This is a genomic window from Herbidospora daliensis (genome assembly GCF_001570585.1).
GTDB lineage: Bacteria > Actinomycetota > Actinomycetes > Streptosporangiales > Streptosporangiaceae > Herbidospora > Herbidospora daliensis.
In genome coordinates, this window is record NZ_BBXF01000006.1 from 494,754 (window position 1) to 544,672 (window position 49,919).

Below are 49,919 nucleotides of genomic sequence, written 5' to 3' on the forward strand. Positions count from 1 at the left end.
GCGTACGACTTCGTCAAGGAGACGGTCGCCCACGGCGGCACGATCATGTTCATCGGCACCAAGAAGCAGGCGCAGGAGTCGATCGCCGAGCAGGCGGCGCGCGTGGGCATGCCCTACGTCAACCAGCGCTGGCTCGGCGGCATGCTGACCAACTTCTCGACCGTCCACAAGAGGCTCCAGCGCCTGAAGGAGCTCGAGGAGCTCGACTTCGAGAACGTCGCCGCCTCCGGCCTCACGAAGAAGGAGCTGCTGCTCCGCCGTCGTGAGAAGGAGAAGCTCGAGCGCACCCTCGGCGGCATCCGGGACATGTCCCGCGTCCCGAGCGCGGTCTGGGTCGTGGACACCAAGAAGGAGCACATCGGGATCTCCGAGGCCAAGAAGCTCGGCATCCCGGTCGTCGCGATCCTCGACACCAACTGCGACCCCGACGAGGTCGACTACCCGATCCCGGGCAACGACGACGCCATCCGCGCCGTCAGCCTGCTGACCCGCGTGATCGCCGACGCGGTCGCCGACGGTCTCATGACCCGCGCCGGCGCCTCGCGCGGCGGCGACGACAAGCCGGCCGGTGTGGCCGCGGCCGAGCCGCTGGCCGAGTGGGAGCGCGAGCTGCTCGAGGGCACGCCCGCCACCGAGGCCCCGGCCGAGGCCGCCGCCGAGGAGGCCCCCGCCGCCGAAGCCGCGACCGAGGCCCCCGCCGAGGCTCCGGCCGAGGTTGCCGCCGAGGCCCCGGCCGAGGCTCCGGCCGAGGGCGACGAGAAGCAGGCGTAGTTCCTTCCCCAAAGCTCTCCCGGGTGGGCGTGTCGACCATGACGCGCCCACCCGCTCCACGACGAAACCCATGAGGAAATGACAATGGCTTCCGTGAACATGGCCGATGTCAAGCGGCTTCGCGAGCTGACGGCCGCCGGCATGATGGACTGCAAGAAGGCGCTGGAGGAGTCCGAGGGCGACTTCGACCGCGCGGTCGAGCTCCTGCGTCTCAAGGGCGCCAAGGACGTCGGCAAGCGCGAGACCCGCACCGCCTCCAACGGCCTGGTCGCCCTCAAGCAGGACGGCGACTCCCGCGCCGCGCTGCTCGAGCTCAACTGCGAGACCGACTTCGTCGCCAAGGGTGAGCGCTTCCAGGAGGTGGCCGCCCAGGTCGTGGCCTTCATCCTCGAGACCAAGCCCGCCGACGTGGCCGAGCTGCTCGACGCCAAGCTCGACGGCAAGACGGTCAAGGAACTGCTCGACGAGACCAACGCGGCGCTCGGCGAGAAGATCGAGATCCGCCGGTTCTCCGTGCTCGAAGGCGGCTACATCGGCGCCTACATGCACAAGACCGACCCGCAGCTGCCGCCGGCCGTGGGCGTCATCGTCCAGCTCGACTCGGCCAACGCCGAGGTCGCCAAGGACATCGCGCAGCACGCCGCCGCCATGGCGCCGAAGTACCTCGACGCCGACTCCGTCCCCGCCGACGTCATCGCCAAGGAGCGCGCGCTCTTCGAGGAGATGACCCGCGAGGAGGGCAAGCCCGAGCCCGCCATCGCCAAGATCGTCGATGGTCGCGTCAACGGCTGGTACAAGGACTTCACGCTGCTCCAGCAGGCGTTCGTGAAGGACAACAAGAAGTCGATCGAGAAGTACGCGAGCGAGGCCGGCGTCAAGGTCCTGGCCTTCACCCGCTTCAAGGTCGGCCAGGCATAGTCTGGGGCTGTCACCCGAGGTCGTCCCGTAATCATGCGGGACGACCTGTTCAGCCCGAAATCCACTGAGGAGGCCGCCGCCGTGCAGGAGAACACCGAACCCGCCCCGGCGGCTTCGTCGTATGACGGGCCGCTGCGCTGGAAGCGGGTCATGCTGAAGCTTTCCGGCGAGGCGTTCGCCGGTGGGGATTCCCTGGGCATCGACCCGGTCGTCGTGGCCAAGATCGCCGACTCGATCGCGGAGGCGGTGCGCGACGGCGTCCAGGTCTCGGTGGTCGTCGGCGGCGGCAACATGTTCCGGGGCGCCGCGCTGTCCGAGCGCGGCATGGACCGGGCCCGCGCCGACTACATGGGCATGCTGGGCACCGTCATCAACTGTCTCGCGCTGCAGGACTTCCTGGAGAAGCGCGGCGTGGAGACGCGCGTGCAGACCGCCATCACGATGCAGCAGGTCGCCGAGCCGTTCCTGCCGCGCCGGGCGATCCGCCACCTGGAGAAGGGCCGTGTGGTCATCTTCGGGGCCGGGCTGGGCTCGCCCTTCTTCTCCACCGACACCTGCGCCGCCCAGCGCGCGCTGGAGATCGGCGCGGAGGCCCTGCTGAAGGGCACCCAGGTCGACGGCGTCTACGACGCCGACCCCCGCAAGAACCCCGACGCGGTCCGGTTCGACCGGCTCGAATACGGCGAGGTCCTCACGCGCGACCTCGCGGTGATGGACGCCACGGCCATCAGCCTGTGCAAGGACAACGGCCTGCCCATCGTGGTGTTCGAGCTGATGGGCGAAGGCAACATCCTGCGGGCGGTCCGCGGAGAGAAGATCGGCACGCTGGTGAGTCCGGCAGGGAAATAGGGAGCCAACAGTGATCGAGGAAACCCTCTTCGAGGCCGAAGAGAAGATGGACAAGGCGGTGACCGTCGCGAAGGAGGACTTCGCGGCCATCCGCACCGGCCGGGTCACCCCCGCGATGTTCAACAAGATCAATGTTGACTACTACGGGTCGCTGACCCCGGTCCAGCAGCTCGCCTCCTTCCACGTCCCCGAGGCGCGCATGGTCCTGGTCACCCCCTACGACAAGGGCTCGATGAGCGCCATCGAGAAGGCGATCCGCGACAGCGACCTGGGGGTCAACCCCGGCAACGACGGCTCGGTGATCCGCGTGGTGTTCCCCGAGCTCTCGGGTGAGCGCCGCAAGGAGTACATCAAGATCGCCCGGACCAAGGCCGAGAACAGCCGCGTGTCCATCCGGAACATCCGGCGGCACGCCAAGGAAGTGCTCGACAAGCTGGTCAAGGACGGCGAGTCGGGCGAAGACGAGGTCCACCGCGCGGTGAAGGAGCTCGACGACCTGACGCAGAAGCACGTCGCCAAGATCGACGAACTGCTCAAGCACAAGGAAGCCGAGCTGCTCGAAGTCTGACGGCACCATCGCGATCCTTGCCCCGGCGACGCAAGGGGCAGGGATCGCGCGCATGTAGGGAGTAGGACATCTTGGACGGAACGGTGTCACCCCCGGCGGGCGGGAGCCGTACCGGCCGGAACCTGCCGGCGGCGATCGTCTCCGCGGTCGGGCTGGCAGTAGTGATCATCGCCTCGCTCTACCTGTACAAGCCCGCGTTCCTCGTGGTCGTCATCGCCGCTGTCGGCGTGGGCGTGCACGAGCTGGTGAAGGGGCTGGCCACCCGCGACATCCACGTGCCGCTGATCCCCGTTCTGGTGGGCATGGCGGCGATGGTCTCGGGCGCCTACTACTTCGGGCCGGGGGTGTTCCTCGGCATCTTCGCGGTCACCGTCATGGGCGTGCTGAGCTGGCGGCTCTTCCAGGGCTCCGACGGCTTCGTGCGCGACGCGACGGCGACGGTCTTCATGGCGGTCTACCCGGCGCTGTTCGCCGGGTTCGTCGGCCTGCTGCTGGCGCCGCCCGACGGCGCGAACCGGGCGCTGATCTTCGTGGCCGTGACGGCCTCCTCCGACATCGGCGGATACGCCGCCGGCGTGCTGTTCGGCAGGCACCCGATGTCGATCATCAGCCCGAAGAAGACCTGGGAGGGCTTCGCCGGTTCGGCCATCGCGTGCGTCGCGGTCGGCGGCTGGCTGGTCGCCTGGTTGCTGAAGGGCGAGATCTGGCAGGGCGCGCTGCTGGGGGCCGTGGTCGTGATCTGCGCGACGGTGGGCGACCTGATCGAGTCGGTCATCAAGCGCGACCTCGGCATCAAGGACATGGGCTCGGTGCTGCCGGGCCACGGCGGCATGATGGACCGCATCGACTCCCTGCTGTTCACCCTGGTGCCCTGCTGGCTGCTGCTGGCGGCCTTCGTCCGTTAGGCGCGGTGGTAGGCGCTCAGCCGGGCCGCGATGACGTCGTGGCCGCGTTCGGCGGCGACCTTGAGCTCGGCGTCGGTCACCGGGACCAGCCAGAGCCACCGCACCACGTCTCCGGCGACCTGGAAGCCCGACAGGTCGGGCAGGCCGCGCGGGGAGGCCAGCATCATCACCCCTTCGTAGCCGCCGGGCAGGGGGAACGTGCCGGGCTGGTGATACCAGCGGGCCGTGTGGCCGTCGCCGAGCCAGGTCACCGAGCGCCACGGATACTGGCCCAGCCACAGGAACAGCCGGGCCGCCGCGCGCGGATCGCCCCGGGTGGCGACCGCCAGTTCGACGCGGGTCGGGGTGTCGTAGAGCTCGGCCGAGGGCATGCGCTGGCAACTCATGCCCACCGTCGACAGGACCGTGAAGTCGCGGTCGTAGGCGGGCGGGCGTTCGGTGACGCCGAGGGCGGGCAGCCGGCCGCCGCCGGCGTCCCAGAAGCGGCCCGGAGGGCCCAGCCGCCCGTCGAGGTGGCCCATCACGAACTGCTGGAACGACGTCCACGACGACTCTCCGGCCCGCCACTGCCAGTAGGCCTCGGCCTTGGCGACCCGGGGGCTCAGCCCTTCGAGGGCCTCCGACAGGGCCCAGGCGAACGGCCATTCGCCGACGGCCTCGCGGGCGTAGCCGGGCATGCCACGTTCCAGATCGGCCCAGCCGGGGATCACGGCCAGCAGGCCCTCGTCGTCGTAGAGGGCGACGCCGTCACCCTCCTCGAACCACAACACCCGCAGCCGCGAGGCGTCGAGGTGGGCGGTGCCGAAAGGGCGGCGGGTGCCCGCTCTGGGCATGACCGGAGGCCGGCCGGTGTTGAGACGGGCGAGGTCGAGTGACATGGGCGCGGTGACGTGGTTGCCCAGCCAGACCGCTCCACGGACGGATCCGGCCGGGTCGCGCAGGTAAGCTACCGAGGACACCTGATCGCGCTCGACGGTAAGTGTGCGGCTCCCGTAGGGATTGGTGCTGGTGAGCACGATGGTGCTGTCCACGCCTGACCTCCCAGATCAGGACTCTAAGCCCGGTGCCGCCCGGCCGTAAGAGCAGTCGTCGTTTTGAGATCGTGAGGGTTCGTTATGTCCGAGGCCGCCCCCAAGGCCGGTCAGCTGACGTTCGTCGCACCGCGACGGGCCAAGCCGCAGCGCCACCTGGCCGACCTGACCATGGCCGAGCGCCGTGCCGCCGTCGCGGAACTCGGCGAGAAGCCGTTCCGGGCCGACCAGCTCTCGCGCCACTACTTCGCCAAGCTGACCGAGTCGCCCGACGACATGACCGACCTCCCGGCCGCCTCCCGCGAGACGCTCGGGCAGCTGCTGCCGTCGCTGCTGACCACGGTCCGCGAGATCACCTGCGACGACGGCATGACCCGCAAGACCCTCTGGAAGCTGTTCGACGGCTCCCTGGTCGAGTCGGTCATGATGCGCTACCCCGACCGGGTCACGATGTGCGTGTCGTCGCAGGCCGGCTGCGGCATGAACTGCCCGTTCTGCGCGACCGGCCAGGCCGGGCTGACCCGCAACATGTCGACCGCCGAGATCGTCGAGCAGGTCGTCGCAGGGCAGCGGGCGCTGGCCAAGGGTGAGGTGCCCGGTGGTCCCGGCCGGGTCAGCAACATCGTCTTCATGGGCATGGGCGAGCCGATGGCCAACTACAAGGCCGTGATCGGCGCGGTCCACCGCATGGTCGACCCCTCGCCCGAGGGCCTGGGCATCTCGGCGCGCGGCGTCACCGTCTCGACGGTCGGCCTGGTCCCGGCGATCGAGAAGTTGTCGAACGAGGGCCTGCCGGTGACGCTCGCCGTCTCGCTGCACGCCCCCGACGACGAGCTGCGCGACACGCTGGTCCCGATCAACACCCGCTGGAAGGTGGCCGAGGTCCTCGGCGCGGCGTGGGACTACGCCGCCAAGACCAAGCGCCGGGTCTCGATCGAGTACGCCCTCATCAAGGACGTCAACGACCAGGAGTGGCGGGCCGACCTGCTCGGCAAGCTGCTCAAGAACAAGCTGGTCCACGTCAACCTGATCCCGCTGAACCCGACCCCGGGCTCCAAGTGGACCGCCTCCCGGCCGGAGGACGAGCGGGCCTTCGTCCGCCGCCTGGAGTCCCACGGGGTCGCGGTGACGGTCCGCGACACCCGTGGACGCGAGATCGACGGCGCCTGCGGCCAGCTCGCCGCGGCTAACCCCTGACCCGGCGTACCGCCGCGTAACCGGCGAGCCCGGCGACGCTCCACGCGACGGCCGAGGCGGCGATGACCGCCGCCCGGTCGGGCAGTTCGTGGTGGTGGGCGGCGTTCATCCAGTCCAAGACCGGCACCGACGCCCACGGGCTCGCCGAGCTGAGCAGCAGGATCGCCATGTATCCGCCGACCAGCACGGCGGCCGAGGCGGCGGGGGAGGCCAGCACCGGGCGGCTCGTCAGGGCGCCCAAGGCGGTCCCGGCGAGCACGGCCAGCAGGTGCAGCCCGGCGCCGTAGCCGAGGTCGGCCGCGCCGGGGGTCGCGGCGAAGCCGACGATCAGCGGGAACACCAGGGCGACCAGGGCCAGCGCCCCCGTCAGCAGCAGCGCGGCGAGCAGCCCGGCCGCCAGTTCGCGGCGGCGGCCCACGGCGGTGATCGCGATGAGGCGCTGTTCGTCGGGCTCGTTGTCGAGCAGGCCGCGGGCGCCCCAGGCGAAGACCAGCATCAGGATGCCGGCCGAGTCGGAGTAGCTGGGCAGCTCCCCGCCGGCGGGCACCCCCGTGGCGTAGATGATCGACAGGACGGCGAGCAGCCCGACGAGGGGCTGGAAGATCCGGTGCGACCGGACGTATCCCGAGAGCCGGAACGTGACCAGGGGGATCATGAGACCTCGTGGCCTTCCGCCCGGAGCCGGGCCGCCAGTGCTTCCGCCTTCGACTTCGGCAGTTTGATGGTCAATGTGGTCGGCGGGTCGTCCTCGACGACCCGGGCGACCCGGGTCGTCTTCCCGTCACGCACCTCGTAGCGGGTCACGCCCGGCACCGTGCGCAGGTCGCCCTGGTGGTCGCTGGCGACCACGATGCCGCCCCGCGCGGCGACCTCGGCGACGATCACGGCCAGTTCGGCGCGGGCGGTCACGTCGAGCCCGGCGAACGGCTCGTCGAGGATCAGCAGCCCCGGTTCCCCGGCGAGGGCCTGGGCGAGGCCGACCTTGTGGGCGCTGCCCTTCGACAGGTCGGGCAGCCGCTGGCCGAGCAGGTGGTCCATGCCGAGCCGGGCGGTCAGCTCCTCGGGCACGGCCACCCGGCGGACCGCCGCCATGTGCCGCAGGTAGCCCGCCACGGTGAAGGGCTGGTCTGCGGGGAACCGCTCGGGGGCGTAGCCGATGACCGCCGGGCGCTCGTCGATCCGGCCCCTGACCGGCCGCAACAGGCCGGCGAGCAGCCGCAGCAGCGTCGACTTGCCGGTGCCGTTGGGCCCGGTGATCTCGGCCACCGCGCCGGGGGCGAGGTCGAGGGAGGCGTCGGAGAGCACCCAGGGATCGCCCCGCCGGTAACGGAAGGAGACGTTGGTCGCACGCACTTCACCGATATTAGGTTGATTGTGTCCGTTGCCGGATTCATCTCGATAATGTGCGGCATGCTTCGCACACGAATCTCCGGCGCGGCGCTGCTCGCGGTCGCCGCGTTACTCGCCCCCTCAGCCCCGGCATGGGCCGACGCTCATTCCCCGGGCTCCTCCGGTGTGGGCGACCCCTACTTTCCGCACGCCGGCAACGGCGGCTACGACGTCCAGCACTACGACCTGAAGCTCCGCTACACCCCCAAGTCCGGCCGGCTCGACTCCACCGCGACGATCACCGCCAAGGCCACCAAGGGCCTGTCGCGCTTCAACCTCGACCTCTCCGGGCTCACCGTCCGGTCGGTCACGGTCGACGGCCGGAAGGCCACGTGGTCGCGCAAGGGTCAGGAACTGACCGTCACCCCCAAGAAGGGCATCGACGACGAGGCCGCCTTCAAGGTCGTCGTCGACTACGACGGCGTCCCCAAGCCCGTCGAGGACGACGAACTCGGCGTCACCGGTTTCATCCGCACCAAGGACGGCGCCGTCGTCGTCTCCCAGCCCGACGGCGCCCGCACCTGGTTCCCCGCCAACGACACCCCGCGCGACAAGGCGACGTTCTCGTACGAGATCAGCGCCCCCGTCGGCGTCACGGTGCTGGCCAACGGCGAGCCGCAGAACTCCGGCATCGTCCGGGTCAAGAAGGGCTACGTCGTCTCCCGCTGGCGGATGAAGCAGCCCATGGCCCCCTACCTCGCCATGATCGCCATCGGCAAGTACAAGGTCAGCGAGGGCACGGCCGCCGGGGTGCTGAACATCACCGCCTACGACCCCTCGCTGGCCAAGACGTCCAAGCACCTCCACAAGGAGACCGCCGAGGCGACGAAGTGGGGCGTGGAGCACTTCGGCCCCTACCCGTTCGGCTCGACCGGCGGCATCGCCGACAAGCTCGACGTCCACTACGCCCTGGAGACGCAGGGCCGCCCGGTCTACGACGGCGACGCCAGCGACGACCTGCTGATCGTCCACGAGATCGCGCACCAGTGGTTCGGCAACAGCGTCGGCCTGGAGTCGTGGAACGACATCTGGCTGAACGAGGGCCTGGCCAGCTACGCCGAGTGGCTCTACGAGGAGACCCACAACGGCCCGAAGGCGCAGACGACCTTCGACAAGTACTACAAGAGCACCGGCGCCTTCTGGGACGTCAAGACCGGCAGCCCCGGCAAGAAGAACATGTTCGACTTCGAGGCGATCTACCTGCGCGGCGCGATGACCGTGCACGCGCTGCGCACCGAGATCGGCGACGAGACCTTCTTCGGCCTGCTGAAGGAGTGGGCGGCCCGCAACCGGCACGAGACCGCCACCACCAAGGACTTCGTCGCCCTCGCCGAGGAGCTCAGCGGCAAGGACCTCGGCCCGCTCTTCAAGAAGTGGCTCTACACGGCGAAGAAGCCGTCCCTGTGATGGAAGGGCGGGCCGTGCCGCGGCCCGCCCTTACAGGAGCTTGCCGACCTGGTCGATCAGCACGAGCACGGAGAAGAACCCGAAGAACGCGAACGTCAGCAGGACCGCGACCATCCGGTAGCCGCGGATCCTGATCGCCTGCGGCAGCATCCTGCGGTTCAGGACCGCCAGCAGCGCCGAGTAGACGAACATCATGATCCCGCCGACGCTGGAGGAGATCACCAGCAGCGTGATCGGCTGGTCGAACCCGATCGTCAGCATCAGGATGCCGAAGACCACGATGAACCAGACGACGAGCGAGTAGATCCGGCTCTCCGTCCACCGCGCCGAGGCGGGCAGGTAGACGGTCTTCACCACGTCGGCGACCATCCGGCCGACGTAGTCGCAGATGCCCATCGCGGCGGCGAACAGCGACACCGCGCCGATGGCCCAGAAGAACGTGCCGAACCAGCTCAGCCGCTGGTTCAGCACCTCGCCCTCGGCCCGCAGGAAGGTGATGTCGTTGGTGGCGCCCGAGCCGAACACGGTCGAGTAGGCCAGCATCGACGTCAGGAAGATCGTGAAAATGGTGATCGCCACGAACGAGATGAGCTGCTCGACGTTGGCGACCCGCCACCACCCCCGCCACCGCGACAGGTTCTCCTCGGTCGGCTCGAAGGTGTAGCCGGTCGCCGGCGCGGCCTGGTCCTCTCCGGTGAGCGGCGAGACCAGCCGGGGGATCCGGGCCCCCATGCCCATGTTCTTGTCCCTGATCCAGTTGCTCTGGACGAGGTTCTGGCCGCCGCCCGCCCCCGCGAAGGCCAGCGCGCCGAGCACCAGCGCCGTGCCGAGCTGGCTGGGCACGGTCCCGATGCCGGTGACCGCGTCGGCCAGCCCCCGGTACGCCTCTCCCGTGATCGCCACGAACAGCGCGACGACCAGGAAGACCAGCACCGCCGCGACCTTGACGAACTGGGTGGCCTCCAGGGTCCGGTAGACCACGGGGGAGAGGGTCAGTGCGATCCCGATGACGACGAGCTCGATGACCGCGATGACGGTCACGTCCCCCCGCCCGATCGCGTAGGTGAACACGGTGGCCGACGAGGTCGCCCACCCCGGCCAGATGTTGGCCAGCAGGGCCATCAGGGCGAACACGACGCCCCAGTGGCGCCCCAGCCGCGAGAACCCGGTGAGCGCGGTCTCGCCGGTGGCCAGGGTGTAGCGCTCGATCTCCATGTTCAGGAAGAACTGCGCCACCACCCCGACGACCGCCGCCCACAGGAACACCAGGCCGACGTTGGCGGAGATGTAGGGCCAGATGACGAACTCACCCGAGGCGAGCCCGACCCCGGCCGCGATCACCCCCGGCCCGAGGACGCGGCGTAGCGGCTGGGGCTCGGGTAACTGGGCGACCTTGAACGCGGGCATGCTCATGGCCGCCGCCGCTACCCGAACCAGCGCACTTCAGGCGTGGCCGGTTACCACCAGGTCGTGAGGTAGCTGACGCCGCCGGTGCGGTAGCCCGCTCGCATCACGACCGCGGAGCTGGAGCTGGTCCGGAACCCCTGGCCGTAGTTGCGGCCGCTGCTGCTCAGCGTGCGCAGGTCGCACTGGGCCCAGCCGTTGCCCGAGGTGGTGGAGTAGTCGAGCCAGATGTTCTCGCCGTTGAGCGAGTTGGGCACGACCCGGGCCCAGGCGTACTGCACGCCGTTGACGTAGCCGCTGCGGAGTTCCAGCGTCCGGCCGCCGGGGAGCGCCTTGGTCCGCTGCGTCACCCCGCCGGTCGCCGACGAGGGGTTGACCGAGGCGGGGCAGGCGAGGGCGGAGGCCGGCGTGGCCGTCACCACGGTCACCGTGAGGCCGGTCACCGCGAGGGCGGCGGCACTGAGCGCGGAGAGCATCTTCGACTTCATCGTTCCGTCTCCTCTGTTCGCTGGCTGGGCGGTTTCGCCCACACCGGAATGCTCGAACAGAGCCGCCGCGCCGGGAATCTTGAAGGTTAGAGGTTGACGGTCACGTCAGTGTGTGCCCCACGAGTACGTTTGTTTGTGGAGCTTCAGGTAGACAAAGGTCTCGGTGGCCCTGACCGCCGGGATCGCCCGGATTTTGCCAAGAATTTCCAGGAGGTGTTGATCGCCCTCACACACGACCTCGACCATGATGTCGAGCGAGCCGGCCGTCAGGACGACGTAGTCGACCTCCTCGATCGAGCCGAGCTCGTCGGCGACGGCCTCCAGGTCGCCTTCGCACTTGATGCCGATCATGGCCTGCCGGGGGAACCCGAGAGTGAGAGGGTCGGTGACCGCCACGATCTGCATGACACCGGCGTCGAGCAGGCGCTGGACGCGCTGGCGGACGGCCGCCTCGGAGAGCCCGACGGCCTTCCCGATGGCGGCGTACGGCTTGCGGCCGTCGGCCTGGAGTTGCTCGACGATCTGCTTGGAGATCTCGTCGAGCACCACGGGGCCGTTCCTGGTGGTCCGAACTCTCGGCGTGGTCATCCCCGCATAAGCCCTTCATGTTTCCGACAGGTTGCCGCGTAGGTGCGACATGTTGTCAGTTCAGCGTCCCTTGTCAAGCGATTCCGTAGCAATTTGATATCTTTCGCTACGAAATCCCTTGTCGTTGTCTGATATGTCTGTCAGAGTCGCGACAACTTTGAACACCTTCACAGGAGGTCGAAGTGACCACCCGCCTGCAGAACTACATCAACGGGAAGTTCGTCGACGCCAGGAGCGGACGCTTCTCCGACGTGGTCGATCCGAGCACCGGCGAGGTCTACGCGCAGGCCCCCCTGTCAGGGCAGGAGGACGTCGACGCGGCCTACGAGGCCGCCGCGGCGGCCTTCGAGACCTGGGGACAGACGACTCCGGGTGAGCGCGCGAACCTGCTGTTGAAGATAGCCGACGCGATCGAGGCGCGCGCGGACGAGATCAACCAGGCCGAGTGCCGCAACACCGGCAAGCCCTACGCCCGCATGAGCGAGGACGAGACCCCGGTCGCCGCCGACCACTTCCGCTTCTTCGCGGGCGCGGCGCGCACCCTGGAGGGCCCGACGGCCGGCGAGTTCCTCGCCGACCACACCTCGGTCATCCGGCACGAGCCGGTCGGCGTCATCGGCCAGGTCACGCCGTGGAACTACCCGATGATGATGGCCGTGTGGAAGATCGCCCCGGCGCTGGCCGCGGGCAACACGATCGTGCTCAAGCCGTCGGACACCACCCCGGTCTCCACCGTGAAGCTGGCCGAGATCATCGGCGACGTGCTCCCGGCCGGCGTGTTCAACGTCGTCACCGGCGACCGCGAGACCGGCTCGCTGGTCATCGCCCACCCGACCGCCTCGATGGTCGCGATCACCGGCTCGGTCGGCGCGGGCATGGCCGTCGCCAAGAGCGCCGCCGACGACCTCAAGCGCGTCCACCTGGAGCTGGGCGGCAAGGCCCCGGTCGTGGTCTTCGAGGACATCAAGGACGTCAAGGCGGCCGCCGAGGCCATCGCCGGCGCGGGCCTCTACAACGCCGGGCAGGACTGCACCGCGGCCTGCCGGGTGCTCGTCCACGAGTCGATCCACGCCGAGTTCGCCCGCGCCCTGAAGGAGGCCGCCGAAGCGACGGTCACCGGCACCGGCGACGACGCCTTCTACGGCCCGCTCAACAACCCGAACCAGCTGGCCCGGGTGCAGGGCTTCTTCGAGCGCCTCCCCGAGCACGCCACCGTGCTCACCGGCGGCGAGCGGGTCGGCGACGCGGGCTACTTCTTCGCCCCGACCGTGGTCGACGGGCTGAAGCAGGACGACGAGATGATCCAGACCGAGGTCTTCGGCCCGGTCATCACCGTGCAGACCTTCACCGACGAGGCCGACGCGCTGGCCAAGGCCAACGGCGTGCAGTACGGCCTGTCGAGCTCGGTCTGGACCTCCGACCACGGCCGTGCGATGCGCATGTCGAAGCGGCTCGACTTCGGGGTCGTGTGGGTCAACACCCACATCCCGTTCGTGTCGGAGATGCCCCACGGCGGCTTCAAGCACTCCGGGTACGGCAAGGACCTGTCGGTCTTCGGCCTGCACGACTACACCCGCGTGAAGCACGTCATGCACTACATCGGCGAATGAGTTAGCGAGAGGTGATATGCCCGAGGATGTCCCCGCCATCGAGCTTGACGGCGTCGTCAAGGAATACCTCGCGCACGGCGAGACGGTTCAGGCGGTAAAGGGTGTCAGCCTGACGATCGGGGAGGGCGAGTTCTTCTCCCTCCTCGGCCCGTCGGGCTGCGGCAAGACGACGACGATGCGCATGATCGCGGGGTTCGAGGAGCCCACGAAGGGCCTCGTCAAACTCCTCGGGCAGGACGTCACCAACGTCCCGCCGAACAAGCGCGACATCAACATGGTCTTCCAGTCGTACGCGCTGTTCCCGCACATGAACGTGTGGGAGAACGTCGCGTTCGGGCTGCGCCGCAAGAAGGTGGCCGAGGCCGAGATCAAGCAGCGGGTGGGCGACATCCTGGAGATCGTCGACCTCACGGGCCGCGAGAAGCGGCGCCCGCGCGAGATGTCCGGCGGCCAGCAGCAGCGTGTGGCGCTGGCCCGCGCGCTGGTCAACCGGCCCCGGGCGCTGCTGCTCGACGAGCCGCTGGGCGCGCTCGACCTGAAGCTGCGCCAGCAGATGCAGACCGAGCTCAAGCGCATCCAGCGCGAGGTGGGCATCACCTTCGTGTACGTGACCCACGACCAGTCCGAGGCGCTCACCATGAGCGACCGGATCGCCGTCATGAACGACGGCCTGGTGGAGCAGCTGGCCGACCCCAGGGAGATCTACGAGCGGCCGGCGTCGAAGTTCGTGGCCGGCTTCATCGGGACCTCGAACCTGCTCTCGGGCACCGTGGACGCCGTCGACGGCGACCTGCTGGTGGTCCGCCTGGGCGAGTCCGACCGGATCCTGGTGCCGGGGCAGGCGGCGGCGGGGGACACCGTCGACCTGACCGTGCGGCCCGAGAAGATCACGATCTCGACCGAGCAGCCCGAGGCCGGGCTGAGCATGGTCAAGGGGACCGTGGGGGAGCTCACCTACCTGGGCACCTACAACAGCTACGCGGTGGCGCTGGCCGACGGCACGGAGATCACGGTCTTCCAGCAGAACGCCATCGACAGCTCGGTGACGGCGGAACGTGGTGACACGGTGTGGCTCTCGTGGCGCCCGCAGCACTCGTACACGCTGTCGTAAGCGGGGGAATTTTGCGGATAACTTCAGGATCGTCCAGATAGAAACCCCCTCGGAGCTTTGATGAACAATCCCCTCCTGCGTGGTCTGACGCAGTCCCGATACTCCCGCCGCGACGCCCTCCGCGTCGCCGGATTCTCGGCCGCCGGTCTCGCCCTGGCCGCCTGCGGCGTGCAGGGCCAGAAGGCGGCGGCGCCCTCTCCCAGCGCCGTCGCCGACTTCTGGTCGACGCAGAAGAAGAACGGCCGGGTCGTCTTCGCCAACTGGCCCGAGTACATGCCCGAAGACCAGGAGCCGCTCAAGCAGTTCCAGCAGGCGACCGGGATCTCCTACGAGTACAAGGAAGTCATCCAGGAGAACGCCGAGTTCTTCGGCAAGTCGGAGCCGCAGCTGCGGGCCGGGCAGCCGCTCGGCTACGACATCATCGTGATGACCAACGGTCTCCAGCTCGGCAAGATGATCCAGCTGGGCTACCTGACCGCGCTCGACCACAAGCAGCTGCCCAACTTCGCGGCCAACGCCGGGGCGTCGTACAAGAACCCGGCCTACGACGCGAACAACACGTACACGATCCCCTACCAGGCGGGCGTGACGGGCATCGCGTACAACACCAAGTACGTCGACGAGGACATCACCAGCATCCAGTCGCTGTTCGACAAGAAGTACGAGGGCAAGGTCGGCATGATGGCCGACGCCCAGGAGGTCGGCAACTTCGGCATGTTCGCCGTCGGCGTCGACCCCGACAAGTCGACCCATGCCGACTGGGAGAAGGCCGCCGCCAAGCTCAAGGAGCAGCGCGACCAGGGCATCGTGCGCAAGTACTACGCCCAGGACTACATCGACGCCGTCGCCAAGGGCGACGTGTGGCTGAGCCAGGCGTGGTCGGGCGACGTGTTCCAGCGGCAGCTGGCCGGGGAGCCGGTCAAGTTCGTGGTGCCCCAGGAGGGCGGCACGATCTGGATCGACAACATGGCCATCCCGAAGGGCGCCGCCAACCCGGTCGACGCGCTGATGCTGATGGACTTCCTGTACAAGCCGGAGATCGCCGCCGAGCTCACCGCCTACATCCAGTACGTCACCCCGGTGAACGGCGTGCAGCAGATCCTGGCCGGCAAGAGCGACGACGACTCCAAGGCCCTGGCCGAGAGCGCGCTGATCTTCCCGACCGAGGCCGACTACGCCAAGCTGCGGCCCTACCGAACCCTCACCAACGCCGAGGAGCCGGTCTACAACGGCCTCTTCCAGACCATCACCCAGGGCTGATCGAATGAGACGCTGGACGCCTTACTGGCTGGCCCTGCCCGCGTGGTTGTGGCTCGCCATCTTCCTGGTGGTGCCCATCGCCGCCATGGCCTCGGTGTCGCTGACCACGGGCAACCTCATCGACGGGTTCACCCAGACGTTCAGCGTCTCCAACTACACCGACGCGATCGCCAAGTACAGCACGCAGCTCGTGCGCTCCCTGGTGTACGGCGGCGTCGCGACCGTGATCATGCTGGTGCTCGGCTATCCGGTGGCGTACTGGATCGCCTTCAAGGCCGGGCACCGCAAGTCCATGTTCCTGTTCCTCCTGCTGCTGCCCTTCTTCGTGTCGTTCGTGCTGCGGACGATCTCGTGGGGCTTCCTGCTGGCCGACGACGGCATCCTGTTCGGCACGCTGAAGGGCTGGGGGGTGCTGCCGCAGGACTTCCACGTGCTGGCCACGACGGTGGCGGTCATCGGCGGCCTGGTCTACAACTTCCTGCCTTTCATGATCCTGCCGATCTACGTGGCGCTGGAGCGCGTCGACCCCCGCGTCATCGAGGCCAGCTACGACCTGTACGCCTCGCGCTTGTCGACCTTCCGCCGGGTCGTGCTGCCGCTGTCGCTGCCGGGGGTGTTCGCCGGCGTGCTGATGACGTTCGTGCCGGCCACGGCCGACCCGATCAACGCCCAGGTGCTGGGCGGCACGAGCAACACGATGATCGGCAACATCGTGCAGACCGAATACCTGGTCAACAACGACTACCCGACCGCGTCGGCGATCTCGTTCACCCTGATGGCCGTGCTGCTCATCGGCATCTTCATCTACGCGCGTGCCCTCGGCACCGAGAACGTCCTGGAGGCGGCGGCCCGATGAGGGGGAAGCTGGGCGACCGGGCCCTATACGTCTACACCTGGCTGATCATCCTCTGGCTGGCCTCGCCCATCGCCGTGATGATCCTGTTCGGCTTCAACGACAAGCAGTCGAAGTCGAACACCTCGTGGCAGGGCTTCACGTTCAAGTGGTACCAGCAGCTGTTCGCCATCGACGGCCTCACCGACGCGCTGGTCAACTCGCTGATCATCGCGGTGGTCAGCACGATCCTGGCGACCGTCCTCGGCACCCTGCTCGGCCTGGCCGTCGGCCGCTACCGCTTCCGCGGCAAGGGCGTCACCGACTTCCTCATCTTCGCCGCGATCAGCACGCCCGAGCTCGTCATGGGCGCCTCGTTGTTGTCGCTGTTCGTGTCGGCCAACGCGCCGCGCGGCCACATCACGATCATCATCGCGCACACGCTCTTCTCGCTCGCGTTCGTCGTCGTGACGGTCCGGGCGAGGGTGGTCGGCCTCGACCCCTCGCTGGAGGAGGCCGCCCGCGACCTCGGGGCCGGGACGTTCACCACGTTCCGCCTGGTCACCCTTCCGTCGATCATGCCGGGCGTGGCGGCGGGCGCGATGCTCGCCTTCGCCCTGTCGATCGACGACTACGTCGTGACGAGCTTCGTCAACGGCTCGGAACAGACGTTCCCCCTGTGGATCGTGGGCGCCGTGAAGGTGGGCATCCCGCCGCAGGTGAACGTCATGGGAACCCTTATCTTTGGTATCGGCGTCCTGCTCGCCGTCGCCAATGCCATATCCGCCCGCAGGAAGACGACCCACTAAGGGACGTGAAATGTGTGAGCCTCTCGCACACTCGCACCGCCAGTAGTCCATTCGGCGTATCCGCCGCGCCCACCTGATCTGACGCCGCCAAGCCCCGTTGAGCCGAGCTCCGGGGCCATGCCTGTATTCCCCGAAGCCCGGTGTGACGTCCCGTCACGCCGCGCTTTCCCGTACCCCCACAGGTGACGACCCTTTTCGAGGCGAAGATGGACCCCCGACAGGCGCTGGCCGACGCCGAGCGCAAACCCTATTGGCTGCACGAAGACCCCCTGGAGCCGGAGACGCTGCCGCGTCTGTTCGGCCACACCACCGCCGACCTGGCCATCGTCGGAGGCGGTTTCTCCGGCTTGTGGACGGCCCTGCTGGCCAAGGAGCGCGACCCCCGCCGCGACGTGGTCCTGCTGGAGGGCCAGACCGTCGGCTGGGCCGCCACCGGCCGCAACGGCGGCTTCTGCCACGCGAGCCTGACCCACGGGCTGGGCAACGGCCTGGAGCGGTGGCCGTACGAGATCGCCGACCTGCACCGCATGGGCATCGAGAACTTCAACGAGATCGAAGAGACGATCAAGCGCTACGGCATCGACTGCTCCTTCGAGCGCACCGGCGAGATGAACGTCGCCACGGAGCAGTGGCAGATCGACGAGATGCGCGAGATCCACACGATCGGCCGCGAGCTCGGCATGGACATCCAGTACCTCGACCAGGACGAGGTGCGGGCCGAGGTCAACTCCCCGACCTACATCGCGGGCGTCTGGGAACGCGGCGAGTGCGCCATGATCGACCCGGCCCGGCTGGCGTGGGGCCTGCGCCAGGCGTGCCTGAAGCTCGGGGTCCGCATGTACGAGCACTCGCCGGTCCGCGAGATCTCCTCGCTGGGCCCCTCGCTCCAGCTCAAGTCGATGTACGGCACCGTGCGCGCCCGCCGGGTGGCCCTGGGCACCGGCGTCTTCTCGCCCCTGCTGCGGCGGCTCAAGTACTACGTCGTCCCCGTCTACGACTACGCCCTGATGACCGAGCCCCTCACCGAAGCGCAGCTCGACTCGATCGGCTGGAAGAACCGGCAGGGCATGGGCGACTCGGCCAACCAGTTCCACTACTACCGGCTGACCGACGACAACAGCATCCTGTGGGGCGGCTACGACGCCGTCTACTACAACGGCGGCCGGGTGCGCCCGACCTACGACCAGCGCGACACCACCTTCCACACCCTGGCCGAGCACTTCTACGAGACCTTCCCCCAGTTGGAGGACGTGCGGTTCTCCCACAAGTGGGGCGGCGTCATCGACACGTGCAGCCGCTTCTCGGCGTTCTTCGGCACCGGCTACGGCACCCGCCTCGCCTACGCCGTCGGCTACACCGGTCTCGGCGTGGCGGCCACCCGCTTCGGCGCCAACGTCATGCTCGACCTGCTCGACGGCCGCGACACCGAGCGCACCCGGCTGCACATGGTGCGCCAGAAGCCGGTGCCGTTCCCGCCCGAGCCCGTCAGGTCGGGGGTGATCCAGCTGACCCGGTGGTCGCTGGCGCGGGCCGACGCGAACGGCGGGCGCCGCAACATGTGGTTGCGCACCCTCGACCGGCTCGGGCTGGGATTCGACTCATGAGATCTTTACGTCAACACTGAGGGAATGAGAGTCGAGTTCACCGCAGGCACCCTCCGGCTCGCCGGCGAGCTGAGGGTGCCCACGGGCCCGGGGCCCCACCCGGCGCTCGTCTTCACCGGCCCCTTCACGGGCGTGAAAGAACAGGTCACCGGCCTGTACGCCGCCCGCCTCACCGATCTCGGCTACGTCACGCTGGCCTTCGACCACCGCAACTGGGGTGAGTCCGACGGCCAGCCCCGGCGGCACGAAGACCCGCAGGGCAAGCTCGAAGACCTGCGGGCCGCCGTGAGCTACGTGCGCTCCCGCCCCGAGGTGCGGTCGGATGCGATCGGCGCGGTCGGCATCTGCCTCGGCGGCGGCTACGCGCTGAAGTTCGCCGCCTTCGATCACCGGGTCAGGGTGTTCGTCGGCATCGCGGGCGGCTACAACAGCCCCTACACGATGCGGACCGGCGACTGGTGGCCCGGCGCGCTGAAGTCGTTCACCGAGGCGCTGGAGCGGCAGGACCTGGGGGCGCGGCCCGAATACGTACCGGCGGTCGGCGGCCCCGACGCCGCGATGGCCGGCGACGAGCCGTTCGAGTACTACGGCACCGCCCGAGGCGAGACCCCCGGCTGGGTCAACGAGGTGACGAGGGCCTCGTTGCGCGAGCTGATCACGATGGACAACATGATGGGCGCCGACTTCCTGTCGCCGAAGCCGGGGCTGCTGGTCCACGGCGTGGTCGACGCCTTCTGCGCGCCCGAGGGCGCCCACGAGGCGCACGCCCGGTTGTCAGAACCGCGCAAGCTGGTCTGGCTCGACGCCAAGCAGCACGTCGACCTCTACGACACCGAGCCCTACGTCACCCAGGCGGTCGCGGCCGTGGGCGAGTTCCTCAGCGTCCACCTGCCAGCCACCGCACGGGGTTCACACGGGTGACCAGGTCGGGCACGCCCTCGACGTCGAACAGCTTCGCGTAGCCCTCGCCGCCGTAGGGGCACAGCTCGTCGCGGCGGGAGACCCCCGAGGTGAACAGCACCCGCTCGCCGTGCCCGGCGTCGAGCAGCGTGAACACGTCGTCGGGGCAGGTGACGGTGACGTAGGCGCCGGTCTCGCAGATCTTGCGCTGGGCCAGCGGGTCGGCGGTCCTGACGTTGACCCGCTGCGGCGGCACCCGGTGGTGCAGCAGTGTCTCCAGCAGCGCCAGCCCCGACGCCGCGATCGGCAGGTCGGTGCGCAGCGACGCGCGGGCGGCGGCGACCGTCGCCCGCTCCTCGGCGGGGGTGGGGGTCTCGTCGTGGGCCGTGGCGACGATGAGGCCGGGCCGCGCGGAGGTGCCGTCGAGCCCGACGCCGATCTCCCGCAGCAGGTCGCCGGTGAGGTCGTCGACGCCCGACTTCCTGATCAGCTCCCCGGCGAACGGCTCGGGCCCGAAGCCGGTGGCGGCGACGATGGCGACCCGGCTGCCCGCGGCCATCCGGGTGAGCGCGGTCGTGTCGCGCCCCATGCCGAGGCCGGTGTGGTCGACGATCAGGGACAGGCCGAACTCGCGGTTGAGGCGGGTCAGCTCGGCGGTGACGTGGCCCTCTTCGTCGAGCCACCGTTCGGGATCCGACTCGACCCCGACGCCCCAGCGGGTGTCGGCCCGCAGGGTCTCCCAGGGGAGCACCGGGCCTTCGACGGAACTGACCGGGACGGTCCCGGCGACGGTCTGGATACGAGCCTCGAACATGACCGGACATTAGCCGATTTTGAGGCGTGATCAGGCCATTCTTGGGATTCCTTTACCCCGGAGTGTTAGCGTTTGTCGGCTCCGGGGAGGCGCAGGCCAGTTTGGCCGGGTCCTTCACGACGGTGATCTCGGCCAGGATCCGCCCCTGCGGAGGGATCGCGGGCGGCCGGCTGCCGCCGGGCACCCAGTAGACCCGGATGTCGTACTCGCGGTCGGCGTCGCGGGGGTCGTCGGCCCCGATGCGGACCGGCGCCCGCCAGGTGCCGTCGTCGCCGGGGGTCAGTTCGTGGACGACGCCTCCGGCGACCAGCCACAACGACCCGGTGCCGGGCGGGATGGCGGTGCCGGTGACGGTCGTGCAGGTCGGGCTGAAGCCGCCGTCGACGGGCCGGGTGATGTGCACCATGCCGTAGTTGACCGCGAGCGGCGCCCGCGTCACGGCGGCGACCGGGGGAGCGAATCCGGTCTGCCGCACCAGGGAGATGACGAGACCCGTGACCGTCAGCGCCAATCCCGCGACGGCGAACGGCAGGAGTTCGGATTTGCCGCGAAGGCCGATAATCAAAAGGGCCAAAGCGGCGAATCCGGCGAAAATGCTGACCGGCCCCAGGTATTTTCCGGATAAGTCCGGATCTACGAACGCCCAGGTCGCGGCGGCTGCGATCCCGCAGGCCGCGGCTGCGATCCGGCCGGCGATCGGCGCGTTTCCCATGAACGGGAGTATTCATCGCCACGCTGCCGGATTTGCGGTTTCGGCCGAGTTCGCGCGACCTGCCTGGTGAATTGCCGGAGTTATTGGTTTTTGTGACACCGCCCCTTGTGCTGAAAAGGGGCGGTGAAAGGGTCAGCCGTTCAGCGCGGGTGCCGGCCGCGCCGCCGGGGCGGCGGCCCGCAGGGCGACCTTGCCCGCGTTCGCCAGCGCGATCACGAGCAGGATCTCCAGCACGACCACGACCCGCTCCAGCAGGCCGAAGTACGCCTCCCCGCCGATCAGCGCCGACACCGGCGACGTCGGGTGGCTCAGCAGGTAGAAGGCCAGGAAGACGCCGCTCGCGCGGGCCAGCACGCCGACCGCCCCGAGCGGCCCCCGCCGCGTCAGGATCCAGCCGGCCACCGGCAGCGCGGTGAAGACCACGGCCGTCGACCAGCGGTGGATCTCGCCGCCCAGGGTGGTCACGTCGGCCGACAGGTCGGTCGGGAAGATGGTGCCCAGGACCAGCCCGGCCGCCGCCACGATCAGCAGCACCCGGGTCGCCGCGGTCCGCGACGGGTTGGGCTCGGTCAGGCTCCACGCGGTGGCCACGCAGCCGGCCGCCAGGGCCATCATGCCGAGGGCGAAGATCGTCTCGGTCGCGGTGTTCGTCACGGCGTAGTCGCTCAGCAGGCCGGTCATCGGATTGATCAGGTCGGCGAAGAAGAGGTGCAGGCCGAGCATCAGGAGCAGGGCCGTCGCCGGGCCCGCCGTGGCCATCAGGATCATCAGTCCCCCGGTTCAGTGAACAGCGGATATGGGTGCGCGGTGCACGAGTTCCCCGTAGATCGACTCGAAACGGGCCAGCGACTGCTCGTGCGTGTGGGTCGCGGCCAGGGAGAGGCTCGCCTTCGACATCGCGGCGCGTTCGTCGGGCCGGGTGAGGATCGCCTTGAGGTGCCGGGCCAGTTCGGAGACGTCGCCCGGCGTGTAGAGGTGGCCGTTGCCCTCGACCAGGTGCGGCAGCGCCATCGCGTTCGCGGCCACCACCGGCAGGCCGCTCGCCATCGCCTCCAGGGTGGCGATGCTCTGCAGTTCGGCCGTGCCGGGCATGCAGAACACGTCGGCGACGGCGTACGCCTGGGGCAGGTCGGCGTCCTCGACGAAGCCGAGGAAGCGCACGTTGTCGCCGGCGCCGACCCGGTGGGCCAGCTTCTCCAGCGCCTCGCGGCGGTTGCCCTGGCCGACGAAGACGGCCTGGCAGTCGAGGTCGTTGAGCAGCTTCGGCAGCGCCAGCACGATCTCTTCGAGGTGCTTCTCCTCGTCGAGGCGGCCGACGAACAGGATCGTCGGACGCTCTGGCACGCCGAACCGGCGGCGGGCCCAGGTCTGCGGCTGCGGGCGGAACCGCGACAGGTCGATGCCGCACGACACCGGCTCGACCTTGGCGCGCAGGCCCTTGGCCGACAGCAGGTCGGCGGCCAGCGGGGTCGGGGTGGTGACGTGGTCGGCCCGCTCGAAGATCCGGTTCAGGTCCTTCCAGGCCAGGTCGCCGACGCGGCGGCGCAGCCGGGCGGGCACCCCGGTGAACTGGAAGAGGTTGTCGGGCATGAAGTGGTTGGTCGCCACGACCGGCAGCCCGGCCCGCTTGGCGGCGGCCACGGCCGACCGGCCGACCACGAAGTGGCCCTGGGTGTGCACGACGTCGGGCGCGATCCGCCGCACCAGCCGGTCCATCGTGCGGCCGAGCCCGGCCGGGACGGTGAACCGCATCGTCGGGTGGACCAGCAGGCGGGCCGACCGGAGCCGGTGCACGAGCACGCCCTCGATCACGTCGGTGACCGGGGGGCCGTCGTCGGAGCTGCACACGACGTGGACCTCCGTCCCCCGGGCCGCCAGGCCCGAGGCCAGGCGGTGGGTGAAGTAGGCGGCGCCGTTGACGTCCGGCGGGTAGGTGTCGGTCGCGATCAGCACCCGGCGGGGGCGCGAATGCGCGACGGACGCCTCGGCGAGGGTGAGGCTCATGGGGGCTCCGTTCACCTTGACAGGGGGGTCGTTCGGGCGAGGGCGACCGTGCCGGCCGCCGCGAGGGCCGCGGCCGCCGTCGCCGCGAGGCCGTTGGCGGGCAGGGGTTCTCCGAGCAGGAGCGCGCCGAAGGACACCGCGGTGACCGGGTCGGCGACCTGCAGCGCCGCGAAGGCCACGCCGAAGTGCCCGATGGCGTACGCCTTCTGGAGCAGCATCAGCGCGCCGACCAGGGGGATCGGGAGGGCCAGCAGGAACCACAACTGGCCGGGCCAGCCGTCGGCGATGACGCGCATCAGGGTCGACGCGGCGCCGTACATGATCCCGGCGGAGACGGCCAGCAGGGCGGTGCGCCCCGGCGGGCCGATGCGGGTGGCGGCGGCCAGGCAGACGAGGGCGCCGCCGCCGGCCAGGCCCAGCATCAGGGTGACCTCGGCGGCGGTCATGCTTGGCGGCCCGGTCGGCACCGGGACCATCAGGACCAGCGCGATCAGGCCGATCGCGACCATCGCCCCGGCCGCCAGCTCGTGCCTGGACGTGCGGCGTCCGTGCAGGGCGGCGGCGATGGGCAGTGCGAACAGCAGGCTGGCCACACCCATGGGCTGCACGATCGTCAGCGGGCCGATGCTCAGGGCGTAGATGTGCAGCAGTCCGCCCGCGGCGATCACCGCCCCGCCGAGCAGCCAGCGCGGCCGGCGCAGCAGCACCCGCAGGCGGGGCTCGTTGCCGGTGGCCGCGACGTGCTGCTGGAGGGCCGCGCCGAGAGCGAAGAAGAGCGAACCGACGAGGGCTACGCCTGCGGACGGCGCCGCCGCGAGCATGGTCATGGTGCGGTCTCCTTTCCCCTGGATGAAGCCATGGCACAGTGGCCGCAACGCCGCGAATTGGCGTCCGGTTCGGGAACTCGTGGGAGATTTCCGCTGTCGTGCCTGACTGCTAACCGCAGCCTGGTTCAAACGGGTGGGAGATCCATCCGGGATCGCCCCTGAGATGACGACCGGTCATCCCTGGGGCGACCCCGGGCGGAGACCGGGGGTCAGCTCATGGTCTTGCCGCCGTTGACGGCGATACGCTGCCCGGTCACGAACCGGGAGGCGTCGGAGGCGAAGAAGGCCACCGTGTCCGCGACGTCGGCGGGGGTGCCCATGTGGGGGAGGGCGAGGGTCTTCCGGTACGCCTCGTGGTCGTCGGCCGGGACGGAGGCGTGGCGCTCGACCGGGATCCAGCCGGGTTCGACGGTGTTGACCGTGATCCCGTGGGGGCCGAGGGCGCGGGCCCACGACCGGGTCAGGCCGTGCATGGCCATCTTGGCCGAGACGTACTGGCTGAACTCGGGGTTGCCCAGGTCGGCGACCTCGGAGCCGATGTTGACGATCCGGCCGGTCCCGGCGGCCTTCATGGCGGGCAGCACCGCCTGGAGGATCAGCAGCGGCGCCTTGACGAAGAACTTCAGCTGGTCGAGGTGGTCGTCCCAGGTCAGGTCCTCGACGGGGATCTCCGGCTGGGGGCCGGTGGCGTTGTTGACCACGACCGCGACGGGCCCGGCGGCGGCCAGCGCGGCGGCCACCTGCTCCTCCGAGGTGACGTCGAACCGGGAGGTCTCGATCGAGTGGCCCCGGGCGCGCACGCGGTCGGCGACCGCCGTGGCCCCGGCCGTGTCGTGGGCGTAGTTGAGCACGACGTGCCACCCGTCGGCGGCGAGCCGTTCGGCGATGACGGCGCCGAGCCCGCGGCTGGCGCCGGTGACGAGAGCGGTTCCGAGAGACAAGAGGGTTCCTTCTTTCACGCCGGGACGGGGACAGGTGCCGATACTCGTGGACGCAGCACCGAGGCCGCCAGGGCGATGGCCGCCACGGCCGCGGTGACCAGGAGGAACGAGACGCGCGGGGAGAACGCGTCGGCGACCACGCCGAAGAGGGTGGGCCCGCCGAGCCCGGCGAACAGGGTCATCATGGCGATCCCCGACACGCCCTCGCCCGGCGTGGGCGCGGCGTCGGCGGCGGCGCTGAACGACTGCGGCACGACGGTGGCCAGCCCGAGCCCGATCAGCGCGAACCCGAGGGCGGCCACCCAGGTCGCTGGCGCGAACACCGCCAGCAGGCCGCCGGCCAGCGCGGTCAGCGCCCCGGCCCGGACGGTCCGGACGATGCCGAGCCGGACGATCACCGCGACCGAGCCCAGCCGCGAGAACGCCGAGGTGCAGGCGAAGGCGACGTAGGCCAGCGCCGCCGCGACGGCGTCGGCCCCGGTCACGTCGCGGACGTAGATGCCCGACCAGTTGACCACGGAGCTCTCGGCGAAGGAGGAGCAGAAGGCCACCAGCCCGATCGCGACCACCGACCGGGACGGCAGGCCGAGCCGTCGTTCGGGGGCGGGGGAGGAGGGGCGTACCGGCAGGGACCGGGCGGCCGACCAGGCGCCGCCCGCCGCCACGACGGCGACGGCGCCCAGGTGCAGCGGCGCGGCGACGGAGAAGGAGGCGGCCAGGGCGCCGGCACCGGCGCCGAGCAGCATGCCGACCGACCACATGCCGTGCAGGCGGGTCATGATCGGCTGCCCGGCGGCCTTCTCGATGCCGGACGCCTCGGCGTTGACGGCGACGTTGGAGGTCCCGGCGGCCGCGCCGTAGAGGACCAGGGCCAGGCAGAGAACGGGGACACTGGGGGACAGCGCGGGGAGCCCGAGGGTCAGGCAGTAGATCGGGACGAGGATCACGGTGGCGTCCCGCGCCCCGAATCGGGCCAACAGGGGCCCGGCGGCGAGCAGGCCGGCGACCGAGCCGCCCGCCGTGGCCAGCAGGACGAGACCGAGGGTGGTGGCCGACAGACCCAGGTGCTCCTGGATCCAGGGGATGCGCGTGGACCAGCTTCCCGCCACCATTCCGTGGCACAGGAAGACCAGTGAGATCGCGCGACGCATTTTCGTACTCCATGGTTCGAGGGGTACGATCAAATTAACAGTTAGGCTTCCTGATGATTAAGGCGACCCCCCGCACAGCTCGGGCGATCAACGACCGGATGGCGCTCGACCTGCTGGTCGAGATGGGCCCCCTGACCGCCCCGCAACTGCGCGAACTGACCGGCCTGTCCCGCCCGTCGGTCTCCGACCTGGTCGAACGGCTCCACGACGCCCGGTTGATCGAGCCGGCCGGCGAGACCGGCGCCGACCGGCGCGGCCCCAACGCGCGCCTGTGGCGGGTCGCGGCGGCGCGGGCCCACGTGGTGGGCGTCGACGTGCGCCCCGATCATGTGAGCGCGGTCTGCGCCGACCTGGCGGGCGAGACGGTCGGCGAGGCGGAGCTGCCGGGCCGGCCGGGGATCGTGGCGGCGGTGCGGGCGGTGGCGCGCGGGCCGCTGCACACCGTCGTCGTCGGGGCCCCCGGCCACGGCTCCCGCGACGGCCAGGAGGAGGAACACGAGCTGGGCGCCCGCGTGGTGATCGAGAACGAGGTCAACCTGGCGGCCATCGCCGAACACCGCGCCGGGGCGGCCGTGGGCCGCGCCGACTTCGCGCTGCTCTGGCTCGACTCCGGCACCGGCGGCGCGCTGGTGCTCGACCACAAGCTGCGCCGGGGCGTCTCGGGGGCGGCGGGCGAGGTGGGCTTCCTGCCGCTGCGCGGCGGCGACCTGCACGACCTCGTCTTCGAGGCCCCGCTCGACGTGCTGGCCGAACGGGTCGCGCTGGGCGTGGCGGCGATCGCCGAGGTCGTCGACCCGGGCCTGGTCGTCTTGGGCGGCGGCGCGGGCCATCGGGGCGGCGCGGAGCTGGCGGCGCGGGTCCAGCGGGCGGTCGAGGAGCTCTGCCCGGTGCCGGTGCGGGTCACCGCGAGCACGGTGGCCGACAACCCGGTGCTGCTCGGCGCCGCACTGCTCGCCCTCGACGCCGCCAGGGACGAGACGTTCGGCTAGTTCGCCAGCCAGATCGACAGGTTGAGCGCGGCGGCGAAGGTCACCCAGAGCAGATAGGGCACCAGCAGCCATCCGGCGGCGCGGCTGCGGCGCAGGAACATCACGATGTTCACCACGATCGCCGCCCACAGCAGCGTGATGTCGACGAACGCGGTCCCGTAGAGCCCGGCGCCGAAGAACAGCGGCGTCCAGAGGGCGTTGAGCACGAGCTGCACGACGTACGGGACGAAGGAGCGGTCGAGCCCGCGGGACTTCCAGACCAGCCAGCCGGAGATGGCGATCAGGGCGTAGAGGACGGTCCAGACCGGGCCGAACAACCACTGCGGGGGCGCCCACGGGGGCAGGTCGAGCCGGACGTAGACGGCGCCGGCGTTCGAGGCGGCGAGTCCGCCCGTAACCGCCACCAGGGCCACGACCAGCGCGAACACGAGGAGGCCGGGCCAGCGATACCGGGTCAGAGTGCTCATGACCGAACCCCTGCCCGCAGGAGCTCAGGTCAAGCGGCGGGCTCGGCGTGCAGCCGGTTCAGCACCCGCTTGAACGCCCACACCGACCCCGCGAACGCCACCCCGGTGATCAACGCCACCGCCGACGTGCGGACCAGCAGGTAGGTCGAGACGTTGTTGTGCAGCAGCAGCCAGATGCTCACCGCCGAGTTGCACATGAGCACGAAGGCCCACAGCAGAGTGATCCGGGCGAAGAACTGGCGCATGCGCTCGTGCTTGAGCACGAACTGCGGCAGGTGGATGTAGTCGAGCGTGAGCCGCTGGACCAGCGGCTTGTTCAGCCGTACGGAGGCCAGGAAGGCCAGCGCGATGCAGATCGTGCCGAGCTCGGGCTGGATGAAGTAGACCACCGCGTCGCCCGTCCACCACCCCAGCAGCGCCCGCACCGTGATCGCGATGGCCGCGAGGACCATCGTCCCGGGCACCGGCCGCCGCCGGACCAGCCGGTAGGCCACCCCGATGTAGACCCAGGAGACGGCGGCGATGAGCCCGCCGTCGAGCCCGAGCAGCGCGAACGCCGTGTAGAACACGGCGAGAGGCGCGACCACCCCCTCGAGCAACCGGGGGATCGCCGATTTGATCAGGGCGGTCAGCCGGGGAAGGGCGAACTGAGGGTGGGTCATGCTGCTCCTTCAGGCGTCGGAGCACCGACGCTAAAGCTTCCGCGCCTACCCATGGGGCAGTGTGTGAAAACCCGTTGGGGAGGCCGTGGCCGATTCGTTACAGTACCCGACCCCTAAGGGTGGTCGGGCTTACCCCCTAAGGGACATCTGCGGAGTTAGAGGGATCTAACCCTCAGGACAACAGGGCGTTCTCGGCCCTTTCTCCGGGCTCGTCCCTGATGCCGGAAGGCCCGTGACTCCGCTGAGGTGGACGTAGCCACCCCAGGAGGGACCACGTGACGGTCGAGCACATGAGACAGGACATCCGCACGGCGGAGGAGTACGCCGCCGGGATCCGGCGCCTGCTGGAACATCCCGATCTGCCCGACGAGCTGGGACCGGCCGTCGCCCGCACGCGCGACCAGGCGGGCCGGCTCCTCGACGCCACCCGGCGTCCCTACCAGCTCGGCGTGCTCGGCGAGTTCAGCGCCGGCAAGACGATGTTCATCGCCTCCCTGCTCGGGCTGGAGGGCCTGCTCATCGGCGACCAGCCCACCACGGGCAACGTCACCGCCTACTGGGTGCGCCAGGGGCGCTCCGGCGTCCCCACGGTCGTCACCGGCCGGCACGCGATCTACCTCACCGAGACCGCCGTCGCCCAGCGCCGGGAGTCGATCGGCCAGGAGCTGCACGCCGCCGGCCGCGCCCTGTCCGGCCCGGCCGCCGCCGGGTTCGAGCAGGCCGTCTGGGAGGCCGCGGCCAGGAGCGGCGACGGCCGCACGCTGCTGCGCTGGCACCAGGCCCACGCGGCCCAGGCCCCCAACCAGGTCCGCCGCCTGTCGGCCCAGCTCGTGGCCATCGCACTGGCCGTCAGGGAGTTCGGCAGCCGTCTGGGCGCCCGGCCGTCGATCACCGAGGCCGAGGCCGAAGACCTGCTGCTGATCTCCGAGCGGCGGCCGGTCTCCGAGCCCGACCCCTTCTGGATCGTCGACCACATCGCGGTGACCGTGGAGGTCGCCCCCGAGGTGCTCGACCTCGACCGGCTGCTCGGCGACGCCTCCTGGAACCACGAGGTCTCCAAGGACCGCATGGTGGTCTACGACTTCCCGGGCTTCCTCAACGACATCTCCGGCGAGCGCGACCTGACGCTGACCAAGACGCTGCTGCCCGACATGGACACCGTGATCGCCCTGCTCAAGGGCGGCAATCCCGACGGCATGGCGTCCGACGAGCTCACCTCGCTGCTGCGCGAGGTCTACCCCGCCGACCGGCGCGGGCGGGTGCTGGTAGGGGTGGGCAACCTCGGCGACGTCCAGGACGTCCGGCGGTTCGAGACCCCGGCCCTGCGGCAGGCGCAGTCCGACGACGAGGTGCTCGCCCAGGTGCCCACCCTGCGCAAGCTGCTCGACACCGCCGGGCGGCTCAACCCCGACGACGACCCCTTCTTCTACTCGGGGCTGACGGCCCTCCACCACATGGGTCTCTCGGGGTCGCTCGACAACCGGGTCGGGGAGGCCGTCAGGGTCGTCGAGGCCGCCGGGGCGGTCGCCGCCGGGTTGCCGCAGTCGAGCCGGCTGCGGACCCTGCTGACCGCGACCGCCCGCGACGGCGGCAAGGAACTGGTGCTCGACCGCCTCGCCGACCGGCTGGCCGGCTACGGCCTCACCGCCCGCCACAGCCGGGTCGTGAAGGAGCGCGCCGCCCTCGACCTGGCCGAAGGCGACCTGGAGGCGGCGCTCGACCAGGCGTCCCGGATGGTCTTCGCCTCGGCCGGGGCCGAGACGGAGAACCTGGTCAACCAGGTCAAGACCGTGCTGAGCAGCCTCAAGGCCGACCTGCCGCCGCTGCTCGCCGAGACCCTCGGCGGCGGCAACCCCTCGCTCATGGACGAGATCCGCGCCGACCTCATCGCCCGCGTCTTCGCCTGGCCCCAGTGGTGGGCCATCATGTCGACCGCGACCGGCACCGAGCTGCGCGCCGGTCCCGAGTCGACCGAAGAGTTCGTCGGCCCCTTCACCGCGGTCTGCCACGAGGTCTACGCGAGCTCACGGAACCTGGCGCTGGTCCGCTGGGAGCAGGCGGTGCTGGCCAAGGCCCAGACCCTCGTGACCGACGACCTGCGCCGCCGCCTCGCCGCCGTCGACCTCCCCGAGCAGGAGCGCGAGACGCTGGCCGCGCTGATCAGGCCCGCCGAGTGGCGCGGGATCCTGACCAACGCCGCCGCCGACCTGCCGCAGCCCGACACGCGCGGGGTCGAGCACGCCTTCCCGATGCGCCGCCCCCACCGGTTCGCCTGGTCGATCCCCCACGACGATCGCCCGGCCGAGGACGCCTGGTTCGTGCACCAGCTGCACCCCGTCCACGTGATCCGGCTCCGGCAGCAGGTCGTCGACGCCGCCGACATGGTGGTCCGAGACTGGCTCGACGCGCTGCGCCCGCTGGCCGACGCGCAGATCAGAGGGGGTCTGGAGACGCTGGAGGACATCCTGGAGCAGATCCGCGCCGACGTCGTCCGCCGCCCGGCGCAGGCCAAGGGCACCCCGCTGCTGGAGGAACTGCGCAAGCTGCGCGCCGCCTACCCCAGCGGCGGCGTCAACGTCGGGTTCTCCCGGTTCGCCGACTGGAAGAAGGGCGCGTAGATGGAGATCTACCTCGCCGGCCCCGACGGCGGCCGGGTGACCGACGTCAGAGTGCCCGGACCGCTGCCGCTCCCGATCGTGGTGCCCGAGCGCGACGCCGTCATCCGGTCGATCACCGTCGAACCCGCCGGGGCGCTCGCCGCCCGCTGGACGCCGCAGGTCCCGCCGGGCGGCATGAGCCTGCGGGGCGGCAGCGCGTGGCGGCTGCTCGGGCCGGTGTCGGCCGGGCCCTCCGACGCGCCGGCCGAACCGGCCGTCTTCACCTGGACCATCACCTACGAGTACGAGGGCGGAAACCGCCGAATGGCCGAGAGCCGTGTCACCGTCAGTCCCGAGCCCACCCCCGACCTCGACGTCAACAGCGGCTGGATCGCGCTCGACTACGGCACCAGCACGACCTCGATCACCCTGTTCGACCAGCGCCGCCAGCACGCCCTGATCGGCTTCCCGCCCTCCCAGCGGGAGGTGCTGCGCCGGGAGCTGACCCTGCGCTTCGACGGGCACCCCGGCTTCGGGCTCGACGGCCAGAGCTGGCAGCGCTTCCTGGCCGCCACCGGCAGCACCCTGGCGACCGCCGGGGGGAGCGCCGACCCGCTCCAGGCCGCCAGGGCCGTCCTCGACAACGACACCTCCACCAGCGGCGCCGGGCTCTACCGGCTGCTGCTGACGATGGAGCGCCAGGCCGCCCAGGTGCGGCAGCCGATCGTGTCCCAGGCGCTCCAGGGGCTCTACCGGGCGGCCTTCGACGTGCCGCCGATCCGGGAGCAGCGGATGATCAGGATCCCGCTGCACGCGGGGGAGGAGACGATCGACAGCGAGATCGCCGTCCACGGGCTCGACCCGCTGACCGTCAGCATGGCGGCCGACGGCCACCGGCCGGGCGGGTCGGCCGAGCCGCTCGCGCCGGAGGTGCGGTCGCAGCGCAGCCTCAAGCAGTTCCTCGGCTCCGCCCGGTCGCTGCCGGGCCTGCCGGCGGGCCATCCGGTGACGCCCGACGACGTGATCGCCGCCGCCTGGGCCGGCCTGATGACCGAGAAGGTCGCCAAGTACTGCCACGACCACCCCGACGAGGTGTCGACCAAGCCGATCACCCACGCGGTGGTGACCTACCCGACGGTGTCGCCGCCCCGCATCCGCCAGGACGTCGAACGGCTGGCCCGCCGCATCGGCATGCGCCAGGTCGTGACCGCGTACGACGAGGCGACCGCCGCCGCGATGTTCTACCTGATGCGCGACTTCGCCGGCGACCAGGCGGTCGGCATCGAGGCGTTCCGGGCGCACACCCGCCAGGTGGGCGACAAGCAGTGGCACCGCAACATCCTGGTCGTCGACATCGGCGGCGGCACCACCGACATCGCGCTGCTCGGCATCACCCTGCTCGACCAGACCGTCTACGGGACCGGCCGCGACGAGCGGGTCCAGGGCCGCTACTACGCGCTGCGCCCGGCCGTGCTGGCGAAGGCGGGCCGGGCCCAGCTCGGCGGCGACCGCATCACGCTGGGCGTCTTCAAGCACCTGAAGGCGCTGCTGGCCGACGCGGTGCTGACCCGGTCGCCCCGGCTGGTGCGCGAGGAGTACCCGGGCTACCTGACCGGCGGCGTCTACGTCCCCGGCTCGCTGCTGGCCCCCGCTGCCGGCCCCGACGCCGAGCAGCGCCGGGCCGACCTGATCGAGAAGGTGGTGCCGACCCGCTGGGCGAGCGCGGCCGGTGACCGGCACGCCGCCGAGGAGCGGTTCCGGCGCCTGTGGAGCCAGGCCGACCTGGCCAAACGCCAGCAGTCGAGCCACGAGGGCGACTACGTGGTGCGCCGGGTGCCCGAGCTGCTCCAGCTGGAGGGCCGGGCCCGCGACCTCACCGAGCCCGACGAGGTGGTGATCAAGCAGGAGGAGATCAACCGCATCGTCGAGGAGGTGGTCAGGGACGCCTTCGCCATCGCCCTCAGCGTGGTCAAACGGCGGCTGGGCCGTGACGAGAAGGGCGTGCCCGACGTCCTCGACAAGGTCATCATCTCCGGCGGCACGTCGGCGCTGCCGCAGGTCCGCAGGGTCCTGCTGGAGACGTTCGCGCAGGCCGGCGACCACGTGAACTGGAACCCCCTCGACGTCGTGTACGACCCCGTCTTCGCCAAGACCGGCACCTCGATCGGCGCCTGCTGGGCCGAGCACGTCCGCCAGAAGGGCTACGCCAGCGCCTCCCAGGCGACCCAGCGGGTGCGGCGCGGCCTGACGGAGCTCTACATCGACGTGGACAACCTGTTCCACGCGCTGCCCAACTCGCTGGTCTTCGACGCCACCGGCGGCCAGCTGTTCCCGATCTTCCAGGTCGGCGAGCGGTTCGACCGCATCGAGGTCGACGGCGAGATCGAGGGCCGCCGCCGCTACGGCGACTGGATCCCCGTGCCGCAGAACATGGCGATCTACCGCCAGCCGTTCGCGGTCGAGGAGGAGCGCAGCCTGTGGAGCCACCTGAACACGCACGACCTGCTCAGGGGCCGGGTGCCGGCCGAGCAGCAGGCCGACTGGCACCGGCAGGTGCAGGTGACGTTCGAGGTGAACGAGCGGGAGATGGTCACCGCCCACTTCTGCCACCAGTCGGGCCCCGTCCACGCGCCCCGCTTCGGCCCGGCCAAGGCGACCCGCGGCCTGGTGGCCAGAGACGAGGCGGGCCGTTTCGTGCTCCAGCGCGACATCGTGGTCAACCCCTACACGGCGGGCGGCCTGGCCTCCGCCCCGCAGCCGATCTTCGCGGCCGGGACGGTGCTGAGCGACCGCCTGCTCACCGACGACGGCCGCCACGCCGCCGGTCTGATCGGCCGCCCGCTGCCCAAGGACGTGCCCGGCGACGGGCTCTGGACCTTCTACACCCCCGAGCCCGGCCGGCCCGACTCCCTGACCCAGATCGGCGAGTCGGTGCGGGCCCCGAAGGCGGGGCTGCTCGGCGCCGACATGGTGCCGGTGCTCGACGCCGAGGGGCGGCTGACCGTGGAGTCGGGCTACGTGCGCTTCCGGGAGGCGCGGTCCCCGGCCGACGTCGTCGCCGACCCGGGGTCGGTGTTCAGCGTCGCGATGACCCCGGGCGACCCCGACGTCGACGAGAAGCTCAACCCGTTCACCGGCAGCCACTGATGGCGCTGGAGGAGACGCTGCGCGCGGTCCTGTCCCAGACCGCGACCGCGCCCGCGGCGCTGACGAAGGGATTCCTGACCGGGCTGCGCACCGCGCTGGACGCCCTGCCGGCCGGGCCGGGCACGGCCGAACTGGCCGCCGACCTCGACGCCGTGCTGGCCGCGCCGGAACCCCAGCGGCCGGTCGCAGTGGCGAGCGCCGCGAGCCCGCTGCGCGAGGCCCTGCTCGACCTGGCCGAACGGATCGCGCCCGGCTCGACCTCGCCCGCCCACGACGAGGGCGTGTTGTGGACCGCCGTCCACCTCAACGCGCTGCGGCTGTCCCGCCGCGACGCCGACCTGGTACGCCGGGCCGCCGAGGAGGCCGCCCTCAGGGCGGGGGCCCGGCCCGGCAAACCGGGGGCGGCGGTCACCCTGCCCGGCCCCAAGGACGAACGGCTGATCCCGGCGCTGAAGGTCGGCGGCCGCACGGTCGCGCCCGGCCTGGCGGTGGGCGTCGGCGGCGCGCCGCAGACCGGCGGGCCGGTCCCGGCCGACCTGGCGGCCTTCGCGGCGATGGTGCCGGTCCTGGCCGGGCTCGACCCGGGGCTGCACCACTGCCTCCAGGCGCTGGAGTTCTCCGGCCTGCGCGGCCTGGCCGAACCGGCCGCCCTGACCGGCTACGTCGGCCAGCTGAACCAGCGCCTGGAGGAGGTCGCCGGGCGGCCGAGGCACTCGGGCCCGTGGCTGGAGTCGGTGGTCCGCCTGCACGAGGCGCTCTGCTCGGTCGTCCACCTGCCGCCCGCGCCGGAGGACTCCTGGTGGGGGGAGTGGCGCATCGCCTGCAACGACGCCCTGTCGGACGCCGCGCTCGACTCCGGCGCGGGAACGGTCAAGTTCCCGCCGGGCCGCTACCGCTCGGCGGGCGACCTGACCCGCCACGACATCGCCATCCACTACCCCGAACGGCCCGGCCAGGTGCTCGCGTGCGTGCGGGCGTGGTCGAGCGTGCACGGGATCGAGACGCCGGGACGGGTCATCTATGCCAGCTGAACTGGTCGTCTGGCCGTCCGACGACGACTACGTCCGGGCCCTGAGCGGGCCGGCGGAGTTCGGCGCGGGGGAACTGCGCGGCGCCTGGGTGGCCATGGACGGCCCCGACCGAGCGCGCAGCTTCCCCTGGCCGGGCGGGATCGGGTTCGAGGTGACGGCCGAGAGCGAACTCGTGCTGCTCTGTTTCACCTCGGCGGCGGCCTCCGACCGCTGCCACCGGCTGGCCGCCGAGGGGGGCGGCGACCTGCACTGGCACCACCGGGGCATCGCCATGGACGGCCGGTGGGTCCCGGTCGCCACCTGCGAACGCGGCGCCTTCGACCCCCGGACCGCCTTCTGGGCCGAGCCCGCCGAGCCGACCCGGGAGCTGCGCGTGCCGAGGATCCCGACGGCCACGATCGAGCCCGCCGCGCCGCCGCCCCCGCCCGTCGTGCCCCGGCCCGCGCTGCCGGTGTGGCTGCTGCCGGTCGTGGCCGTGATCACCACCCTGGCGCTGGCCGGGCTCGTGCTGGTGTCGCTGGCATGACCCGCGCCCGCGCGCTCGTCGCGCTCGTCTGCGTGCTGGCCGCCCTCGTCGTCGCCCAGGCGCTAATCGCCCGCGCCAAGGTGGCGGGCCTGCGCGACACGATCGAGGTGTACGAGGCCAAGGGCGCCGTCTCCGCCTCGACCCTGGCCGGGGCCCGATTGCGGGCGAAGGTCGTGGCCGGGCTGGCGAACACCCGGTGCGACGGCCTGCCCGAGTGCGCGCAGGCCAACCCGGTCACCGTCGAGCCGTGCGACGGCGGCCTGTGCGTCTCCCATGCGTGGTCGGGCCGTGAGCAGGTCGCCGGCGGAGAGGCCGCGGGTGCGGCCGAGGTCGCCGGCTGCGAGGGGGCCCGCTGGCGGTTCACGTTCGAACCGGCGCGGGCCGCCTTCGACCCGGAGGCCGGGTTGTGGTTCGTCACCGCGTTCGACGCCCGGCTGCGCCTGTCGAGCCCGAAAGGCGGCTGCGCGGCGGTCTGGGAGGCAACCGGCGCGCGGGTCTAGAGGCTGGTGGTCGCCAGCTTCGCCCCGAACCCGAGGAACACCGCGCCCACGCCCGTGGTCAGCCCCGCCGAGAGCACCTTGCGCTGCCGGAACTGCCCGGCCAGGAAGGTCCCGCCGAAGATCAGCGCCGACAGGTAGAGCACCGAGAACACCTGCAGGATCGCGCCCAGGATCAGGAACGACAGGGCCGGGGCCGCGTAGGTGTGGTCGACGAACTGGATGAAGAACGAGACGAAGAACAGGATCGCCTTCGGGTTCAGCAGGCTGATGACCAGCGCCTTGCGGAAGGGGTCGGCCGAGGGCGCGGGGGTCTCGATCTCGCCGGTCACGGAGCGCCTGCGCCACGCGCCCCAGATCATCGTGAGCCCGATGTAGGCCAGGTAGGCGGCGCCCGCGTACTTCACGATCGTGAAGAGCAGTTCGCTGGACATGAGCAGCGAGGCCGCGCCCGCCGCCGAGGCGATCATGAGCACCGAGTCGCCGATGAAGACGCCGGCCGCCGCGCGGTAGGCGTCGCGCACGCCGCGCTGGGCCGCGGTGGAGAGCACGAACAGGGAGTTCGGGCCGGGGAGGAGGACGATCAGGAACGCGCCGATGACATAGGTCCATATGTCGGTGATGCCGAAGAACACGTGGTCACGATACTCCGTGGGGCTTTACCGGTAATTCCTATATGTTTAGTATGAAATGCATGACCGAACCCCCCACTCGGCAGGAGAGCCGGACCCAGTTCAACGAGGACTGGGCGGCCACCGTCATCGGGCTCGTCCTGCTCGTGCTCGTCATCGTCGGCGTGATCCCTCCGGGGCTGATCCCATGACCGGAACGCGGTCTCAGGCTCAGTCGCCGGCCCGGAACGCCGGTCTTCACGCCGTCCTCGGCGTCGTCGTCGTGCTGGTGCTCGGCGCGGCCACCCGGTTCCTGGAGAAGAACGTCCCCGTCTGGTTCGAGGGCGATGTCGCCAAGGCCATCGAATATCCCGTCTACGCCATCGTCCTCGGACTCATCGGCAATGCGATCCTCACCGCCACCGGGTGGCGGGAGCGGCTCGAAGGCGGCTTCCGGACCGAGTTCTTCATCAAGACCGGGCTCGTGCTGCTCGGGGCGTCCATCAACCTCAAGGTGATCGTCACGGCCGCCGGGCCGGCCGTCATCCAGGGCATCCTGCTCATCACCAGCGTGTTCCTCTTCACCTGGTGGCTCGCCGGGCGGCTCGGGATCGACGACAAGCTGCGCGCGTTGTTGTCGTCGGCCGTGTCGATCTGCGGGGTGAGCGCGGCCATCGCGGCGGCGGGGGCCGTCCAGGCCCGGAAGGAGCAGCTCGCCTACACGGCCAGCCTGGTGATCGCGTTCGCGCTGCCGTCGATCTTCCTGGTGCCGTGGCTGGCCTCGGTGTTCGGGCTGAGCGACGAGGTCGCGGGCGCCTGGATCGGCGGCAACATCGACACCACCGCCGCCGTGACCGCGGCCGGGGCGCTCGTCGGCGAGGACGCCCTGGCCGTCGCCTCGATCGTGAAGGTCACCCAGAACGCGCTGATCGGGATCGTGGTGATCGCGCTGACCGCGTGGTTCGCGTTCCGGGTCGAGCGCACGCCCGGCGCGAAGGCGCCCGGGATCGGGGAGTTCTGGACGCGGTTCCCGAAGTTCGTGCTCGGGTTCGTGGCCGCCTCGGTGATCGCCACCTGGTATCTCGGCACCGTCCCCGCCGCCGACGGCAAGGAGGTCATCGCGGTCGCCAACGACCTGCGGGTGTGGTTCCTGATCCTGGCCTTCGTGAGTATCGGCCTGGAGTTCAAGGTGAGTTCGTTGCGCGAGGCCGGCTGGCGGCCGGTCGTGGTGTTCGGCAGCGCGGCGGTGCTCAACCTGGTCCTGGCGCTCGGGCTCGCGCTGCTGCTCTTCAGCGGCTTCACCGTGTGAGGTAAGTCACAATCCGGAGCTTGGAACGTGCCTGAGGGTGACGCCCCTTGTTCGGGGCGTCACCCTGCCGGTAGCTTCACACCCCGACGTCGCGGCGGCGGAAGCCCCACAGGCCCGCCGCCGTCAGGACCACGGCCACCACGGCGAGCACGACCAGCGGAAGCGCGGTCACCTCGCCGCCGGGGAGGTGGGGCGTGTGGGTGAACGGCGACAGGTCGAGCACGGCCTGGCTGAGCTGGAGCAGTGCGCCGATCTGTCCCAGCAGCAGGCAGATCGCCAGGATCCCCCACGCCACCCCCGTCAGCCGGGGCAGCAGGCCGAACAGCGCGACGGTCAGGCCCGTCAGGGTGGCCGCCGCCGGAGCCTGCGCCAGCGCCGCGCCGATCAGCCGGGGGACCTGGCCCAGGTCGCCGACGTCCGCGCCGTAGGTGAGGCCGAGACCGGCGCCGATCATGAGCAGCGCCACGATCGGGCCGGCCACCGCGAAGACCACGTGGCCGAGCGCCCACGGCACCCGCGCGGTCCCGGTGGCCAGCACCGGTTCGGCGCGCATCGTGCTCTCCTCCGCGCGCATCCGCAGCGCCGCCTGGATCCCGTAGGCCGCCGCCGCGATCGCCGCGATGCCCAGCAGGGTGGAGATGAAGGTGTCGGTGAGCGACACCCCGCCGCCCAGGCGGGCGAACAGCTCGGCCAGCTCCGGGTTGCCGTTGAACGCCTCGGTCGCGCCGGACACCGCGCCGCCGAAGGCCAGCCCGAAGATCAGGAAGCCGACGCTCCAGCCGGTCAGCAGCCCCCGCTGCAACCGCCAGGCCAGCGCGAACGGGCCGGTCAGCGAGGTCGAACCGGCCGGGCCGAGCCGGGTCGGCACCAACCCGCCGCCCACGTCGCGGCGGACCGAGAGCCATCCGGCCAGCCCGGCCAGCAGCGCCGCCAGGCCGAAGGAGGCCAGCAGCGGCAACCAGGTCTCGTCGGCGAACGGCTGGGTGTACTGGCCCCAGGCCAGCGGCGAGGCCCACGACAGGCCCGACCCGGTCGCGTCGCCGGCCGCCCTGATCAGGTAGGCGAGGCCGAGCACGGCCAGCCCCAGCCCGCGCGCCGGTCCGGCGTTCTCGGTGAGCTGGGCGGCCACCGCGCCGACGGCGGCGAACACGATCCCGGCGAACGCCAGCGACAGGCCGAGCAGCAGCGAACCGCTGGAGAAGCCCATGAAGGCCGCCGTCAGCAGGCCCAGCACCAGGTCGGCGCCGACCGCCACGACCAGCGCGGCGGCGAGCGGGGCGTGCCGTCCGACGACGGTCGCGGCGACCAGTTCCCGCCGCCCGGCGTCCTCCTCGGTACGGGTGTGCCTGATCACCACGAGCACGTTGATCAGCGCGACGATCAGCAGGGTCAGCCCGGCCCGCTGGGTGGCCAGGGCGCCGACGCTCGACCCGTAGATCGGGCCCAGCATCGCCTCGATCGAGGGGATGCCCGCCGTGGTCCGGGCGTACAGCTCCCGGGCCTCGTCGGTGGGCGTGAGCTCGGCGAAGCTGGCGGCGTACACGGCCGGGAGCGCGGCCAGGATCAGCACCCACAGGGGGAGCAGCACCCGGTCGCGCCGCAGGATGAGGCGGATCAGGTGCCGGAGGCCGGTCATCTCGCCGCCCCCTGGTAGTGGCGCATGAAGAGCTCTTCGAGGGTGGGCGGCTGGGAGGTGAGGCTGCGCACGCCGGCGGCCGTCAGGTGCTTCAGCGTGTCGTCGAGCCGGTCGGTGTCGACCTCGAAGCGCACCCTCGTGCCGTCGACGACCAGGTCGTGCACGCCCGGGATCGTGGTGAGGGGGGTGGCCAGGTCGGCGCTGATCGACGTGCGGGTCAGGTGGCGCAGGTCGGTCAGGGTGCCGCTCTCGACGGTCTGGCCGTTCCTGATGATGCTCACCCGGTCGCACAGCTGCTCGACCTCGGCCAGGATGTGGCTCGACAGCAGGACCGTGCGGCCCGACGTCTTCTCCTCCGCGATGCACTCCCGGAAGACCTCCTCCATCAGGGGGTCGAGGCCGGAGGTGGGCTCGTCGAGGATGAGCAGTTCCACGTCCGAGGCGAGCGCGGCGACCAGGGCGACCTTCTGCCGGTTGCCCTTGGAGTAGGCGCGGCCCTTCTTGCGCGGGTCGAGGTCGAAGCGCTCCAGCAGCTCGGCGCGGCGTTGGGGGTTCAGCCCGCCGCGCAGCCGGCCGAGCAGGTCGATGACCTCGCCGCCCGACAGGTTCGGCCACAGGGTGACGTCGCCGGGCACGTAGGCGAGGCGGCGGTGGAGCGCGGTGGCGTCCTTCCACGGGTCGCCGCCCAGCAGGCGGGCCGACCCGGAGTCGGCGCGCAGCAGCCCGAGGAGGACACGGATCGTGGTCGACTTCCCCGATCCGTTCGGGCCCAGAAAACCGTGCACCTCCCCGGTCCTGACCGTGAGGTCGAGTCCGTTGAGCGCGTGCGTCCGGCCGAAGGTTTTGTGGAGGCCGGACACCAGGATGGCGTTTTCCATGGTTCGGACCGTACGCTCGTTTCACAAATTTGTGAAATCTATGACGCGTATGAATCGCGTATATATTTTGGTGGGGAGGTTGGATGCGAGACGAAGAACAGGTACGCATGGCCACCGAGCGGATGGCCATGGTGTTCACCGGCTGGGGCTTTCCCCGGATGGCCGCCCGGGTGCTGATGACGGTGATGATCGCCGACGAGGACGCGCTCACGGCCGGGCAGATCGGCGAGCGCCTGGGGGTGAGCCCGGCGGCGGTGTCGGGGGCGGTGCGCTACCTGCTCCAGGTGGGGATGCTGGCCAAGGAGCCGCAGATCGGCTCGCGCAGCGACGTCTACCGGCTGCCCGACAATCCCTGGTACGAGGCGACGGTCCTGAAGAACGACCTGTTCATCTCGCTGTCGGCGATGGCCGAGGAGATCGGCGTCGCGCTGGGGGAGGACACCCCGGCGGCCCGCCGGGTCATGACCATGAACGAATACTTCAAGTTCGTCCACGAGTCGCTGCCGATGCTCATGGACCTCTGGCGGAAGTACAAGATCGAACATGGGCTCTGACTGACAGAGTGGTCTGACACTTGTTGACATAGACCGCCTCGGAGTTCCGGGGCGGTTTCGTCATGTTTCACCGGATAACGGGATGGGCCTTGTGACGCGCGGATCGGCGGGCTACGATCCCCCCAACTCTTAGGAAACTTTACTAAAAGAAGCTTCGACTCACCGCGTCAAGTCACCGGACGCATCCACAGCCTGTCCTCCCACTCCCCCCACCAGAGGTTGTGACATGCAACGTAGGTATGTCTGGCGAACGCTGACGGCGGTCTTCTCGCTCGCGCTCGCCTTCGTCGTGATCCCCTTCGCCGCGAGCCCGGCCAGCGCCGCCGCGACGGCGACGTTCACCAAGACCTCCTCGTGGGGGTCGGCCTTCGAGGGCAAGTACGTCATCACCAACAGCGGCCCCAACGCGGTCAACGGCTGGTCGCTCGCCTTCGACCTGCCCTCCGGCGGCGCCGTCAGCTCCCAGTGGGACGCCACGCTCACCCGCAGCGGCCAGCGCTTCACCTTCTCCAACGTCGGCTGGAACGGCACCATCCCGGTCGGCGGCTCGGTGAGCTTCGGCTTCATCGCCAGCCCCGGCAACGCCACCCCCGCCAACTGCACCGTCAACGGCGTCTCGTGCGGCGGCGGCACCAACCCCTCGCCGTCGCCCTCGCCCTCGCCGCAGCCGGGCGTGCCCGGCAAGCCGGGCACCCCGTCGGTCACCGGCACCACCGGCTCGTCGATCTCGCTCTCGTGGGGCGCCTCGTCGGGCACCGTCACCGGTTACCGCGTGTACGAGGGCGGCACCCAGCGCGCCCAGGTCACCGGCACCACCGCCACCATCTCAGGGCTGGCGTCGTGCACCGGGAAGACGTACACGGTCAGGGCCTACAACGCGCAGGGCGAGTCGACCGCCAGCGACGCCGTGAGCGGCTCCACCACCGGCTGCCCGATCGGGCCGCTGCCCAAGCACTTCCTCACCGGCTACTGGCACAACTTCGTCAACCCGGCCACCGAGCTGAAGCTGTCGGCGGTGCCGAACGAGTACGACCTGATCGCCGTCGCGTTCGCCGAGGCCACCAGCACCCCGGGCCAGGTCACCTTCGCCCTCGACAGCGGCCTCGCCGCCGCCGTCGGCGGATACACCGAGGCCCAGTTCAAGGCCGACGTCCAGGCCAAGAAGGCGGCGGGCAAGAAGGTCATCATCTCGGTCGGCGGCGAGACCGGCCGCGTGCAGGTCGCCAGCAGCGCCGCCGCGACCCAGTTCGCCAACTCGGTCTACTCGATCATGCAGACCTACGGCTTCGACGGCGTCGACATCGACCTGGAGAACGGCCTCAACGCCCAGTGGATGGGCGACGCGCTGCGCCAGCTGCGCAGCCGCGTCGGCTCGTCGCTGATCATCACGATGGCCCCGCAGACGATCGACATGCAGTCGACCGGCATGGAGTACTTCAAGCTGGCCCTCGGCATCAAGGACATCCTCACGGTCGTCCACATGCAGTACTACAACTCCGGCTCGATGCTCGGCTGCGACCAGGCGTTCGCCTACGGCCAGGGCTCGATCAACTTCCTCACCGCCCTCGCCTGCATCCAGCTGGAGAACGGGCTGCGCGACGACCAGGTCGCCCTCGGCCTCCCGGCCGGGCCCGGCGCGGCCGGCGGCGGCGTGGTCGCCCCGTCGATGGTCAACCAGGCCCTCACGTGCCTGGCGACCCGCACCAACTGCGGCAGCTTCGTGCCGCCGCGCGCCTACCCGGGCATCCGGGGCGCGATGACCTGGTCGATCAACTGGGACGCCAGCAACAACTGGAACTTCTCCCGGACCGTCCGCCCCCACCTGAACACCCTGCCGTAGATGAAGATCCGCAGCCTCATAGCAGCTGCGGCCCTCGTGCTGGGCGGCGCGTTCGTCGCGTCGCCCGCCCAGGCCGCCAACATCGCCGCCAACCCCGGCTTCGAGTCGGGCCTGACCGGCTGGACGTGCTCCTCGGGCGCCCAGGCCGTCACCACCCCCGTCCGTTCGGGCTCCGGAGCGCTGGCCGCCACCCCGGCCGGCAGCGACTTCGCCCGCTGCTCCCAGACCGTGACCGTCCAGCCGAACACCGCCTACACGCTCTCGGCGTGGGTGCGCGGCCCCTACGTCTTCCTCGGCGCGATCGGGTTCTCCGAGACCTGGGCCGCGCCCGGGGCGAGCTGGGCCCAGCTCACCCGCGCCTTCACCACCGGCGCCTCCCAGACCTCCGTGACGATCTACCTCAACGGCTGGTACGGCCAGGGCACCTACTACGCCGACGACGTCGTGCTCGACGGCCCCGGCGGCAACCCGCCCGGCCCGCAGCCCCCGGCCGCGCCGGTCCTGTCGTACAGCCAGACGACCACCGACGTGAACCTGTCGTGGCCCGCGGTCTCGGGCGCCACGGGGTACCGCGTCTACCGCAACGGGTCGCTGATCTCCTCGCCGACCGCGACGGCCTACACCGACCGGCCCTCCGCCGGGACCCACGGCTACCAGGTCAGCGCGGTCAACGCGGCCGGCGAGTCGGCGCGGTCGAACACCGTCACCGCGACGGTCGGCAGCGTGCCGCCGCCGCCCACCGGCCTGCCCAAGCGGGTCATGGTCGGCTACCTGCACGCCTCGTTCGCCAACGGCTCCGGCTACACGCGGATGGCCGACGTGCCGAACGAGTGGGACGTCATCAATTTGTCGTTCGGCGAGCCGACCTCGGTCACCTCGGGCGACATCCGCTTCACCCAGTGCCCGGTCGCCGAGTGCCCCAACGTGGAGACCGAGGCGCAGTTCATCGCGGCCATCCGGGCCAAGCAGCAGGCCGGCAAGAAGGTGCTGATCTCGATCGGCGGCCAGAACGGCCAGGTGCAGCTCACGACCACGGCCGCGCGCGACAAGTTCGTCCAGTCGGTCGGCGCCATCATCGACAAGTACGGCCTCGACGGTCTCGACATCGACTTCGAGGGCCACAGCCTGTCGCTGAACGCCGGTGACACCGACTTCCGCAACCCGACCACCCCCGTGATCGTCAACCTGATCGCGGCGCTGCGCTCGCTGAAGGCGCGCTACGGGAGCCGTTTCATCCTGACCATGGCTCCAGAGACGTTCTTCGTGCAGCTCGGCTACCAGTTCTACGGTTCGGGCCAGTGGGGCGGCGCCGACCCGCGCGCGGCCGCGTACCTCCCGGTCATCCACGCGATGCGGAACGACCTGACCCTGCTCCACGTGCAGGACTACAACTCCGGGCCGATCATGGGCCTGGACAACCAGTACCACACGATGGGCGGCCACGACTTCCACGTCGCGATGACCGACATGCTGCTCGCCGGCTTCCCGATCCAGGGGAACACGAACAACGTCTTCCCGGCGCTGCGGCAGGACCAGGTCGCCATCGGCCTGCCGTCCTCCCCGCAGGCGGGCAACGGCTTCACCACCGTCGCCGAGGTCCAGAAGGCGTTCGACTGCCTGGCCAAGGGCGTCAACTGCGGCCCCTACCGGCCGCGCGGCGTCTACCCGAACCTCCGGGGTCTGATGACCTGGTCGATCAACTGGGACCGGTTCAACAACTTCGAGTTCTCCCGCAGCCACCGCTCCTACCTCAACGCGCTCGGATAGGACGTGTACCGATGAAACGCTTACGCGTGCTCCTCGCGGCCTCCATCGCCTTCGCGGGTGTCCTCGTCGCCACCCCCGCGCACGCCGCGCCCGCCACCGCCGTCTTCACCAAGACCTCCGAATGGGGGTCCGCCTTCGAGGGCAAGTACGTCATCACCAACGGCACCACCTCGACCATCAGCGGCTGGTCGGTCGCCTTCGACCTGCCCTCGGGCGGCAACGTCAGCTCCCAGTGGGACGCCGTGCTCTCCCGCAGCGGCCAGCGCTTCACCCTCTCCAACGTGGGCTGGAACGGCTCCATCCCGCCCGGCGGCACCGCCAGCTTCGGCTTCATCGCCTCGCCCGGCTCGGCCGTGCCCGCCAACTGCACCCTGAACGGCCAGCCCTGCGGCGGCGGCACCACCAACCCGGGCGCGCCCGGCACCCCCGGGAACCCGTCGGTCACCGGCTCGACCAGCTCGTCGATCTCCCTCTCGTGGGGCGCGTCCTCGGGCACGGTCACCGGCTATCGCGTGTACGAGGGCTCGACCCAGCGCGCGCAGGTCACCGGCACCTCGGCGACCATCTCGGGGATCGCGGCCTGCACCTCCAAGACCTATTCGGTGAGGGCGTACAACAGCGTGGGTGAATCGTCCTCGTCCGCCTCGGTCACCGGCTCGACCACGGGCTGCCCGACCGGCGGCGCGCGGATGCCCGGCGCGCCCTACCTCTACATGGGCTGGGGAGACCCGCCCAACCCCGCGACCGTGATGGCCGCGAGCGGCGTGAAGTCGTTCACGATGGCCTTCATCCTGTCGTCGGGCGGCTGCAACCCGGCCTGGGACGGCAACCGCCCGCTCAACAACGCGGCCGACGTCAACGCCATCAACGCCATCAAGGCGGCCGGCGGGTCGATCCAGGTCTCGTTCGGCGGCTGGCAGGGCAACAAGCTCGGCCCGAACTGCTCGACGCCGCAGGCGTACGCGCAGGCCGTGCAGACGGTGATCAACGCCACCGGGCCGGCCGTGGTCGACTTCGACATCGAGAACACCGACGAGTTCGAGAACTACACCGTCCAGGACCGCATCCTGAACGGCCTCAAGATCGTCAAGCAGAACAACCCGAACATCAAGATCGCGGTCACCTTCGGGACGTCGACGACCGGCCCCACCTCCCACGGCGTGCGCCTGATCAACCAGGCCCGCGCCCTGGCGGTGCCGATCGACAACTTCACGATCATGACGTTTGACTTCGGCAGCTCCAACATCCAGCAGGACACGATCAACGCCTCCGAAGGACTGAAGAACGTCCTGAAGTCGGCCTACGGCTACACCGACGCACAGGCCTACGCGAAGATGGGCATCTCCGGCATGGTCGGCCTCTCCGACCAGTTCGAGACCACCACCCCCGCGGCCTGGACGGCGATCCGCGACTACGCCCTCCAGCGTGGCCTGACCCGCTTCGCGACCTGGTCGGTCAACCGCGACCGGCCGTGCCCCGGCGGCGGCGTGGTCGCCAACTGCTCCGGCATCAGCCAGTCGAACTGGGACTTCACCAGGATCACCGCGGGTTTCTGACCGTCACGACCGTCGGGGCGCTCTGACCGGGCGCCCCGACGGTCCCGGAACCGAGGGCGGTGCCGCACCCATGCCGGGACGCCGGGGTGCGGCACCGCTCTCTTCGCGGCGTCGCGGGTTCCGTGTCGTCGAAGTTCCACGTCGTCTCGGGGCGAGGCGGGAGCGGGGCGTCGCGCCGGATGCGGCGGGGGGCGGGAGCGGCCGGGCGGCGCCGGGGTGGGCGGAGCCGTAACGGAAGCCGGTTCTTCCCCGGAGTGCGGCGCGCGACTGACGACGGCGAGGCATGCGGAATGGCTAAGGTTGGCGCGTCATGGATTACGCAATCCCCACGGGAATCCTTCTCGTCACCGGTGTCGTGCTCGCCGTCCTCGCCCAGCGGAGGGGGTGGCAACCCTCGCTCCTGGCGATCCTCGGCGTCGGCGTCGTGGTGCGGGTCCTGATCATGGCGTTCTCGGCCGCCGACTCGTGGCAGCCGATCGACTTCGTCAACAGCTTCCGCCCGGCCGGCGAGGCGATCCTCGAAGGACGCAACCCGGTCAACAGCGGCTGGCACTTCCTGCCCGCGATCCCCTATGTCTACGGGGCGCTGATGTGGCTGGGCATCCCGTGGGAGGTCGCCGGACGGCTGGTCACCGTCGTCGCCGACCTGGCGCTGATCCCCCTCGTCGGCAAGCTCGCGGGCCAGGGGCGGCAGCGGCTCCGGGCCTTCCAGTACGCCTGCAACCCGCTCGCGGTCCTGGTCGCCTCGGTCCACGGCCAGGTCGAGCCCGTCTCGCTGGTGTTCGCCGTGGCCGCCTACGTGGTGGCGCGGGGGCCGGGGGAGTTCCGGGGGAGCGAGCCGCTGCTCGACCGGCCTGACCGGATGGTGCGCAGCCTCCTCACCCGCGACGCGACCGGGGTCACCCGCCGCGCCGTCTACGCCGGCCTGCTGATGGGGCTGGCGCTGTGTGCGAAGAGCTGGCCGGTCATCCTGGTGCCGGGCATGCTGATGTTCCTGCCGGGGGTGCGGGCCCGGATCGTGTCGGGGTTGTCGGTGGCGGTGCCGCCGATCCTGGTGCTGCTGACCATGCCGCTCGGCGGCTGGGTGCGCTGGGACCAGCTCGTCGACGTGCTCAAGGAGATCAGCCTGCGGCCGAGCGACGTGCGGCCGATCACCGGCGACTGGGGCTGGACCGCCGTGATCAACGGCGGGCAGTGGGACCTCACGCCGTGGAAGCTCGTCGTCGGCCAGTACATGATCTACGCCGTGGCGGCGTTCTGCCTGTGGTGGTGGCGCAAGGCCGACCCGATCGACGTGTCGATCGCGATCCTGCTGGGCTTCATGGTCGTCACGCCCCGCCTGGGTGCGCAGTATCTGCTCTGGTTCATGCCGTTCCTGGTCGCCCGCCCCACCAAGTGGGCCTGGCCGGCGATCATCGGCAGCTCCCTGTGGGCCGCGACCGGCTATCTGGTGCTGACGCAGTTCCGCGGCGCCGACTGGGGCGCCCTGCACGCGCCGTGGGCGATCAGCTCGATCGTCCTGTTCCCGCTGCTCATCGCCGCGATGCCGTGGGCCCGCCGGTCATTCGACGATCAGGCGGACCAGGTGCCCGTGACTCTTGAACCCGGGCGGGTCGGCGTCGAGCACCCCCGTGACGCAGTCGAAGACCCGGGGCTCGCTCTGCAGGACGAAGAAGACCGGCTCGGCGACGGCCGCCAGAAGTCCGACAGCGGCACGGTGCAGCGCGACACCTGACAGGTCCTCGCCGATCGTCAGCCGCACCTCGTAGACCCCGTCGTCGAGCAGCCGTTCGCCCACGATCCGCCACCGCTCGCCGCACGCCTTCTTCAGGTGCGGCAGCAGGTGGACCTCCGGCTCCTCGGTCACCCAGCCGTCGCGGCGCATCGCCGCCACCAGCGTCTGCACCTGCGGATCCATCGCCGAGCCGTCGGCGATCCCGGTGTGCCGCTCATCGATGTCCCATCTGCGCACGCCGCGACCCTATGCCGGGGTACGCCCCTGCGGGGGCGCTTCCCCCGAAACGAGCGCCCGCGCGAACCGGGCAGAAGGATCGCTGTCGATGAGCAGCGCCCGCACCAGCAGTGAGAGCGGGATGGCCAGCAGCGCGCCCAGCGGCCCGATCACGAAGGCCCACACGATCAGCGAGATCAACGTCATCGTGGTCGACAACCCGACGGCGTCGCCGAGGAACTTCGGCTGCACGAACGACTGCACCACCACGTTGATCACGATGTAGGCGAGGATCACCAGCAACATCGTCGAAAAGCCCCCGTCAAGCAGCGCGAGCAGCGCCGGCGGCACCAGCCCGAGGATGAAGCCGATGTTCGGCACGTAGTTCGTGATCAGCGCGAGGATGCCCCAGAGCAGCGGCAGCGGCACGCTGAAGATGACGAGCGCGATCACGTCGAGCACCGAGCAGATGATCCCGAACACCGTGGAGACCAGCAGATAACGGCGTGTCCGCGACGCGAACGTGGTCAGCGCCGCGTGCAGCTCGGGCCGCTCGACCTTGGCGACCCTGATGATCCGGGTGAACGCCGGCGCGTCGAGGTTCATCGACAACGACAACACCACGATGAGGAACAGCGCCGACCCCGCGCCCAGCGCCCCCGCGAGCAGCCCCTGCGCGACCGGCAGCAGCTTGCTCGGGTCGAAGGAGGCGACGGCCTTGTCGATCTGGTCGGCCCCGAACCCGATCCCGGCCGCGAAGGCCCGCGCCTGCGCCGCCAGTGCCGCGAACTTGTCCGTGTACGACGGCGCGATCGTCGCCAGCTGCGCCGCCGCCACCGCGATGATCGCCACCATCCCGGCGAGCACCAGCAGCACGACGAGGAAGGGAACCGCCACCTGCACCCAGGTCGGCGCGCCCTTCCGCTCGAGCACACCCCTAATGGGCGACACCGCCACGACGAGCACCAGCGCCAGCATCACCGGGCCGACGATCGACCCCACGGCTTGGACTCCGGCCAGCGTCACGACCGCCGCAGCCGCGGTCAGCAGGACGACCAGTGCGCGCGGCAGCTCGATCATGAGGCGTTTCTACCCCTCTGACCGGCGGAGATCCAGAGTTGGCGATCAACTGACCGAGCCGTGACCTCGCGGCCGTGCGGAAGCACTCCGGCGAGCTGTTAATCTTTAACACGTCGACCTGGTTCGGCAAACCCCACACAACAAGAACCGGAACTCCGGCCGATTTGACATCGACTGGGATCTGGCTAAGTTAGAGGGGTTGCTTTTCGGCAGGAACCGCAAAAAGTGCCAGTTTGACACTAGCGGGAAACGCTGAAAAGATAAAGGCACAACAGCAAGAAAAAAGAACGAAAACAAAGCAAGTCCGTTTCTTGAGAACTCAACAGTGTGCTAAAAGCCAGTGCATGATGCACAACCCCGTCTATTAGACGGATTCCTTTGGTTGACATTATGTCAGCCGGGAAAATTCTCTGAAGACATCTTTTGGAGAGTTTGATCCTGGCTCAGGACGAACGCTGGCGGCGTGCTTAACACATGCAAGTCGAGCGGAAAGGCCCTTCGGGGTACTCGAGCGGCGAACGGGTGAGTAACACGTGAGTAACCTGCCCCTGACTCTGGGATAAGCCTGGGAAACTGGGTCTAATACCGGATGTGACGTCTTCCGGCATCGGATGGACGTGGAAAGTTTTTTCGGTCAGGGATGGACTCGCGGCCTATCAGCTTGTTGGTGGGGTAGTGGCCTACCAAGGCGACGACGGGTAGCCGGCCTGAGAGGGCGACCGGCCACACTG

At 70.4% G+C, this 49,919-nt stretch carries 46 protein-coding genes and 1 rRNA gene (1 of these 47 only partly in view); 28 read left to right on the top strand and 19 right to left on the bottom strand.

The window, feature by feature from the left end:
- The 5 genes from rpsB to AW274_RS30560 form a co-directional block, all read left to right on the top strand.
- A protein-coding gene (gene rpsB / locus AW274_RS30540) for a 30S ribosomal protein S2 (RefSeq protein WP_062439310.1) crosses the window boundary here: on the top strand, positions 1 to 771 show its 3' portion. It extends 162 nt beyond the left edge of the window; the window shows 771 of its 933 coding nt (coding positions 163–933); the start codon falls outside the window, past its left edge; the stop codon is at positions 769 to 771.
- Positions 772 to 855: 84 nt separating this feature from the next.
- Complete coding sequence (gene tsf / locus AW274_RS30545) at positions 856 to 1,689, top strand: translation elongation factor Ts (RefSeq protein ID WP_062439313.1); 834 nt, start codon at positions 856 to 858, stop codon at positions 1,687 to 1,689.
- A 33-nt stretch (positions 1,690 to 1,722) separates the two neighbouring features.
- A complete protein-coding gene (gene pyrH / locus AW274_RS30550) occupies positions 1,723 to 2,538 on the top strand; it encodes a UMP kinase (RefSeq protein ID WP_202610317.1) in 816 nt (271 codons plus the stop codon).
- Between the two features lie 10 nt (positions 2,539 to 2,548).
- Positions 2,549 to 3,106, top strand: coding sequence for a ribosome recycling factor (gene frr, locus AW274_RS30555; protein WP_062336275.1), 558 nt, complete (start codon positions 2,549 to 2,551; stop codon positions 3,104 to 3,106).
- Between the two features lie 71 nt (positions 3,107 to 3,177).
- Positions 3,178 to 4,011 carry a phosphatidate cytidylyltransferase gene (locus tag AW274_RS30560; protein ID WP_232320507.1) on the top strand — a complete coding sequence of 278 codons (834 nt, stop codon included), beginning with the start codon at positions 3,178 to 3,180 and terminating at the stop codon, positions 4,009 to 4,011.
- Here AW274_RS30560 and AW274_RS30565 read toward each other — a convergent pair.
- Positions 4,008 to 5,042 carry a suppressor of fused domain protein gene (locus tag AW274_RS30565; RefSeq protein ID WP_062439318.1) on the bottom strand — a complete coding sequence of 345 codons (1,035 nt, stop codon included), beginning with the start codon at positions 5,040 to 5,042 and terminating at the stop codon, positions 4,008 to 4,010. The two genes, AW274_RS30560 and AW274_RS30565, sit on opposite strands and share 4 nt — an antisense overlap.
- 84 nt (positions 5,043 to 5,126) lie before the next feature.
- Here AW274_RS30565 and rlmN point away from each other — a divergent pair, with 84 nt between their 5' ends.
- Positions 5,127 to 6,239 carry a dual-specificity RNA methyltransferase RlmN gene (gene rlmN, locus AW274_RS30570; protein ID WP_062439320.1) on the top strand — a complete coding sequence of 371 codons (1,113 nt, stop codon included), beginning with the start codon at positions 5,127 to 5,129 and terminating at the stop codon, positions 6,237 to 6,239.
- Here rlmN and AW274_RS30575 read toward each other — a convergent pair.
- Both AW274_RS30575 and AW274_RS30580 read right to left on the bottom strand, forming a co-directional pair.
- A complete protein-coding gene (locus tag AW274_RS30575; protein WP_062439322.1) occupies positions 6,229 to 6,894 on the bottom strand; it encodes a hypothetical protein in 666 nt (221 codons plus the stop codon). The two genes, rlmN and AW274_RS30575, sit on opposite strands and share 11 nt — an antisense overlap.
- Entirely contained in the window at positions 6,891 to 7,592 is a 702-nt protein-coding gene (locus AW274_RS30580; protein ID WP_062439325.1) for an ABC transporter ATP-binding protein, read from the bottom strand. Before AW274_RS30580 ends, AW274_RS30575 begins: the two co-directional genes overlap by 4 nt.
- A gap of 57 nt (positions 7,593 to 7,649) precedes the next feature.
- Between AW274_RS30580 and AW274_RS30585 the strand changes: the two genes are divergently transcribed.
- Positions 7,650 to 9,035, top strand: a complete 1,386-nt coding sequence (locus AW274_RS30585; protein ID WP_063813743.1) for a M1 family metallopeptidase — start codon at positions 7,650 to 7,652, stop codon at positions 9,033 to 9,035.
- 30 nt (positions 9,036 to 9,065) lie between these two features.
- Here the strand turns inward: AW274_RS30585 and AW274_RS30590 are convergent, their stop codons facing one another.
- The 3 genes from AW274_RS30590 to AW274_RS30600 form a co-directional block, all read right to left on the bottom strand.
- Positions 9,066 to 10,448: an Nramp family divalent metal transporter gene (locus tag AW274_RS30590; RefSeq protein ID WP_062439330.1), complete on the bottom strand. Its 1,383-nt coding sequence runs from the start codon at positions 10,446 to 10,448 to the stop codon at positions 9,066 to 9,068.
- Between the two features lie 44 nt (positions 10,449 to 10,492).
- A complete protein-coding gene (locus AW274_RS30595; RefSeq protein ID WP_062439333.1) occupies positions 10,493 to 10,927 on the bottom strand; it encodes a hypothetical protein in 435 nt (144 codons plus the stop codon).
- Between the two features lie 105 nt (positions 10,928 to 11,032).
- Positions 11,033 to 11,515 (bottom strand): Lrp/AsnC family transcriptional regulator, encoded by a 483-nt coding sequence (locus tag AW274_RS30600; RefSeq protein WP_030455690.1) that lies wholly within the window; start codon positions 11,513 to 11,515, stop codon positions 11,033 to 11,035.
- Between the two features lie 182 nt (positions 11,516 to 11,697).
- Between AW274_RS30600 and AW274_RS30605 the strand changes: the two genes are divergently transcribed.
- From AW274_RS30605 to AW274_RS30635, 7 genes are all read left to right on the top strand, one after another.
- Positions 11,698 to 13,125 carry a gamma-aminobutyraldehyde dehydrogenase gene (locus tag AW274_RS30605; RefSeq protein ID WP_062439336.1) on the top strand — a complete coding sequence of 476 codons (1,428 nt, stop codon included), beginning with the start codon at positions 11,698 to 11,700 and terminating at the stop codon, positions 13,123 to 13,125.
- A 16-nt stretch (positions 13,126 to 13,141) separates the two neighbouring features.
- The gene (locus AW274_RS30610; RefSeq protein WP_062439339.1) at positions 13,142 to 14,236 is read left to right on the top strand and encodes an ABC transporter ATP-binding protein; all 1,095 of its coding nucleotides are present in this window, start codon (positions 13,142 to 13,144) and stop codon (positions 14,234 to 14,236) included.
- 60 nt (positions 14,237 to 14,296) lie between these two features.
- Positions 14,297 to 15,496: an ABC transporter substrate-binding protein gene (locus AW274_RS30615; protein ID WP_062439341.1), complete on the top strand. Its 1,200-nt coding sequence runs from the start codon at positions 14,297 to 14,299 to the stop codon at positions 15,494 to 15,496.
- A gap of 4 nt (positions 15,497 to 15,500) precedes the next feature.
- On the top strand, positions 15,501 to 16,352 hold the full coding sequence (locus AW274_RS30620; protein WP_062439343.1) for an ABC transporter permease: 852 nt from the start codon (positions 15,501 to 15,503) through the stop codon (positions 16,350 to 16,352).
- Positions 16,349 to 17,137: an ABC transporter permease gene (locus AW274_RS30625; protein WP_062344010.1), complete on the top strand. Its 789-nt coding sequence runs from the start codon at positions 16,349 to 16,351 to the stop codon at positions 17,135 to 17,137. Before AW274_RS30620 ends, AW274_RS30625 begins: the two co-directional genes overlap by 4 nt.
- A gap of 206 nt (positions 17,138 to 17,343) precedes the next feature.
- A complete protein-coding gene (locus AW274_RS30630; RefSeq protein WP_062439552.1) occupies positions 17,344 to 18,741 on the top strand; it encodes an NAD(P)/FAD-dependent oxidoreductase in 1,398 nt (465 codons plus the stop codon).
- Between the two features lie 24 nt (positions 18,742 to 18,765).
- The gene (locus AW274_RS30635) at positions 18,766 to 19,662 is read left to right on the top strand and encodes an alpha/beta hydrolase (RefSeq protein ID WP_062439346.1); all 897 of its coding nucleotides are present in this window, start codon (positions 18,766 to 18,768) and stop codon (positions 19,660 to 19,662) included.
- Here the strand turns inward: AW274_RS30635 and AW274_RS30640 are convergent.
- From AW274_RS30640 to AW274_RS30670, 7 genes are all read right to left on the bottom strand, one after another.
- The gene (locus AW274_RS30640) at positions 19,619 to 20,455 is read right to left on the bottom strand and encodes a phosphotriesterase family protein (RefSeq protein ID WP_062439349.1); all 837 of its coding nucleotides are present in this window, start codon (positions 20,453 to 20,455) and stop codon (positions 19,619 to 19,621) included. The two genes, AW274_RS30635 and AW274_RS30640, sit on opposite strands and share 44 nt — an antisense overlap.
- 52 nt (positions 20,456 to 20,507) lie before the next feature.
- Complete coding sequence (locus AW274_RS30645) at positions 20,508 to 21,029, bottom strand: hypothetical protein (RefSeq protein ID WP_157520802.1); 522 nt, start codon at positions 21,027 to 21,029, stop codon at positions 20,508 to 20,510.
- A gap of 270 nt (positions 21,030 to 21,299) precedes the next feature.
- A complete protein-coding gene (locus AW274_RS30650) occupies positions 21,300 to 21,935 on the bottom strand; it encodes a DUF998 domain-containing protein (protein WP_062439354.1) in 636 nt (211 codons plus the stop codon).
- 12 nt (positions 21,936 to 21,947) lie between these two features.
- Complete coding sequence (locus tag AW274_RS30655; protein WP_062439357.1) at positions 21,948 to 23,171, bottom strand: glycosyltransferase; 1,224 nt, start codon at positions 23,169 to 23,171, stop codon at positions 21,948 to 21,950.
- An 11-nt stretch (positions 23,172 to 23,182) separates the two neighbouring features.
- A complete protein-coding gene (locus AW274_RS30660; protein WP_062439359.1) occupies positions 23,183 to 23,998 on the bottom strand; it encodes a DMT family transporter in 816 nt (271 codons plus the stop codon).
- Positions 23,999 to 24,207: 209 nt separating this feature from the next.
- Complete coding sequence (locus tag AW274_RS30665) at positions 24,208 to 24,939, bottom strand: SDR family oxidoreductase (protein WP_062439362.1); 732 nt, start codon at positions 24,937 to 24,939, stop codon at positions 24,208 to 24,210.
- Between the two features lie 14 nt (positions 24,940 to 24,953).
- On the bottom strand, positions 24,954 to 26,090 hold the full coding sequence (locus AW274_RS30670) for an MFS transporter (RefSeq protein WP_062439364.1): 1,137 nt from the start codon (positions 26,088 to 26,090) through the stop codon (positions 24,954 to 24,956).
- Between the two features lie 53 nt (positions 26,091 to 26,143).
- Here AW274_RS30670 and AW274_RS30675 point away from each other — a divergent pair, with 53 nt between their 5' ends.
- Positions 26,144 to 27,079 (top strand): ROK family transcriptional regulator, encoded by a 936-nt coding sequence (locus tag AW274_RS30675; protein ID WP_062439367.1) that lies wholly within the window; start codon positions 26,144 to 26,146, stop codon positions 27,077 to 27,079.
- Here AW274_RS30675 and AW274_RS30680 read toward each other — a convergent pair.
- Positions 27,076 to 27,546: a TspO/MBR family protein gene (locus AW274_RS30680; protein ID WP_062439370.1), complete on the bottom strand. Its 471-nt coding sequence runs from the start codon at positions 27,544 to 27,546 to the stop codon at positions 27,076 to 27,078. The two genes, AW274_RS30675 and AW274_RS30680, sit on opposite strands and share 4 nt — an antisense overlap.
- A gap of 29 nt (positions 27,547 to 27,575) precedes the next feature.
- Positions 27,576 to 28,208: a VC0807 family protein gene (locus AW274_RS30685; RefSeq protein WP_062439372.1), complete on the bottom strand. Its 633-nt coding sequence runs from the start codon at positions 28,206 to 28,208 to the stop codon at positions 27,576 to 27,578.
- A 290-nt stretch (positions 28,209 to 28,498) separates the two neighbouring features.
- Here AW274_RS30685 and AW274_RS30690 point away from each other — a divergent pair, with 290 nt between their 5' ends.
- Genes AW274_RS30690 through AW274_RS30710 form a run of 5 tightly spaced genes read left to right on the top strand, consistent with a single transcriptional unit; the run spans position 28,499 to position 36,009 of the window.
- Entirely contained in the window at positions 28,499 to 30,826 is a 2,328-nt protein-coding gene (locus AW274_RS30690; protein ID WP_157520803.1) for a hypothetical protein, read from the top strand.
- Entirely contained in the window at positions 30,827 to 33,952 is a 3,126-nt protein-coding gene (locus AW274_RS30695; protein ID WP_062439378.1) for an Hsp70 family protein, read from the top strand. It begins immediately after the preceding gene.
- Entirely contained in the window at positions 33,952 to 34,983 is a 1,032-nt protein-coding gene (locus tag AW274_RS30700; RefSeq protein ID WP_062439382.1) for a hypothetical protein, read from the top strand. The genes AW274_RS30695 and AW274_RS30700 overlap by 1 nt, the downstream gene beginning before the upstream one ends.
- Entirely contained in the window at positions 34,973 to 35,509 is a 537-nt protein-coding gene (locus tag AW274_RS30705; protein WP_062439384.1) for a hypothetical protein, read from the top strand. The genes AW274_RS30700 and AW274_RS30705 overlap by 11 nt, the downstream gene beginning before the upstream one ends.
- Positions 35,506 to 36,009, top strand: coding sequence for a hypothetical protein (locus AW274_RS30710; protein WP_062439387.1), 504 nt, complete (start codon positions 35,506 to 35,508; stop codon positions 36,007 to 36,009). Before AW274_RS30705 ends, AW274_RS30710 begins: the two co-directional genes overlap by 4 nt.
- Here AW274_RS30710 and leuE read toward each other — a convergent pair.
- Positions 36,006 to 36,641 carry a leucine efflux protein LeuE gene (gene leuE / locus AW274_RS30715; protein WP_062439394.1) on the bottom strand — a complete coding sequence of 212 codons (636 nt, stop codon included), beginning with the start codon at positions 36,639 to 36,641 and terminating at the stop codon, positions 36,006 to 36,008. The two genes, AW274_RS30710 and leuE, sit on opposite strands and share 4 nt — an antisense overlap.
- A gap of 59 nt (positions 36,642 to 36,700) precedes the next feature.
- Here leuE and AW274_RS42755 point away from each other — a divergent pair, with 59 nt between their 5' ends.
- The gene (locus AW274_RS42755) at positions 36,701 to 36,829 is read left to right on the top strand and encodes a hypothetical protein (protein ID WP_269750632.1); all 129 of its coding nucleotides are present in this window, start codon (positions 36,701 to 36,703) and stop codon (positions 36,827 to 36,829) included.
- Positions 36,826 to 37,926: a YeiH family protein gene (locus AW274_RS30720; protein ID WP_062439395.1), complete on the top strand. Its 1,101-nt coding sequence runs from the start codon at positions 36,826 to 36,828 to the stop codon at positions 37,924 to 37,926. The genes AW274_RS42755 and AW274_RS30720 overlap by 4 nt, the downstream gene beginning before the upstream one ends.
- 76 nt (positions 37,927 to 38,002) lie before the next feature.
- Here AW274_RS30720 and AW274_RS30725 read toward each other — a convergent pair whose 3' ends face one another.
- Together AW274_RS30725 and AW274_RS30730 are read right to left on the bottom strand one after the other, a co-directional pair.
- Complete coding sequence (locus AW274_RS30725; protein WP_062439398.1) at positions 38,003 to 39,562, bottom strand: ABC transporter permease; 1,560 nt, start codon at positions 39,560 to 39,562, stop codon at positions 38,003 to 38,005.
- Positions 39,559 to 40,440 (bottom strand): ABC transporter ATP-binding protein, encoded by an 882-nt coding sequence (locus AW274_RS30730; protein ID WP_062439402.1) that lies wholly within the window; start codon positions 40,438 to 40,440, stop codon positions 39,559 to 39,561. Before AW274_RS30730 ends, AW274_RS30725 begins: the two co-directional genes overlap by 4 nt.
- Before the next feature lie 83 nt (positions 40,441 to 40,523).
- Here AW274_RS30730 and AW274_RS30735 point away from each other — a divergent pair, with 83 nt between their 5' ends.
- The 5 genes from AW274_RS30735 to AW274_RS30755 all read left to right on the top strand — a co-directional run bounded on the left by AW274_RS30735 (position 40,524) and on the right by AW274_RS30755 (position 47,892).
- On the top strand, positions 40,524 to 40,994 hold the full coding sequence (locus tag AW274_RS30735) for a GbsR/MarR family transcriptional regulator (RefSeq protein ID WP_062439405.1): 471 nt from the start codon (positions 40,524 to 40,526) through the stop codon (positions 40,992 to 40,994).
- Positions 40,995 to 41,220: 226 nt separating this feature from the next.
- Complete coding sequence (locus tag AW274_RS40660; RefSeq protein ID WP_062439408.1) at positions 41,221 to 42,834, top strand: chitinase; 1,614 nt, start codon at positions 41,221 to 41,223, stop codon at positions 42,832 to 42,834.
- Positions 42,835 to 44,601, top strand: a complete 1,767-nt coding sequence (locus tag AW274_RS30745) for a chitinase (RefSeq protein ID WP_062439410.1) — start codon at positions 42,835 to 42,837, stop codon at positions 44,599 to 44,601. It abuts the gene before it with no gap.
- A gap of 11 nt (positions 44,602 to 44,612) precedes the next feature.
- On the top strand, positions 44,613 to 46,157 hold the full coding sequence (locus AW274_RS30750) for a cellulose binding domain-containing protein (protein ID WP_062439413.1): 1,545 nt from the start codon (positions 44,613 to 44,615) through the stop codon (positions 46,155 to 46,157).
- A gap of 310 nt (positions 46,158 to 46,467) precedes the next feature.
- The gene (locus AW274_RS30755; RefSeq protein ID WP_198169490.1) at positions 46,468 to 47,892 is read left to right on the top strand and encodes a putative hexosyltransferase; all 1,425 of its coding nucleotides are present in this window, start codon (positions 46,468 to 46,470) and stop codon (positions 47,890 to 47,892) included.
- Positions 47,893 to 48,138: 246 nt separating this feature from the next.
- On the opposite strand, the gene AW274_RS30760 is transcribed toward AW274_RS30755, so the two are convergent.
- Positions 48,139 to 49,188: an AI-2E family transporter gene (locus AW274_RS30760; protein WP_062439416.1), complete on the bottom strand. Its 1,050-nt coding sequence runs from the start codon at positions 49,186 to 49,188 to the stop codon at positions 48,139 to 48,141.
- A 420-nt stretch (positions 49,189 to 49,608) separates the two neighbouring features.
- On the opposite strand from AW274_RS30760, the gene AW274_RS30765 reads away from it, so the two are divergent.
- Positions 49,609 to 49,919 (top strand): 16S ribosomal RNA (locus AW274_RS30765); the annotation flags it as partial.

Bases quoted from the DNA above. Each gene is read 5' to 3' on its own strand.
- AW274_RS30720 (WP_062439395.1), top strand. From the start codon at position 36,826: ATGACCGGAACGCGGTCTCAGGCTCAGTCGCCGGCCCGGAACGCCGGT.
- AW274_RS30660 (WP_062439359.1), bottom strand. From the start codon at position 23,998: ATGACCATGCTCGCGGCGGCGCCGTCCGCAGGCGTAGCCCTCGTCGGT.
- AW274_RS30755 (WP_198169490.1), top strand. From the start codon at position 46,468: ATGGATTACGCAATCCCCACGGGAATCCTTCTCGTCACCGGTGTCGTG.
- AW274_RS30735 (WP_062439405.1), top strand. From the start codon at position 40,524: ATGCGAGACGAAGAACAGGTACGCATGGCCACCGAGCGGATGGCCATG.
- AW274_RS30625 (WP_062344010.1), top strand. From the start codon at position 16,349: ATGAGGGGGAAGCTGGGCGACCGGGCCCTATACGTCTACACCTGGCTG.
- AW274_RS30640 (WP_062439349.1), bottom strand. From the start codon at position 20,455: ATGTTCGAGGCTCGTATCCAGACCGTCGCCGGGACCGTCCCGGTCAGT.
- AW274_RS30610 (WP_062439339.1), top strand. From the start codon at position 13,142: ATGCCCGAGGATGTCCCCGCCATCGAGCTTGACGGCGTCGTCAAGGAA.
- AW274_RS30710 (WP_062439387.1), top strand. From the start codon at position 35,506: ATGACCCGCGCCCGCGCGCTCGTCGCGCTCGTCTGCGTGCTGGCCGCC.
- AW274_RS30695 (WP_062439378.1), top strand. From the start codon at position 30,827: ATGGAGATCTACCTCGCCGGCCCCGACGGCGGCCGGGTGACCGACGTC.
- AW274_RS30630 (WP_062439552.1), top strand. From the start codon at position 17,344: ATGGACCCCCGACAGGCGCTGGCCGACGCCGAGCGCAAACCCTATTGG.
- AW274_RS30725 (WP_062439398.1), bottom strand. From the start codon at position 39,562: ATGACCGGCCTCCGGCACCTGATCCGCCTCATCCTGCGGCGCGACCGG.
- tsf (WP_062439313.1), top strand. From the start codon at position 856: ATGGCTTCCGTGAACATGGCCGATGTCAAGCGGCTTCGCGAGCTGACG.
- pyrH (WP_202610317.1), top strand. From the start codon at position 1,723: ATGCGGGACGACCTGTTCAGCCCGAAATCCACTGAGGAGGCCGCCGCC.
- AW274_RS30705 (WP_062439384.1), top strand. From the start codon at position 34,973: ATGCCAGCTGAACTGGTCGTCTGGCCGTCCGACGACGACTACGTCCGG.
- AW274_RS30690 (WP_157520803.1), top strand. From the start codon at position 28,499: ATGAGACAGGACATCCGCACGGCGGAGGAGTACGCCGCCGGGATCCGG.
- AW274_RS30750 (WP_062439413.1), top strand. From the start codon at position 44,613: ATGAAACGCTTACGCGTGCTCCTCGCGGCCTCCATCGCCTTCGCGGGT.
- AW274_RS30615 (WP_062439341.1), top strand. From the start codon at position 14,297: ATGAACAATCCCCTCCTGCGTGGTCTGACGCAGTCCCGATACTCCCGC.
- AW274_RS30590 (WP_062439330.1), bottom strand. From the start codon at position 10,448: ATGAGCATGCCCGCGTTCAAGGTCGCCCAGTTACCCGAGCCCCAGCCG.
- AW274_RS30585 (WP_063813743.1), top strand. From the start codon at position 7,650: ATGCTTCGCACACGAATCTCCGGCGCGGCGCTGCTCGCGGTCGCCGCG.
- AW274_RS30760 (WP_062439416.1), bottom strand. From the start codon at position 49,188: ATGATCGAGCTGCCGCGCGCACTGGTCGTCCTGCTGACCGCGGCTGCG.
- AW274_RS30635 (WP_062439346.1), top strand. From the start codon at position 18,766: ATGAGAGTCGAGTTCACCGCAGGCACCCTCCGGCTCGCCGGCGAGCTG.
- AW274_RS30745 (WP_062439410.1), top strand. From the start codon at position 42,835: ATGAAGATCCGCAGCCTCATAGCAGCTGCGGCCCTCGTGCTGGGCGGC.
- AW274_RS30650 (WP_062439354.1), bottom strand. From the start codon at position 21,935: ATGATCCTGATGGCCACGGCGGGCCCGGCGACGGCCCTGCTCCTGATG.
- AW274_RS30595 (WP_062439333.1), bottom strand. From the start codon at position 10,927: ATGAAGTCGAAGATGCTCTCCGCGCTCAGTGCCGCCGCCCTCGCGGTG.
- AW274_RS30620 (WP_062439343.1), top strand. From the start codon at position 15,501: ATGAGACGCTGGACGCCTTACTGGCTGGCCCTGCCCGCGTGGTTGTGG.
- AW274_RS30655 (WP_062439357.1), bottom strand. From the start codon at position 23,171: ATGAGCCTCACCCTCGCCGAGGCGTCCGTCGCGCATTCGCGCCCCCGC.
- AW274_RS30670 (WP_062439364.1), bottom strand. From the start codon at position 26,090: ATGCGTCGCGCGATCTCACTGGTCTTCCTGTGCCACGGAATGGTGGCG.
- AW274_RS30680 (WP_062439370.1), bottom strand. From the start codon at position 27,546: ATGAGCACTCTGACCCGGTATCGCTGGCCCGGCCTCCTCGTGTTCGCG.
- AW274_RS30675 (WP_062439367.1), top strand. From the start codon at position 26,144: ATGATTAAGGCGACCCCCCGCACAGCTCGGGCGATCAACGACCGGATG.
- AW274_RS30730 (WP_062439402.1), bottom strand. From the start codon at position 40,440: ATGGAAAACGCCATCCTGGTGTCCGGCCTCCACAAAACCTTCGGCCGG.
- rlmN (WP_062439320.1), top strand. From the start codon at position 5,127: ATGTCCGAGGCCGCCCCCAAGGCCGGTCAGCTGACGTTCGTCGCACCG.
- AW274_RS30685 (WP_062439372.1), bottom strand. From the start codon at position 28,208: ATGACCCACCCTCAGTTCGCCCTTCCCCGGCTGACCGCCCTGATCAAA.
- AW274_RS42755 (WP_269750632.1), top strand. From the start codon at position 36,701: ATGACCGAACCCCCCACTCGGCAGGAGAGCCGGACCCAGTTCAACGAG.
- AW274_RS40660 (WP_062439408.1), top strand. From the start codon at position 41,221: ATGCAACGTAGGTATGTCTGGCGAACGCTGACGGCGGTCTTCTCGCTC.
- AW274_RS30700 (WP_062439382.1), top strand. From the start codon at position 33,952: ATGGCGCTGGAGGAGACGCTGCGCGCGGTCCTGTCCCAGACCGCGACC.
- AW274_RS30600 (WP_030455690.1), bottom strand. From the start codon at position 11,515: ATGACCACGCCGAGAGTTCGGACCACCAGGAACGGCCCCGTGGTGCTC.
- AW274_RS30575 (WP_062439322.1), bottom strand. From the start codon at position 6,894: ATGATCCCCCTGGTCACGTTCCGGCTCTCGGGATACGTCCGGTCGCAC.